This window comes from Caenispirillum bisanense (assembly GCF_900230255.1).
In the GTDB taxonomy this organism is placed as follows: domain Bacteria; phylum Pseudomonadota; class Alphaproteobacteria; order Rhodospirillales; family Rhodospirillaceae; genus Caenispirillum; species Caenispirillum bisanense_A.
In genome coordinates, this window is the sequence record NZ_OCNJ01000004.1 from 277,713 (window position 1) to 333,398 (window position 55,686).

Annotated in this window: 52 protein-coding genes and 1 other RNA gene (2 of these 53 running past the window's edge); 19 read left to right on the top strand and 34 right to left on the bottom strand. The window is 70.7% G+C overall.

The annotated features are described in order from the left end of the window. Positions 1 to 466, bottom strand: partial view of an imidazole glycerol phosphate synthase subunit HisH gene (hisH, locus tag CRP50_RS11080; protein WP_097279225.1) — the 5' portion only. The gene continues 176 nt to the left of window position 1, outside the view; 466 of the gene's 642 nt are visible here — the first part of the coding sequence; it begins with the start codon at positions 464 to 466; its stop codon lies beyond the left edge, outside the window. A 174-nt stretch (positions 467 to 640) separates the two neighbouring features. Between hisH and CRP50_RS11085 the strand changes: the two genes are divergently transcribed. After that, positions 641 to 2,017, top strand: a complete 1,377-nt coding sequence (locus tag CRP50_RS11085) for a S1C family serine protease (protein ID WP_141415108.1) — start codon at positions 641 to 643, stop codon at positions 2,015 to 2,017. Between the two features lie 109 nt (positions 2,018 to 2,126). Here the strand turns inward: CRP50_RS11085 and CRP50_RS11090 are convergent, their stop codons facing one another. The 6 genes from CRP50_RS11090 to CRP50_RS11115 all read right to left on the bottom strand — a co-directional run bounded on the left by CRP50_RS11090 (position 2,127) and on the right by CRP50_RS11115 (position 9,317). After that, a complete protein-coding gene (locus CRP50_RS11090) occupies positions 2,127 to 3,110 on the bottom strand; it encodes an OmpA family protein (RefSeq protein WP_141415109.1) in 984 nt (327 codons plus the stop codon). Between the two features lie 243 nt (positions 3,111 to 3,353). After that, on the bottom strand, positions 3,354 to 3,851 hold the full coding sequence (locus tag CRP50_RS11095; protein ID WP_097279228.1) for a sigma-70 family RNA polymerase sigma factor: 498 nt from the start codon (positions 3,849 to 3,851) through the stop codon (positions 3,354 to 3,356). 451 nt (positions 3,852 to 4,302) lie between these two features. Beyond that, positions 4,303 to 4,569 (bottom strand): hypothetical protein, encoded by a 267-nt coding sequence (locus CRP50_RS11100; RefSeq protein WP_097279229.1) that lies wholly within the window; start codon positions 4,567 to 4,569, stop codon positions 4,303 to 4,305. A gap of 4 nt (positions 4,570 to 4,573) precedes the next feature. Then, the gene (locus CRP50_RS11105) at positions 4,574 to 4,906 is read right to left on the bottom strand and encodes a hypothetical protein (RefSeq protein WP_097279230.1); all 333 of its coding nucleotides are present in this window, start codon (positions 4,904 to 4,906) and stop codon (positions 4,574 to 4,576) included. Between the two features lie 463 nt (positions 4,907 to 5,369). Beyond that, on the bottom strand, positions 5,370 to 7,010 hold the full coding sequence (locus CRP50_RS11110; protein ID WP_097279380.1) for a DUF3369 domain-containing protein: 1,641 nt from the start codon (positions 7,008 to 7,010) through the stop codon (positions 5,370 to 5,372). 48 nt (positions 7,011 to 7,058) lie between these two features. After that, positions 7,059 to 9,317, bottom strand: coding sequence for a PAS-domain containing protein (locus tag CRP50_RS11115; RefSeq protein WP_176525128.1), 2,259 nt, complete (start codon positions 9,315 to 9,317; stop codon positions 7,059 to 7,061). A 379-nt stretch (positions 9,318 to 9,696) separates the two neighbouring features. Here CRP50_RS11115 and CRP50_RS11120 point away from each other — a divergent pair, with 379 nt between their 5' ends. Continuing rightward, the gene (locus tag CRP50_RS11120; RefSeq protein ID WP_141415110.1) at positions 9,697 to 10,467 is read left to right on the top strand and encodes a substrate-binding periplasmic protein; all 771 of its coding nucleotides are present in this window, start codon (positions 9,697 to 9,699) and stop codon (positions 10,465 to 10,467) included. 41 nt (positions 10,468 to 10,508) lie between these two features. Here CRP50_RS11120 and CRP50_RS11125 read toward each other — a convergent pair whose 3' ends face one another. The 5 genes from CRP50_RS11125 to ffs all read right to left on the bottom strand — a co-directional run bounded on the left by CRP50_RS11125 (position 10,509) and on the right by ffs (position 14,264). Beyond that, positions 10,509 to 11,030, bottom strand: a complete 522-nt coding sequence (locus CRP50_RS11125; protein WP_097279233.1) for a hypothetical protein — start codon at positions 11,028 to 11,030, stop codon at positions 10,509 to 10,511. Between the two features lie 332 nt (positions 11,031 to 11,362). Beyond that, entirely contained in the window at positions 11,363 to 11,956 is a 594-nt protein-coding gene (gene recR / locus CRP50_RS11130; RefSeq protein WP_097279234.1) for a recombination mediator RecR, read from the bottom strand. Positions 11,957 to 11,981: 25 nt separating this feature from the next. After that, positions 11,982 to 12,305: a YbaB/EbfC family nucleoid-associated protein gene (locus CRP50_RS11135; protein ID WP_097279235.1), complete on the bottom strand. Its 324-nt coding sequence runs from the start codon at positions 12,303 to 12,305 to the stop codon at positions 11,982 to 11,984. Continuing rightward, complete coding sequence (locus CRP50_RS11140; protein ID WP_097279236.1) at positions 12,302 to 14,137, bottom strand: DNA polymerase III subunit gamma/tau; 1,836 nt, start codon at positions 14,135 to 14,137, stop codon at positions 12,302 to 12,304. Before CRP50_RS11140 ends, CRP50_RS11135 begins: the two co-directional genes overlap by 4 nt. A gap of 28 nt (positions 14,138 to 14,165) precedes the next feature. Further along, an RNA gene (gene ffs, locus CRP50_RS11145) (signal recognition particle sRNA small type) lies at positions 14,166 to 14,264 on the bottom strand. A gap of 153 nt (positions 14,265 to 14,417) precedes the next feature. Here ffs and CRP50_RS11150 point away from each other — a divergent pair. From CRP50_RS11150 to CRP50_RS11170, 5 genes are all read left to right on the top strand, one after another. After that, positions 14,418 to 16,088, top strand: coding sequence for a sensor histidine kinase (locus CRP50_RS11150; RefSeq protein WP_097279237.1), 1,671 nt, complete (start codon positions 14,418 to 14,420; stop codon positions 16,086 to 16,088). Beyond that, entirely contained in the window at positions 16,078 to 16,506 is a 429-nt protein-coding gene (locus tag CRP50_RS11155) for a response regulator (RefSeq protein ID WP_097279238.1), read from the top strand. Before CRP50_RS11150 ends, CRP50_RS11155 begins: the two co-directional genes overlap by 11 nt. A 74-nt stretch (positions 16,507 to 16,580) precedes the next feature. Beyond that, positions 16,581 to 17,606 (top strand): threonine-phosphate decarboxylase CobD, encoded by a 1,026-nt coding sequence (gene cobD, locus CRP50_RS11160; RefSeq protein WP_097279239.1) that lies wholly within the window; start codon positions 16,581 to 16,583, stop codon positions 17,604 to 17,606. Positions 17,607 to 17,665: 59 nt separating this feature from the next. Beyond that, positions 17,666 to 19,540 carry a site-specific DNA-methyltransferase gene (locus tag CRP50_RS11165; protein WP_141415111.1) on the top strand — a complete coding sequence of 625 codons (1,875 nt, stop codon included), beginning with the start codon at positions 17,666 to 17,668 and terminating at the stop codon, positions 19,538 to 19,540. Next, the gene (locus tag CRP50_RS11170) at positions 19,537 to 22,056 is read left to right on the top strand and encodes a DEAD/DEAH box helicase family protein (protein ID WP_097279240.1); all 2,520 of its coding nucleotides are present in this window, start codon (positions 19,537 to 19,539) and stop codon (positions 22,054 to 22,056) included. The genes CRP50_RS11165 and CRP50_RS11170 overlap by 4 nt, the downstream gene beginning before the upstream one ends. 67 nt (positions 22,057 to 22,123) lie before the next feature. Here the strand turns inward: CRP50_RS11170 and pheT are convergent, their stop codons facing one another. From pheT to rpmI, 4 genes are all read right to left on the bottom strand, one after another. Next, positions 22,124 to 24,517 carry a phenylalanine--tRNA ligase subunit beta gene (pheT, locus tag CRP50_RS11175; protein ID WP_097279241.1) on the bottom strand — a complete coding sequence of 798 codons (2,394 nt, stop codon included), beginning with the start codon at positions 24,515 to 24,517 and terminating at the stop codon, positions 22,124 to 22,126. Continuing rightward, a complete protein-coding gene (gene pheS, locus CRP50_RS11180; RefSeq protein WP_097279242.1) occupies positions 24,514 to 25,590 on the bottom strand; it encodes a phenylalanine--tRNA ligase subunit alpha in 1,077 nt (358 codons plus the stop codon). Before pheS ends, pheT begins: the two co-directional genes overlap by 4 nt. A gap of 325 nt (positions 25,591 to 25,915) precedes the next feature. Next, positions 25,916 to 26,272, bottom strand: a complete 357-nt coding sequence (gene rplT / locus CRP50_RS11185) for a 50S ribosomal protein L20 (protein WP_097279243.1) — start codon at positions 26,270 to 26,272, stop codon at positions 25,916 to 25,918. 24 nt (positions 26,273 to 26,296) lie between these two features. Continuing rightward, a complete protein-coding gene (gene rpmI / locus CRP50_RS11190) occupies positions 26,297 to 26,497 on the bottom strand; it encodes a 50S ribosomal protein L35 (RefSeq protein ID WP_097279244.1) in 201 nt (66 codons plus the stop codon). 257 nt (positions 26,498 to 26,754) lie between these two features. On the opposite strand from rpmI, the gene CRP50_RS11195 reads away from it, so the two are divergent. After that, positions 26,755 to 27,864, top strand: coding sequence for an SPOR domain-containing protein (locus CRP50_RS11195; RefSeq protein ID WP_097279245.1), 1,110 nt, complete (start codon positions 26,755 to 26,757; stop codon positions 27,862 to 27,864). Positions 27,865 to 27,877: 13 nt separating this feature from the next. On the opposite strand, the gene trxC is transcribed toward CRP50_RS11195, so the two are convergent. From trxC to chrA, 10 genes are all read right to left on the bottom strand, one after another. Next, positions 27,878 to 28,336 carry a thioredoxin TrxC gene (gene trxC, locus CRP50_RS11200; protein WP_097279246.1) on the bottom strand — a complete coding sequence of 153 codons (459 nt, stop codon included), beginning with the start codon at positions 28,334 to 28,336 and terminating at the stop codon, positions 27,878 to 27,880. A gap of 52 nt (positions 28,337 to 28,388) precedes the next feature. After that, positions 28,389 to 29,237 carry a ModD protein gene (gene modD / locus CRP50_RS11205; RefSeq protein ID WP_097279247.1) on the bottom strand — a complete coding sequence of 283 codons (849 nt, stop codon included), beginning with the start codon at positions 29,235 to 29,237 and terminating at the stop codon, positions 28,389 to 28,391. Next, entirely contained in the window at positions 29,234 to 29,620 is a 387-nt protein-coding gene (locus CRP50_RS11210) for a NifB/NifX family molybdenum-iron cluster-binding protein (protein WP_097279248.1), read from the bottom strand. Before CRP50_RS11210 ends, modD begins: the two co-directional genes overlap by 4 nt. After that, positions 29,617 to 30,744 (bottom strand): molybdenum ABC transporter ATP-binding protein, encoded by a 1,128-nt coding sequence (modC, locus tag CRP50_RS11215; RefSeq protein ID WP_097279249.1) that lies wholly within the window; start codon positions 30,742 to 30,744, stop codon positions 29,617 to 29,619. Before modC ends, CRP50_RS11210 begins: the two co-directional genes overlap by 4 nt. A gap of 7 nt (positions 30,745 to 30,751) precedes the next feature. Further along, positions 30,752 to 31,450, bottom strand: coding sequence for a molybdate ABC transporter permease subunit (gene modB / locus CRP50_RS11220; protein WP_097279250.1), 699 nt, complete (start codon positions 31,448 to 31,450; stop codon positions 30,752 to 30,754). A gap of 9 nt (positions 31,451 to 31,459) precedes the next feature. Continuing rightward, the gene (gene modA / locus CRP50_RS11225; RefSeq protein ID WP_097279251.1) at positions 31,460 to 32,242 is read right to left on the bottom strand and encodes a molybdate ABC transporter substrate-binding protein; all 783 of its coding nucleotides are present in this window, start codon (positions 32,240 to 32,242) and stop codon (positions 31,460 to 31,462) included. Between the two features lie 147 nt (positions 32,243 to 32,389). Further along, positions 32,390 to 32,596, bottom strand: a complete 207-nt coding sequence (locus CRP50_RS11230; RefSeq protein ID WP_097279252.1) for a TOBE domain-containing protein — start codon at positions 32,594 to 32,596, stop codon at positions 32,390 to 32,392. 129 nt (positions 32,597 to 32,725) lie between these two features. Further along, the gene (locus CRP50_RS11235; protein WP_101613992.1) at positions 32,726 to 33,085 is read right to left on the bottom strand and encodes a winged helix-turn-helix domain-containing protein; all 360 of its coding nucleotides are present in this window, start codon (positions 33,083 to 33,085) and stop codon (positions 32,726 to 32,728) included. A 100-nt stretch (positions 33,086 to 33,185) separates the two neighbouring features. Further along, positions 33,186 to 33,602, bottom strand: a complete 417-nt coding sequence (locus CRP50_RS11240) for a c-type cytochrome (RefSeq protein ID WP_097279253.1) — start codon at positions 33,600 to 33,602, stop codon at positions 33,186 to 33,188. 86 nt (positions 33,603 to 33,688) lie between these two features. Next, a complete protein-coding gene (gene chrA / locus CRP50_RS11245) occupies positions 33,689 to 34,885 on the bottom strand; it encodes a chromate efflux transporter (RefSeq protein ID WP_097279254.1) in 1,197 nt (398 codons plus the stop codon). Positions 34,886 to 35,215: 330 nt separating this feature from the next. Here chrA and mdh point away from each other — a divergent pair, with 330 nt between their 5' ends. The 6 genes from mdh (at position 35,216) to lpdA (ending at position 44,224) form a co-directional block, all read left to right on the top strand. After that, a complete protein-coding gene (mdh, locus tag CRP50_RS11250) occupies positions 35,216 to 36,175 on the top strand; it encodes a malate dehydrogenase (RefSeq protein ID WP_097279255.1) in 960 nt (319 codons plus the stop codon). A gap of 23 nt (positions 36,176 to 36,198) precedes the next feature. Next, on the top strand, positions 36,199 to 37,398 hold the full coding sequence (gene sucC / locus CRP50_RS11255) for an ADP-forming succinate--CoA ligase subunit beta (RefSeq protein WP_097279256.1): 1,200 nt from the start codon (positions 36,199 to 36,201) through the stop codon (positions 37,396 to 37,398). 2 nt (positions 37,399 to 37,400) lie between these two features. Then, positions 37,401 to 38,276, top strand: coding sequence for a succinate--CoA ligase subunit alpha (sucD, locus tag CRP50_RS11260; RefSeq protein WP_097279257.1), 876 nt, complete (start codon positions 37,401 to 37,403; stop codon positions 38,274 to 38,276). 152 nt (positions 38,277 to 38,428) lie between these two features. Next, the gene (locus CRP50_RS11265) at positions 38,429 to 41,371 is read left to right on the top strand and encodes a 2-oxoglutarate dehydrogenase E1 component (RefSeq protein ID WP_097279258.1); all 2,943 of its coding nucleotides are present in this window, start codon (positions 38,429 to 38,431) and stop codon (positions 41,369 to 41,371) included. Positions 41,372 to 41,411: 40 nt separating this feature from the next. Then, on the top strand, positions 41,412 to 42,689 hold the full coding sequence (gene odhB, locus CRP50_RS11270) for a 2-oxoglutarate dehydrogenase complex dihydrolipoyllysine-residue succinyltransferase (RefSeq protein ID WP_097279259.1): 1,278 nt from the start codon (positions 41,412 to 41,414) through the stop codon (positions 42,687 to 42,689). A gap of 131 nt (positions 42,690 to 42,820) precedes the next feature. After that, positions 42,821 to 44,224, top strand: coding sequence for a dihydrolipoyl dehydrogenase (gene lpdA, locus CRP50_RS11275; RefSeq protein WP_097279260.1), 1,404 nt, complete (start codon positions 42,821 to 42,823; stop codon positions 44,222 to 44,224). Positions 44,225 to 44,334: 110 nt separating this feature from the next. Here lpdA and CRP50_RS11280 read toward each other — a convergent pair whose 3' ends face one another. Beyond that, a complete protein-coding gene (locus CRP50_RS11280; RefSeq protein ID WP_097279261.1) occupies positions 44,335 to 45,552 on the bottom strand; it encodes a UbiH/UbiF/VisC/COQ6 family ubiquinone biosynthesis hydroxylase in 1,218 nt (405 codons plus the stop codon). A gap of 272 nt (positions 45,553 to 45,824) precedes the next feature. Between CRP50_RS11280 and CRP50_RS11285 the strand changes: the two genes are divergently transcribed. Next, entirely contained in the window at positions 45,825 to 46,163 is a 339-nt protein-coding gene (locus tag CRP50_RS11285) for a P-II family nitrogen regulator (protein ID WP_097279262.1), read from the top strand. An 11-nt stretch (positions 46,164 to 46,174) separates the two neighbouring features. On the opposite strand, the gene CRP50_RS11290 is transcribed toward CRP50_RS11285, so the two are convergent. Next, on the bottom strand, positions 46,175 to 48,250 hold the full coding sequence (locus CRP50_RS11290) for a transglycosylase domain-containing protein (RefSeq protein ID WP_097279382.1): 2,076 nt from the start codon (positions 48,248 to 48,250) through the stop codon (positions 46,175 to 46,177). Between the two features lie 168 nt (positions 48,251 to 48,418). On the opposite strand from CRP50_RS11290, the gene CRP50_RS25560 reads away from it, so the two are divergent. From CRP50_RS25560 to CRP50_RS11305, 3 genes are all read left to right on the top strand, one after another. Beyond that, positions 48,419 to 48,628, top strand: a complete 210-nt coding sequence (locus tag CRP50_RS25560) for a ribbon-helix-helix protein, CopG family (protein ID WP_176525129.1) — start codon at positions 48,419 to 48,421, stop codon at positions 48,626 to 48,628. Positions 48,629 to 48,811: 183 nt separating this feature from the next. Beyond that, the gene (locus tag CRP50_RS11300) at positions 48,812 to 49,144 is read left to right on the top strand and encodes a hypothetical protein (RefSeq protein WP_097279264.1); all 333 of its coding nucleotides are present in this window, start codon (positions 48,812 to 48,814) and stop codon (positions 49,142 to 49,144) included. 72 nt (positions 49,145 to 49,216) lie between these two features. Then, a complete protein-coding gene (locus CRP50_RS11305) occupies positions 49,217 to 50,287 on the top strand; it encodes an SEL1-like repeat protein (protein ID WP_101613994.1) in 1,071 nt (356 codons plus the stop codon). Positions 50,288 to 50,297: 10 nt separating this feature from the next. Here CRP50_RS11305 and CRP50_RS11310 read toward each other — a convergent pair whose 3' ends face one another. The 6 genes from CRP50_RS11310 to CRP50_RS11335 all read right to left on the bottom strand — a co-directional run bounded on the left by CRP50_RS11310 (position 50,298) and on the right by CRP50_RS11335 (position 54,585). Then, complete coding sequence (locus CRP50_RS11310) at positions 50,298 to 50,648, bottom strand: hypothetical protein (RefSeq protein WP_097279266.1); 351 nt, start codon at positions 50,646 to 50,648, stop codon at positions 50,298 to 50,300. After that, complete coding sequence (locus tag CRP50_RS11315) at positions 50,645 to 50,920, bottom strand: hypothetical protein (protein ID WP_245913441.1); 276 nt, start codon at positions 50,918 to 50,920, stop codon at positions 50,645 to 50,647. The genes CRP50_RS11310 and CRP50_RS11315 overlap by 4 nt, the downstream gene beginning before the upstream one ends. A 9-nt stretch (positions 50,921 to 50,929) precedes the next feature. Further along, positions 50,930 to 51,538, bottom strand: a complete 609-nt coding sequence (locus CRP50_RS11320) for a hypothetical protein (RefSeq protein ID WP_097279267.1) — start codon at positions 51,536 to 51,538, stop codon at positions 50,930 to 50,932. 46 nt (positions 51,539 to 51,584) lie between these two features. Further along, positions 51,585 to 52,766, bottom strand: a complete 1,182-nt coding sequence (locus CRP50_RS11325) for an aminotransferase class V-fold PLP-dependent enzyme (RefSeq protein WP_097279268.1) — start codon at positions 52,764 to 52,766, stop codon at positions 51,585 to 51,587. Further along, positions 52,763 to 53,683: a DMT family transporter gene (locus CRP50_RS11330; protein ID WP_097279269.1), complete on the bottom strand. Its 921-nt coding sequence runs from the start codon at positions 53,681 to 53,683 to the stop codon at positions 52,763 to 52,765. The genes CRP50_RS11325 and CRP50_RS11330 overlap by 4 nt, the downstream gene beginning before the upstream one ends. A 101-nt stretch (positions 53,684 to 53,784) precedes the next feature. Next, a complete protein-coding gene (locus tag CRP50_RS11335; protein ID WP_097279270.1) occupies positions 53,785 to 54,585 on the bottom strand; it encodes an IclR family transcriptional regulator in 801 nt (266 codons plus the stop codon). A gap of 323 nt (positions 54,586 to 54,908) precedes the next feature. Between CRP50_RS11335 and CRP50_RS11340 the strand changes: the two genes are divergently transcribed. Then, positions 54,909 to 55,686, top strand: partial view of an alpha/beta hydrolase gene (locus CRP50_RS11340; RefSeq protein ID WP_097279271.1) — the 5' portion only. 107 nt of this gene lie beyond the right edge of the window; the window shows 778 of its 885 coding nt (coding positions 1-778); its start codon is at positions 54,909 to 54,911; the stop codon falls past the right edge of the window.

Below are 55,686 nucleotides of genomic sequence, written 5' to 3' on the forward strand. Positions count from 1 at the left end.
GCACGAAGTAGGCGTGATCGCCGGGCGCAATGCCGGCGAGGATGGGGTGGCCGGGCTCGAAGGCCAGCTCGTTCCAGCCCATGTGCGGCACCTTGAGCGTCGGGTCGGCGGGGCGGATGCGCACCACCTCGCCCGGGATCCACCCCAGGCCGGCGACGTCGCGGTGCTCGCGCCCGACGGAGGCCATGAGCTGCATGCCGACGCAGATGCCGAGGAAGGGGCGGCCCTTGTCGATCACCGTCTCGGTCAGGGCCTCCACCATGCCCGGCACGGCGTCGAGGCCGCGGCGGCAATCGGCGAAGGCACCGACGCCCGGCAGCACGATGCGGTCGGCGGCGCGCACGGCGTCGGCGTCGGCGGTGACCAGGACGGTTTCGGACGCGCCCGATTCGGCCACCACGCGCTCCAGCGCCTTGGCGGCCGAGCGCAGGTTGCCCGATCCGTAATCGATGATGGCGACGGTCATGAAAACGTTCCCACGGAAGCGGCGGGGGCCGGATGCCCGGCATATAGGACGGTCGCAGGCTTTGTAACAGGAAGGGCCGCGCCGTCAAAGCCTTCCCGCGCGGCTTGCAGGGTCATGGCGCTCCCGCTACACTCCGCTCGCAATGGTTTTGCAACCGACGGGGGAGGGGCCGTCATGGGGCGGGGGTGGATGATGGGCACGGCGGCGCTGGCCGCCGTTGCGGCCCTGGGCGGCTGCGGGTCGGGCATGCCGATCCCGGCCGTGGAGATGCGGCCGCCGCCGGAGATGGGGTTCGAGCGCACGCTGGCGACCCTGCGCTTCCACGGCGCCACCATCGCCATCCCGCCCGGCACCACCATCGGCGGCTACGGCGGCAATCTGTGGCAGTGCGCCGGGCGCAGCGATCCCATCGCCTGGCAGATGTCGCGCACCGAGGTGTTCAGCCGCAGTTTCTCCGACATCTTCTACGACCGCCTGAACCTCGCCGGCTACCGCACCACCGGCGACCCCAGCAACCTGTTCGCCGACATCGAACGCGGCCGGCCGCGCACCGACTATCTGGTCGGCGCCCGCATCGACGAGATCCGCCTCGACATCTGCCACCAGCGCGACCTGCTGACCGGCGACGAAAAGTTCCTGAAGACCGGCCAGGGTTATGTGCGGGTGCAGTGGCAGGTGTTCAGCCAGGCCCTGCGCAAGGTGGTGTGGCAGGCGACCACCGAGGGCGTGGCGACCCTGGAAGACCCCTCGCCCATGGCGGTCCAGCTGCTCATCAACGGCGCCTTCGGCACGGCCGCGAGCAACTTCGCGGCGGAGCCCCGCCTGCTGGAGCTGGTCAGCCGCGACCCGACCCAATTCGCCGTCGCCGACCGCCAGACCGGCCCGACGCCCCTGCTGGTGCCGCAGCGCCCCTTGCGCACGACGCCGCTCGTCGACGATGCCGACGCCGTGCGCGCCGCCGTCGCCACGGTGGACACCGGCACCGGCCACGGCTCGGCGGTCTTCATCGCCCCGAGCCTCTTGCTGACCAACCACCACGTCGTCGAAGGCCACGAGTCGGTGATGGTGCGCGACGCCTCCGGCCGGTTCCGCAAGGCCGACGTGTTGCGGCGCGACGGCCGGCGCGACGTCGCCCTGCTGCAACTGGCGGAAACGGTGGCCGAGGCCTCGGTGCTGCCGATCCGCCTGACGCCGCCGCCGGCCATCGGCGAGGAGGTCTTCGTGGTCGGCACGCCCGGCATGAAGGGGCTGGCCGGCACGGTGACGCGCGGCATCGTCTCCGGCTTCCCGCGCAACGACCGCGGCCTCACCGACATCCAGGCCGACGCCGCCGTCTCGCTGGGCAACAGCGGCGGCGCCCTGGTGGACGGGCGCGGCAACCTGATCGGCCTGACCTACGCCGGCTTCCAGACCGACGGCGGCGCGCCGCTCGGCCTCAACCTGTTCATCGGCATCGCCGACGCCCTCGCCAAGCTGGGCCTGGTGGTGGAGGAACCGCTGCCGGCCGGCGCCGAACCGTGGGACGACTACCCGACGGCCCCTGCGAACTGACGAAGAAAGGCCCGCAGCGGGGGAACCGCTGCGGGCCTTGGGCCGGTGCGCGCCGCCCCGGTGAGGGGGGCGAGGGGGTCAGGGCGACGGCCCCCGGCGCCGTCGGTGGTTACCGCATGGTGGTGGCGGTGCCGGTGGAGCCCATGGTGGCGCCGGTCATGCCGCTCTCGCCGCCGGCCGCCATGCTGGACTGCTGCATGCCGCCGGCGCCCATGCCGGTGTTCATGCCGTCCATGGAGGCCATGGGCGCGGTGCCGGTCCCCTGGATGGTGACGCGGCGGTTCTCCGGCTCGCGGACGCCGTCGCCGGTCGGCACGCGCGGATCGCTCTCGCCCTTCCAGTCGACGATCATGCGATCGCGGGCGACGCCGCGGGTCTGCAGGGCGGAGGCGACGTTCTCGGCACGCTCCCGCGACAGGCCGACGTTGTAGTCGGACGGGCCGGAGGTATCGGCGTGGCCGGTGACGTTCAGGCGCATCTGCGGATTGTCCTGCGCCACGTTGGCCATGGCGTCCAGCATCTGGGTCGCTTCGGCCGGCAGGCGCGCCACGTCCCAATCGAAGAACACCAGCACCGGCGGCGGGCCTTCCACCTGGGTCACCACCTCGCCACCGCGCTGCTGCATGGCGGCCAGGAAGCCTTCGCGGCACTTGGCGATGTGGTCGTACTGCCAGCCTTCCTCGGCCTGCTCGACCCAGCAGTCGTAATTGGCCTGGGCGGAGGCGGCGGCCTGCGGATTGTCCTCGCGGAAGCCGTCCTGGTAGGCGCCGACCAGGGTGGCGCGAGCCTGCTTCAGCTCGGCCATCCAGTCTTCGCGCTCGATGTCCCACTCTTCCGGGTTCTCGGGCGCGACGCGCTTGCCCTCGGCGGCGGCCAGCGCCTTGTCGGCGAAGTGGTCGGCGTCGGGCCAGTCGTACATCTCGTCGGCCTCGAAGCGCGTGTAGTCGCCGTAGTCCTTGGCCAGTTCCTGGGTGAAGGCGGAACCGCCCGACGGGGCGACGGCCTTGGCGTTCTCGATCTTTGCGCCGCTCGCACAAGCGGTGAGCGCCAGAACAGCGGACGCGGGCAGGGCAATCTTCATAAACGTATGCATGGTCATTAGCCTCCTCGAATGCTCGCTATACGGAGGGTCGTGGCGGGTTTGTCTTCTGAACGCGCGTACCGCAACCAGGGTTCGAAGACTTCGCCGACTCTTCGCCGCGACCGAGTCGAAAGGAGGAGGAGACGGGCCGGAAAGGGGCAGTCGGCCCCCGATCCACAACGAAAAACGGCCCCGGGCATGGAGCCGCGGGGCCGTTTCCGGCGTTCGGGGGAAGGGTCTGCCCGGCCGGTCGGATCAGGTGAGGTCGCCCTCGGACATCTGCAGCACGGTGCGCAGGTTGGCGCGGCCGCGGGACAGGCGTGACTTCATGGTGCCGACGGGGAGCGAGGTTTCGCCGGCGGCTTCCTGGTGGCTGCGCTCTTCCATGCCGAGCATCATCACCGCGGCGCGTTCCTGTTCCGACAGGGCCTCCATGGCGGCCACCGTCTCCTTCAGGTAGACGGAGTGCATCTGGTTCGGCCGGGCGACCGTCGATTCGTCGTGCACCGCCTGCTGCATGTAGCGGTACGACACGGCGTCGCGGCGCTTCTGGCTGATGAAGACGTTGCGCATCATGGTGAACAGCCACGAGCGGAGGTTGGTGCCGGGCTTGTAGAGGTCCCACTTGCGGATGGCACGCTCAACGCAATCCTGGACCAGATCGTTGGCATCGTCCTCGCTGCGCGCCAGGGAGCGGGCATAGCGCTTCAGGTCGGGGATCAGCGCCTCGATCTGCATGTTGGCCGTGCTCATCGCGAACTCCTTAGGCTCTGTGTCTCGTCTTGTGGCGGGGGCCGGGCCGGTCGTTCATCTCGCCGGAGCTGCGCGGGCCGCCCGCCTTCCATGTCCCGAGGATGCCGCGAGGGGCCGTAAAGCCTCCATGTGGCCTTGGCGGAGGGGGCATAAAATGATCGTGGGTGGGTCGCCGGGCTGTGGCAGACGGTCACAGCGGGCGCCCGAAGCCGCCGGACTCCGCGGCACAGGCGCATTTCGGCAACCATGGTGGAGGCGCCGCCACCGCCGCGCTTCCGGGGCCGTCGGCATAAAGGGTCCGTAAAATACGGCGGGATTGGGCGCAAAATACCGCTTTCGTCACAGCCCGCTCACAGGCTGTAGCGGCCGGCGGGGCGCGGCCGTGGCATATGGCGGCCGCCGTCGAAACGTCGTTGCGGAAAAAGGAAAAAGCCGCCCCGCGGCGGAGCGGCTACAGCAGCGCCCGGGCGGCGCGGGCGCGGGCGGCCTGGCGGGCGGCCTCGTCGGCGGCGTCGGGGCGGACGTCGTCGGCGGCGGCGATGCGCTCGGCCTCCACCGACCAGCGCTCGAGCACGGTGGCCTTCTGTTCGGGCGTCAGAACGCCGGAGGCCACCACGTCGTCGGGATCGTCGAACACCGTCGTCGGATCGAGCATGGCCGCATCCAGGTCCACCGGCTGAAGCGGATCGCGGCGGGGGAGCCCGGAGCCGGCGGTCATGGCGTCAGCCCCGGTCGCGGCGGTCGGGACGCTCGGCCGGCCGCGGACGGCGGGCGCCGTCCCACGAGCCGCGTTCCGATGCGGTCAGGCCGGTGCCGAGGCGTGCCGGGCCGTCGCGCGTGACGACGGCGCCGTCGTCCGCACCGCCGGCCTGCCGCTCGGCGGCCCGTCGCAGGGCCAGGGAAACGGCGGCCACCAGGAAGCCGATGCCGAAGACCACGGCGAGCAAACGCGCCAATGCCGCTGCCGTCGGCTCGGCCCCACTTTCGAAGGTGGTGAAGCCGAACAGCGCAGACATCACCGCCAGAATGAAGAAAGTCATAGCGGCATAGGTCATGCGGCTACCAAAGTCCCTCTACACGTTCCAGCCCACCGCCCGTGGCGGATGGGCCGCTCGACGCCTCTCCCGGTTCGGCGGACGGCCGTCGATGGCGCGCCGTCTCTGCCGCTCCGACTCGTGGCCGGACAAGAGAAAGATCAGGGCCTGCGCCCTTCTTCACCGGGAGGCATACACCGATCAAACGTCAGATTTGACCAACGGTTGCCAGGATGGAGGGTATTTTATGGGGGTTGCTGCACTGCAAAAACCCCCGGAATTTCATCGGACGCGAGTCGGGAAGCCCGCGCCGGAGGGGAAAAACGCGGCAACACAACGACATGCTGCATCCGGCCCGTCGCGGCTGCGGACCGGGCGGGCGACGCGGCGGGATCGCCACCCCTTCCGATTTTTGCGGTCGCGGTAGAAAAAGGCGGGCCCCCTGCCTCGCCGGCGGCAGAGGGTACGCCACCCGCTTCGGACCTCAGCCGCCCTGGCCGACGGCGTCCAGCACGGTGAGGAAGGTTTCCACCACCTGCGGGTCGAACTGCTTGCCCGACTGGTCGCGCAGATACTCGATGGCGAGGTCGCGCGGCCACGGGTCCTTGTAAGGCCGGGCACTGGTCAGGGCGTCGAACACGTCCACCACCGCGACGATGCGGGCCGCCAGCGGGATCTCCTGCCCCTTGAGGCCGAGCGGATAGCCGCCGCCGTCCCACCGCTCGTGGTGGCCGCTGGCGATGTCGGCGCCGAGCGACAGGTAGCTGGAGCCGTCCACCAGCCTAGCGGCGCGCTTGAGGATGGTGCCGCCGGCGGCGGCGTGCTCGCGCATCACCAGCCATTCCTCGGGCGTCAGCTTGCCCGGCTTCTGCAGGATGGCGTCGGGCACCGAAACCTTGCCGACGTCGTGCAGGATGGACGCCATGCCGACCTGCTCGATGAACAGGTCGTCGATCTGGTCGGTGTAGATGCCGTCCGACCGCAGGCGGCGCGCCACCGCCTCGGTCATGCGCTCGACGCGCAGCACGTGCTCGCCGGTATCGGTGTCCTTGTGTTCGGCCAGGTCGGCCAGCGCCACCACCGTCGCCTGATGGGCCCGGCGCAGCTGTTCATAGAGGTAGAGGTTGTCGAACCCGACCGACACCTTGCCGCAGAACACCTCCACCAGCTGTTCGTCCAGCGCCGTCAGGGTGCGGCCGGTCTGCAGGTAGGCGACCACCTCGCGGCCGTTGGGGGTGTTGATGTAGAGCACCATGTGGTCGTCGCGGTAGACGTGCGCCTTGGCGGCCAGCGCCTCGGCGATGGCGGCGACCACCGGGTCGTCGGCGTGTTCGGCGAGCGGGCGGTCGGCGACGCCCTCGTAGACGCCGGCGCCGGCCAGGATGAATACCTCCTCCGCCGCCTCGCCGCGCGAGCCCGGCCGGCCGCGCTGGGCGCAGACGATGCCCGAGACCGGCGTGCCGAGCACCGCCGACAGCTGGGTCAGCACGCCCGAGGCGAACAGCGTCATGCTGCGGGCCTGCAGCAGGCTGGAGCTGGCGTCGATGATCTTGCGCAGGCCCTGGCGGCTCATCTCCAGCGCCAGGATGTCCTCGTAGGAGCGCAGCGCCGCCACCAGGGTGGTGAACAGCTTCTGCGAGGTCAGCTCGGTCTTGGCCTTATAGTCGTTGATGTCGTAGGCGAGGATGACGTCGCGCTCCGGCGCCTGGCCCGGCTGGCCGGTGCGCAGGATGATGCGCACCGCGCGGTTGCCCAGGTCGCCGCGGATGTGGCGGACGAGCTGCAGGCCGGCGTCGTCGGTTTCCATCACCACGTCGAGCAGCACCACCGCGATGTCGCGGCGCGCCGCCAGGATCTCGCGCGCCTCCCGCGCCGAATGGGCCGAGAGCAGCCTGACGGAGCGCCCTTTGAAGCGCACGTCCGACAGCACCATGGCGGTCACCGCGTGCACTTCCGGCTCGTCGTCGACCACCAGCACGACCCAGGCATCGCCGGGCAGCGCCGCCGCCGCCGGCAGCGCCGCGCCGCCCGTGCCGGGGCGACTGCCGGATTCCGACGCGGCGGCCGGGGCGTCGTCGTCGACCAGGAAGTCTTCGTCGTCGAACAGCATCTCGTCGTCGTTCATGCCATCCTCCCGCGTGCCGCCGCCGTCCGTGTGGGATCCCGCCATGCCTCAGGCCTCCGCCGGGAAGCGGACGGTGAACGTCGTCCCCGCCCCCGGTTTGCTGTCGACGTCGACCGTGCCCTTGAGCGTCTGACGCACGATGTTGAACACGATGTTGAGCCCGAGCCCCGACCCGCCGCTGCCGCGCCGGGTGGTGAAGAAGGGCTCGAAGACCTTGCCCAGGTGGTCGGGCGGGATGCCGCAGCCGTCGTCGGCATAGACCAGCACCACCTGCGCCCCCTCCTGCCGCGCCGTCACCGTCATGCGGCCCGCCGTGCCGCCGTCGTCGGGCCAGGCGTGGACCAGCGAGTTCATGACGAAGTTGGTCAGCACCTGCGACAGCGGCCCCGGGTAGCTGTCCACCTGGATGCCGGCCGGGATGTCCGTCGTCACCCGGTGCGGCGTGCGCTTCAGGCGGGGGCCGAGGGACAGCAGCACCTCCTCCACGTAGGTCTTGAGGTCGAAGCGGCGGCGTTCCTCGCTGGTCTGGTCGACGGCCACCTGCTTGAAGCTCTGGATCAGGTTGGCGGCCCGCGTCGACGACCCGAGGATGAGGTCGGCCGCCTGCGTCGCGGTGGCGAGATAGGTCTCGAAGTCCGACCGCCGGACCTTGCCGCTCTCGAACACGCGGCGCAGCTCCACGGTCTTTTCCTGCAGGTGGGTCGCCGTGGTGACGGTGATGCCGACGGGCGTGTTGATCTCGTGCGCCACGCCCGCCACCAGCCCGCCGAGGGAGGCCATCTTCTCGGCCTCCACGAGGCTCTTCTGGGTCGCCTGCAGGTCGGCGAGGGCCTGTTCCGCCCTCTCCTTGGCGGCGTGCAGGTCGGCGCTCATGCGGCGGCGCTCGGTAATGTCGGCGGCGGTCACCAGCATGGCGTCGCGGCCCTGGTAGGTGAAGGCGTGCGCCGACAGCAGCACCCAGCGCCGCTCGCGGGTGCCGATGGTGTGCCACTCGACCTCGAAGTCGTCCACCACGCGGTCGCGGCGCACCCGCTCCACCAGCCGGCGGCGGTCCTCGGGGTCGACGTAGAGCTCGATGGCGTTGCCGCCGACGGGCGCGCCGACGCACAGGCCGTAGTCTTCCTGGGCGTGGGTATTGACGTAGTAGATGGTGCTGTCGATGGTGGACGACACGATGATGGGCAGCGGGATCGCTTCCAGGATGTCGCTGATGGCGCGTTCCTGCTTGCGGCGCTCGGTCACGTCGGTGAAGGTGCGGATGAAGCCGCCGTCGGGCAGCGCCGTGGTGCGCGCCTCCAGGATCACGCCGCCCGGCCGCCGCGTCTCGTAGACGGTGCCGTGGCGGCGGCTCTGCGGGCTGAGGGCGCGGGCGCGCACCTGATCCCACGGCACGTCCAGGTCGCCGCGGTCGTGCAGGAAGCGCAGCACCGCCTCCACCGTATAGCCCGGCTGGCAGGCGTCGTCGGGCAGGTCGAACAGGGCGCGGAAGCGCTGGTTGAAGGCCACCATGCAGCCGTCGGCGTCGGCCATGTAGAGGCCCTGCTCCATGTGCTCGATGGTGGCCGCCAGAATGCTGCGCTCGCGCTCGATGCGGGCTTCCGCCGCCTTCATCTCGCCGATGTCGCCGACCGAGCCGGTAAGGCGCACGGCGCGGCCGGCGTCGCGCCGCAGGGCGATGCCGTGCTGGCGCACCCAGCTCCAGGCCCCCGCGCCGGTGCGGAAGCGGTACTCGCAGACGAAGCGCTCCGTCTCGCCGCGCAGGTGCCGCACATGGGCGGCGCGATAGGCCGGATAGTCGTCGGGGTGGATGCGCGCCGCCCAGGCGTGCGGCGACATTTCATCGGAGGCGAGGCCGAAGATTTCCCGCGCTCGCTGGGAGAAGAAGATGCGGTCGGTCTCGATGTCCCAGTCGTAGATGCCTTCGTTGGTGGAGCGCAGGGCGAGGGCGTAGCGCTCCAGGCTGCGCCGCGCCTCGGCGTAGGAGGCGGAGGCGGCGTCGCGGCTGTCGGACAGCACCAGCGTCGCGCTGCCGCCGCGCACCGAGGCGGCGAGCGTCAGCGGCACCAGGTCGCCGCCGACGGTGCGGCCGGTGGCGACGCAGCGCCCGACGGCGGCGGTGCGGCCGAGCCATTGCGCCATGTCGCGCTCGCCGGCTTCCACCAGCAGGGCGGCCAGCGGCAGCCCGCGCACGGGGCGGCCGAACAGCGTGTCGGCGGCGGCGTTGGCCCAGGTGACGGTGCCGGTGGCGACGGCGACGGCCAGCACCGGCTGCACCAGCGCCTCGCCCAGCAGGGCGGGATCGAGCACCGGCGTGGTGCCGGCCTCGGGCGCGTCCTGTGGACCGGCCGGCGGTTCTGCGGCGGTCGCAACGGCCTGCGCGTCCGCACCCCCGGAGGGCACGGGCGGGGCCGCCGGACGCGCGCGTGTCTCCGCGAGCGTCGAATGCGGCATGTGATGGTCTTCCTCCCTGCGTCGCATGTCGGTCGCTCTTGTGGCGTACTCGACATCCCCGTTAGCATAGACAAGGGGAGCCTTCCGTGCCAACCGGATATTTCGCGGCCAGCGCGCATCTCGGACTGTTTCATGCCTCGCACGCGCGTCGGCCTGGAATTTTATCTTTACCCACCGCGCAAAATCTCCAACCCTCGCAATAAGGGATTGCGACGACCACGGGGAGGCGCAAGGGGTGTCGCACTGGGGAAGACGGTGGGCGGCGCTCGCCGCCGGGGTGGCCATGCTGGCGGCGACCGTGCCTGTCGCGGCGGCGGAGCAGGTGCGACTCGGCACCACGCCCTGGCCGCCCTACATCGGCGCCGACCTTCCGGGCCTCGGCGCCACGGCGCAGGTGGTGGGCTCGGCGCTGGCCGCCGCGGGCGCCGAGCTGGTGCCCGTGTTCCAGCCGGCGGTGGACATCGAGAGCGGCTTCGGCGACCGCGACATCGACGGCATCTTCCCCGTCTACACCACCCGCATGCGGGAGCGCGTCTGCCTGATGAGCGGCCAGATCGGCTCGAGCCCCCTCGGGTTCGCCGAACGCCTGGACCATCCGCTGACCTGGACGCGGCTGGAGGATCTGGCGCCCTACACCCTCGGCGTCGTGCGCAACTACGCCAACACGGACTCCTTCGACCGCCTGGTGACGCGCGGCGTGCTGCAGGTGGTGCGGGCGTCCGACGATACGCAGAACCTGCAGAACCTGCTGGACGGCCGCATCGACCTCGCCGTCATCGACCGCAACGTCATGGAATGGCTGCTGCGCCGTGATCCGGCCCTGAGCGGTCGCCTCAACGCGGTGCGCTTCAACCCGCGCCCCATCGCCGAGCGCCCGCTCTACGCCTGCTTCCGCAACGACGCCGCCGGGCGCGCCAAGCGCGACCGCCTCAACGCCGGCCTCGCCGCCATCGACGGGCCGCTGATGACGGCCGACTGGTTCCGCCGGATGATCGCCGCGCCTTAGCTTTTGTTGGCGGTTTCCTGTTTCGGTCGTCCGGACCCGCGCTAGGCGGCGTCCTCGTCGTCCTCATCGCCCGGACCGGCTTCCACCAGCGCCAGCAGGCGGCGGGTGGCGGTGGCGTCGGTGGGGTCCAGCGCGATCACCTGCGCCAGCGCCGCCTTGCCTTCCTCCACCGCGCCGCTGCGCACGCAGACGTAGCCGTAGGCCTTGAGGGCGAAGAGGAAGAAGCGCGGCTCCGCCTCGATCTCGTCGAACCGGGCGTCACCCGGCCGGACGTCGCGCCAATCGGCGGGCAGGTTGAGGGCGCGTGCCGAGTCGCGGACGCAGGCCAGCGCATAGGGCGCCGCCGCCGCCAGATCCGTCCGGTAGAAGTGATACTTGTAGCGGGCCAGCAGCACCGCCCGGTGCCCCGGCGCCAGCGCGGCCGCGGCGTCCAGCGCCGCCTCGGCCGCCGGCGGATCGGCCCACGCCGCCGCTGCGACGTGCAGCGCCCGCTCCGCCGCCGCCGGCAAATCCCCACCGTAGTATCGGCGGTCGAACCACGAGTCGTCTGTGATGGCCGTCATGATCGCCCCCACGAATACCGCCGCCCAGTACTATACATTTGGCACCTAAGCGCCATCATACCCCGTGACCTTCGACCACCCCTGTCCGCGCGTATAAAAAGACACCGGTACCAGGGGACCGCAGCGACCTCCCGACGCATCGTTTACCACGATTGGGCTGGAAGGTGCGGTCGATCGGACTTACTCTAAGTTCAAGAGGGAGCCAGACCCGTCGCAGCGGTGTCCCTGCCGACCCCCAAAGTTCCGCCGCGCCGGGTTTCGCATGCCACCGTAGTCCCCGAGGCGGTGGTATGCGACTCCCTCTCTTTTTTCGCTTTTTCTAATACGATTGGTCAGACCGGCCGGCGCGCGTTCAGCGCCGCCAGCAGGGTTCCGTCGTCCAGGTAATCCAGCTCGCCACCCACCGGCACGCCCTGCGCCAGACCGGACACCGCGACCTCGCACTCGGCCAGGGCGTCGGCGATGTAATGGGCGGTGGTCTGGCCGTCGACCGTCGCCGGCAGGGCGAGGATGACTTCCGTCACGTCCGGCGACCGCGCCCGCTCCACCAGCCGCGCCACCGCCAGGTCTTCCGGCCCGACCCCGTCCAGCGCCGACAACAACCCGCCGAGCACCTGATAGCGGCCGCGGAAGGCCGCCGTGCGCTCCAGCGCCCACAGGTCGGACACGTCCTGCACCACGCACAGCAGCGACCCGTCGCGCCGCACGTCGCGGCACACGGCGCAAGGGTCCTGGGTGTCGTAGTTGCCGCAGACGGAACAGGTGCGCACCGACTCCGCCACCGCCGTCAGCGCATCGGCGAGCGGCAGCAGCAGGCCGTCGCGCCGCTTCACCAGCGCCAGCGCCGCCCGCCGGGCCGACCGCGGGCCCAGGCCCGGCAGGCGGGCGAGCAGTTGGATCAGGCGCTCGATCTCGGGTCCGACCACGGGCGGCGGCTCTGCGCGCGGCGGCTCAGAACGGGAACTTCATGCCGGGCGGCAGCTGCAGGCCGCCGGTGACCTTCTGCATCTCGTCCTGCATGGTCGCCTCGACCTTGGCCTTGGCGTCGTTGTGGGCGGCGACGATGAGGTCTTCCAGCATTTCCACGTCGTTGGGATCGACGATGGACTTGTCGATGGTCACCTTCTTCATCTCGCCCTTGCCGTTGAGCGTGACGCCGACCATGCCGCCGCCGGCCGCACCGCTGACCTCGACGGTGCCGAGCTTTTCCTGCATCTCCGCCATCTTGGCCTGCATCTGCTGGGCCTGCTTCATCAACTGGCCGAGGTTCTTCATGCGTCGTCGTCTCCGGATGTGTCGATCAGGCTGTCTTCCAGGACCGGGGCGGCCTCGTCGGCCTCCACGTCCTGCTTCTTCTTCGGGCGCACCATGCCGATGTGGGCGTCGGGGAAGGCGCGCAGCAGCGCCTGCACCAGCGGATCGGCCGAGACGGTGCCGCGCGTCTGTTCGCGCAAGGTGGGCTCGCCGGGCTCCGTCGTGTTGACGGTGACCATCCAGCGCGCTTCGGTGGCGTCGAGCAGGAACTTGCCGATGCGCTGGGCGAGGTCGGCCGGCACGCCGGGCTGCGGGCGGAACTCGAAACGCGGCGGCGTCGCGGCGGCGTCGAAGCGCACCAGGTGGACGCTCGCCTCCAGGTATCCGGCCAGCACGTTCTCGCGCTTTTCCTTCAGCAGCGCCACCACTTCGGGGAAGCTCTGCGGCAGCACCGGCGGGGGCGGCGCCATGACGGGCGGCTCGGCGTGCGGCGGGGCTGCCCACGGCAGGTCGTCGACGGCGAGGTTGGCGCTCGGCGCCGCCGCCGGCGCGGCGGGCGCATGCACCACCGGCGGACGACCGCCGCCGCCGCCACCGGGCATGTAGCCGCCGCCTCCCCCACCACCGCCGCCACCGGGGGCGGGCGGCTGGGGCGGCTGCGCCTGCTGCTGCGCCGACAGCTTCTCCACCACCTCGGCCGGGCTCGGCAGGTGGGCGGCATAGGTCAGGCGGATGACCGCCATCTCCACCGCCTGCAGCGGCGAGGGGGCGGAGCGGGCCTCGTTCAGACCCTTCAGCAGCATCTGCCAGGCGCGGGTGAGCACCGCCATGTGCAGGCGGGTCGCCATGTCCTTGCCGCGCACCCGTTCCGATTCGCCGGCCATGGGATCGTCGGCGCCGTCGGGCGCGATCTTCAGGCGGGTGAGCCAGTGGGTCAGTTCCAGCATGTCCTGCAGGATGACCGTCGGGTCGGCGCCGGCCGCGTACTGGTCGGCGATGAGCGCCAGCGCGCGCGACACGTCGCCCGACATGGCGGCGTCGAACATGTCGAACACCACGGCGCGGTCGGCGAGGCCCAGCATGTCGCGCACCTGGGCTTCCGTCACCGTGCCGCCGCCGTGGGCGATGGCCTGGTCGAGCAGCGACAGCCCGTCGCGCACCGAACCGTCGGCGGCCCGGGCGACCATGGCGAGCGCCGCCGGCTCGATCTGCGCCCCTTCCTGCTCGGCGATGCCGGCGAAGTGGGCGGCCAGCGTCTCCGCCTCCACCCGCCGCAAGTCGAAGCGCTGGCAGCGCGACAGCACCGTCACCGGCACCTTGCGGATTTCCGTGGTGGCGAAGATGAACTTCACATGCTCCGGCGGCTCTTCCAGCGTCTTCAGGAGCGCGTTGAAGGCCGCCGTCGACAGCATGTGGACTTCGTCGACGATGTAGATCTTGTAGCGCGCGCTGGTCGGGCGGTAGCGCACGCCGTCGAGGATCTCGCGGATGTCGTTGACGCCGGTGCGGGAGGCGGCGTCCATCTCCAGCACGTCGACGTGACGGTCTTCGGAAATAGCCGTGCAATGCTGGCACACGCCGCAGGGCGTGACCGTCGGTCCGCCGCGGCCGTCGGGGCCGATGCAGTTGAGCGCGCGGGCGATGATGCGGGCGGTGGTGGTCTTGCCGACGCCGCGCACGCCCGTCAGCACATAGGCCTGCGCCAGCCGGCCGGAGGCAATGGCGTTGGACAGCGTGCGCACCAGCGCGTCCTGCCCGATCAGCGTCGAGAAGTCGCGGGGACGATACTTGCGTGCGAGAACGCGGTAGGCCGCCGGGGCGGGATTGGTCTCTGGCAGAGAAGTGTCTGTCATCGCCGCCGGCCGGAACCGCTGGAGGAAGGGTGGAAGACTGGTCGGCGACCCGGACCGAAACTCGTTACGGCTGCTTCCTTCCGGACCTGACCGGGTTGGCGAGGAGCCCGTCCACCGCCAGCCTTCCGACGCGGTTATATCAGGAGGATGGGGGCACAATGCAAGTCCTTACGAAATTCTTGCACATACGCCGGACGATCGGCGCAGGAACATCCGGCGCGCCCAGGCGTTTGCACATCTGGCGATCGTCCGCCATCCGTCTGTTCGCTTTACGGTTTCCATGACACCCACCCGCGCGATCCTGGCCCTGGCCGCCCTTTTCGTGGCCGCCACGCTGGCGGCCTGGGGCGTCTTCGTGGTCACCGATCACGACCGGGCCATGCGCGATGCCCGGCAGGAGCTGACGGTCATGGCCGGCCTGCTGGCCGAGCACACCCACCGCACCCTGCAGGCGGTGGATCTGCTGCTGCAGCGCCTGGAACGCCAGGTGGCCCGCTACGGCATGGACCGCCTGCGCGGCGACGAGGACGCCTTCGAGGAACTGGCGGCGCTCGCCGGTACCCTGCCGCAGGTGGCGTCGTTGTGGGTGCTCGGCCCCGACGGCCGGGTGATCGCCAATTCGCTCAGCCAGACCGGCGAAGGCTCCTCGCTCGCCGACCGCGAATATTTCTCCGTGCTGCGCCAGGGGGCGGCCGAGCCCTGGATCGGCAACCTCATGGACCCCGAGAGCCCGGTGCCGTCCTTCTTCAGCATGAGCCGCCGCATCCGCCCCGCCGGCACCGCCGACGCCCGCGGCGGGCCGGCGCCGGATTTCGCCGGCGTGGTGCTGGCGGCCCTGCACCTGGAATACTTCCGCCGCTTCTACCGCGACCTGCGCCTGCCCGGCGGCTCCACCCTCGCCCTGCTCCGCGACGACGCCACCCTGCTGCTGCGCGAGCCGCCGGTGCCCGAGGTGGTGGGCAAGCGGGTGCCGGGGGCGCTCGGCGACCTGTCGCCGGAGCGGCCCATCTCGGTCAGGGTGGAGAATTCGCCCATCGACGGGGTGGAGCGCCTGGTGGTGCGCCAGCGGGTGGCCGACGCCTCCACCGTCGTGCTGGCCTCGCGCCCCATGCGCACCATCCTCGCCAACTGGCGCGAACGGCTGGCCTATACCGGCGTGCTGGTGGCGGTGCTGCTGGTGGCGGTGGCGACCCTGGTGCCCATCGGCCTGCGCGCCGTGCGCACCGAATCGCGCCTGCGCGAGGAGGTTCACCTGGCCAACGTCGGGCTGGAGCAGGCCGTCGCCCTGCGCACCGCCGAGCTGGAGCGGGCGCTGGCCGACAAGAACCTGCTACTGAGCGAGGTCTACCACCGGGTGAAGAACAACCTGCAGCTGGTGGAGGCGCTGCTGTCCATGCAGTCGGCCCGCCTGAGCGACGAGCAGGGCCGCGAGGCCTTCGCCGCCACCCGCCGGCGCATCAACACCCTCGGCCTCGTCCACCAGCAGTTGCTGCAGGCGGGCGACCTCGCCACCCTCGACCTGCAGGTGTTTCTGTCCGCATTGTGCGGCAACATTTCCTTCGGCTTCGGCGCCGAGGAACGCGGCATCGACGTGGCCGTGTCGGCCGATCCGGTGGTTCTCGACCTCGATCGGGCCATTCCGCTCGGGCTGCTCGTCAACGAACTGGTATCCAACGCGTTCAAGCATGCGTTTCCCGATGGAGGGGGCGGTGCCGTCACGGTCACGGCCACCCGGCGCGCCGACGGCGGGCTGATCCTCGAGGTCGCCGACACCGGCGTCGGCTGGGCGCCGACGCCGGAAGGGGGACCGGAGGGGCCGGTGCGCTCCAGCGGTGACCGCATCATCCGCGCCCTGGTGGCGCAGCTCGGCGGTGGCATGACCGTCACGCGGGAGCGAGGAACGGACGTGAGAGTGGACCTGCCCGACCTGGAGACCGCCCATGGACGCTGACGACGGCGGCGAGGCCCGGATCGGCCGCGCGGACGGCTCCCAGCCCAGCGTTCTCATCGTCGACGACGACTTCCTCATCGCCGAGTACCTGCGCGAGGTGGTGGAGGACGCCGGCTGCCGCGTCTGCGCCACCGCCGCCACCGCCGAGGACGCCGTCGCCGAAGCCCTGCGCTTCCGCCCCGACGTGGTGCTCATGGACGTGCGCCTGCGCGGCGCCGGCGACGGGGTCGACGCCGCCCTGCGCATCCACGCCCGCCTGGGAACGCCGGTGGTCTTCATCACCGGGTCCAACGAGCCGGAGACCATGCGCCGCATCTATGCCGACCACCCGCGCGGCATCCTGGTGAAACCCATCCTGCCCGAGCAGCTGGTCGCCTCGCTGCGCGACGTCATCGCCGAGGAGGACGAGGCCCGGTAAGGGGTTTGCGTCCCGCGGCGGGGGCGCTAGAACGGGCGTCCGCCCCCGCTCCAGCCACAGGCCACCGCGACGCCATGACCACGCCCGACCCGCTCGCCGTCTTCCGCGCCCACGGTGGCAATCTGGCCGCCGCCGCCGCCTTCTACGGACGGCCGCGGGAGCAGTGGCTGGACCTCTCCACCGGCATCAACCCCCGCCCCTACCCCATCCCGCCGATCCCGCCCGAGGCCTGGACCCGCCTGCCCGAGCCGGCCGACCTCGCCCGCCTGCTGGAGGCCGCCCGCACCGGCTATGCCGTCGGCGATGCGGCGTCGGTGGTGGCGGCACCGGGCACCCAGAGCCTGATCCAGTGGCTGCCGCGCCTGCGTCGGCCGGGCCGCGTCGCCGTGGTCGGCCCCACCTACGGCGAGCACGCCGCCGCCTGGACCCGCTGCGGCCACACGGTCGCCGACCCGGTGACCCTGGAGCACGCCGAGGCGGCGGCAGCGGATGGCAGCCTCGACGTGGCGGTGGTGGTCAACCCCAACAACCCCGACGGCCGCCGCACCGACCCCGACCGCCTGCTGCACCTCGCCGCCCGGTTGGCGGCGCGCGGCGGCTGGCTGGTGCTGGACGAAGCCTTCGCCGACGTGACGCCGGAGCTGTCCCTGTGCGGCCGGGCGGGCGTGCCGGGGTTGGTGATCCTGCGCTCGCCGGGCAAGTTCCACGGCCTCGCGGGCCTGCGGCTGGGCTTCTGCATCACCGACGCGGCCGTGGCGGCCGCCCTGACGGCAGCCCTCGGCCCCTGGGCGGTGAGCGGCCCCGCCCTGACCGTGGGCGAAGCGGCGCTGGCCGACCTGGAGTGGGCCGCAGCGACCCGCCTGTGGCTGGAGGAACAAGCGGCGGCCCTGGACGAGGCCTTGACGGCGGCCGGCCTCCGCGTGCTCGGCGGCACGACGCTGTTCCGACTGGCCGAGAGCGACGCCGCCGCCGCCGTGTTCGACCGCTGGTGCCGGGCGGGCGTGCTGGTGCGGCCGTTCGCCTATGCGCCGACGTGGCTGCGGGTGGGGCTGCCGGGGGAGGGAGTGGGGGCGGAGCGACTGCTCGCAAAGAGAGTTTAAAGTAGGTTAACACTTATTGCGGTAACAGGCTGTCCTGCACCACCAGCGGGAGGGGAAGGATGGTCCTGGTCAAGCCGCCGGCGCTCAAGGTCGCCGAGCGCCGCAAGCATTACGAAAGCCTCAACAAGCAGCAACTGGTCGACCTGTTGGAGCGGCGCGACGGCATCCGCCCGCTGACACTCGTGTGGGAACGCGAACATCTGAAGGAAGACCTGGGGATCACCGAGGCCTTTCCCGCCCTCCGCCTCGAGCCGGACCTGTCGTGCGGAACCGCGCCCTGGCGCAACCTGGTGATCGAGGGCGACAACCATCCGGCGCTGCGCCACATGCTGGCGGCGTGGCGCGGCAAGGTGAAGTGCATCCTCATCGATCCGCCCTACAACACCGGCAACAAGGACTGGGTCTACAACGACCGGTTCGTCGGCAAGACCGACCGCTTCCGCCAGTCGCTGTGGCTGGAATTCCTCTACCAGCGCCTGCTGCTCGCCCGCGAGTTGCTGACCGACGACGGCGTCATCCTGGTGTGCATGAGCGACGAGAACCGCTCCAAGCTCGAGCTGCTGATGGACCAGGTGTTCCCCAACATGCGGGTGGGCAGCCTAGTGTGGCGCTCCCGCATCGGCGGCAACGACAAGGCCGACCACTTCCTGTCGGTCAACCACGAGCATGTGCTCGTCTACGGCGGGCCGAAGTTCCGCTTCGGGGGGACGGAGAAGACCTTCGACAAGTATGTCTTCGACGACGGGGACGGAAAAGGGCCGTGGCGGCTGGATAATTTGACGCAGCCGAAGGATATGACTGAGCGGCGAAACAGCTACTTCCCGCTGCAAGATCCCGCCACGGGCATTTGGTATCCGTGCAACCCGAATGCGGTCTGGCGCCACGTAATGGCGTCTGAGGGAAAGCGCAAGCAGCGGGTCAAGACGAAGACGATGGACCAGCTCCTCGACGAAGGCGCCATCGTCTTCCCCAGTGAGGACCGGGTGGAGACCTGGGCGACCAAGGACGCTCTCCTCGCCGCCATCGACTCGGGCGACGTGCCGTGGCGAGCGAACGCCCCCATGCTGCGCCGCGATCTCCCCGACCTCGACTTCTGGGTCGGCAAGCCGGTCGGCTGGGGCAGCCCGCAAATCAAGCGCTACAAGAAGGACCTGCACCACCAGACGCAGCCGCTGTCGAGCTGGATCCGCTACGCCAAGGACCCGGCGGCGGAGGACGACGACGTGACCGAGATCACGGCGCCCATGACGGAAGAGGGCACCAAGCTCATCAACGCCCTGTTCGGCGAGAAGACCTTCAACTATCCCAAGCCGCCGAGCCTCATCAAGGCGCTGCTGCAGCAGGTGACGGACGAAGACTCGCTGGTCGTCGACGTCTTCGCCGGCTCCGGCACCACCGGACATGCCGTGCTCGCCCTCAATGCCGAGGACGGCGGCAACCGACGCTTCATCCTGGTCTCCAACACCGAGGCCACCCGGGCGGCACCCCGCCGCAACATCTGCCGCGACGTCTGCGCCGAGCGCCTGCGCCGCGTCATCGCCGGCTACGAGGTGCAGAAGAAGACCAGGAAGGTCGGCGTCCCCGGCCTCCCCGGCGACTTCGCCTATCTGCGCCTGGATGCCGTCGGCTACGGCGACGTTCCCTACGACCTGGCGGACTCCGACGTCTGGACCTCCATCCAGCTCCTGCACGACCTGCCCCTGCGGCCGTTCGATGAGGACGCACCGTTCCAGCAAGGCGGCGACGAGTTGACGCGCATCGTCTTCGCGCCACGCACCACGCCCGCCGTCGTCGACAGGATCCGGGCATTGGCGGCCACGACGCCGCTCGTCGTCTGGGCACGGGTGCCCGGGCCGATCCTGGATGCCGTCGACCCGCAGCGCGTGACCGTCCGGGCCGTCCCGGCCGACCTGATGCAGGAGATCCCCGAATGATCACGCTGAAGGACTTTCAGGAGACGGCGTGCGACGCCATCGTGCAGTCCGTGGCGTCGCTTCTCGTCGACCTCACCCGCGCCGACGCTCACCAGCAACGCGCCATCATCAGGCACAAGGGCTGCCTGCTGCTCAAGGCCCCCACGGGCAGCGGCAAGACCTTGACCATCGGGCGGTCGCTCGAACTGCTTGCGACGTCGCCGGCAACGGCGGCGCACGAGTTGGTGTGGTTCTGGTTCACCCCCTTCAGCGGCCTCGTCGGCCAGACGGCGACCGCTTTACGCGGCGAATGCCCCGGGTTGCGCGTCCGCAATCCGGTTCATGATCGCGACGCGGGTCACACCCGCAGCGGCGATGTCTTCGTCACCACGTGGGCGGGACTTGCCGTGCAGGATGCGGCGACGAGGCGCATGCGACAGGACGACGACGAGATGCCGTCCGTCGATGCTCTGATCACTGCGTTGCGGGCAAACGGCTGGCGCATCGGGGCAGTGGTGGACGAAAGCCATCACGGCTTCACGGCCGCGGGCGCCGCCCAGGCCCGGCAGTTCTACGAACAGGTCCTGAAGCCGGACGTGACCATCCTGACGACCGCGACCCCGAAGGACGCGGACGTGGAGCTGTTCCAGCGCGCGGTGGGTTTCGAGCGGCTCGGCTGGGTCGAAGTCAGTCGGGAAGATGCCGTGGCGAACCGCCTCAACAAGCAGGGTATTCGCGCCGTCACCTTCGAGCCGGACCCGCGGGACGAACGCCTGCTCGACCCGGTGGAAGTCTGCATCACCGCGACCGTGCGCCACCACCGAGAACTCTGCGCGATGCTGGAGGCGGCATCGATCCCGGTCGTCCCGCTCACGCTCGTGCAGGTGGAGAACGATGGCGACGGCGAGGACGGCGTCGCCAGAATGCGTACGTTGTTGATCGCGAACGGCGTACCCGAGGGCAGGATCGCGGTCCACACCGCAGACGAACCCGATGCGAGCTTTCATGCGCTCGCCAACGATCACGACACCGAGTTCCTGATCTTCAAGCTGGCCGCGGCAACCGGCTTCGACGTGCCACGCGCGTGGATCCTGGCCTCCGTCCGACGGGCCCGGTCGAAGGAGTTCGGCCTGCAGGTCCTGGGGCGGATCATGCGGGTCCATCCGTTGATCCAGCCGCGCGAGAACCTGTCGGACCTGCTCGAGTACGGCTACGTTTTCCTCGCCAATCCGGGCTCCCAGGATGGCCTCGTCAGGGCCGCGACCGACATCAAGGACCTGCGGACCGGCATGGAACTGGTTACAGACAATATCCGGGTGGTCTCTGTAGCGGGCGACCGGGTGATCATCGCCGACCGCGACACGGGATGGCAGGCCGAGTTCGCGGCGGGGACGGTCCCGAGCGAAACGGGTGCGGCGGCAGAACCCGCCGCCGCACCCGCGGGCAGCGCCACGGCCACGGCCTCCGCCTCGCCACTTCAGATGACGTTGACGGGCGTGCTGCATCTGACGGCGGAGCGAAGGCGGCAAGGGCATGGAGCCGCACGAACCATCCCTCCCGCAGGCTACACCTACACCCTCAAGTCCGAGCTTGCCGTACCGCCGCGCCTGCGCCGGGAGGAACTTCCGGTCGCCGATGACGGCCTGCTCGACCGTGTCGTCCAGTACTTCTCGTTCACGCCGGAAATGCTGAACCGATACAATCAGGATTTCGTGCAGGTCCTCCAGACCGAGACCGACGTCTTCACCACCGCTGCCACCGTCCACACCCATGGCTATGCGCTTTCGGAACGACGGATCAGTCAGGAGGCTCAAGCTTCCTTCCAATTCAGCGGCAGTATCGATCCGGCGGCACTGCAAAGGGCTCTTCTGGGCAAGCTGCGCACGTTGCTGACTGATCGCGGCTGGACGATCGACGAACGCAAGCTGCGCAGAACCCTCCAACTGGTCGGCATCCTGAACCGCCCCGCCATCCAGGACGCCATTCGAAACGCCCTGCGCACACACGTCCGCTGCACGGATGCGGCACCGCTTCCGCTGGAAATCCGCGCTCCGTTCGGCCTCGTCCCGTCGCTGCGAAACATCTACGGCGTCATGCCGCCCTTGCGGCGCGAAGTGCCCGAGGACGCGCGCCGCTTTCTGCCCTGCTTCGATAGCGGGTGGGAGCGAAACTTCGCGCGCATCCTCGACGGCAACAACCATGGGGCTGTCCGGTGGTGGATGCGTAACGAGGACCGCAAGGATTGGGCGGTGTCGGTCGTCCGCCCGGACGGGCGCCACTACTACCCCGACCTGGTGGTCGCCGTGGATGGTCGGGACAGTCTCTCCAACATCGGACTGGTCGAGATCAAGGAACGGATCTACGACGAGGCATCCCTCATCAAGGTCCGCACGGACCACATCGAATATGGCAAGATCCTCATGCTCTTCTACAAGGAGGATGACGCCACCTTCTTCCAGGTCGAATACAATCCGGCTACACGAACCAACAGTCTGGTGGCGCAGTTCGACGTCGACATGCTGCGCCGTACGACCTGACCAGACGGCGACGAAAAAGGGGCGCCCCCACCGGGAGCGCCCCTCCGTCACACCATCACCCCAAGCCTCACGCCCGCAGCGTGCCGCCCGTGGCCTTCTCCACCGCCGCCACCACGGCCGCCTGGAGCTTTTCCAGGTCTTCGTCGGTCAGGGTGCGGTCCTGCGGTTGCAGGGTCACCGACAGGGCCAGGCTCTTCTTGCCTTCACCCACATTGTCGCCCTGGTAGACGTCGAACACCCGCACCTCGCCGATCAGCTTGCGGTCCGCGCCCTTGGCGGCGCGGATGAGCTTTTCGGCCGGCACGGCGGCGTCCACCACGAAGGCGAAGTCGCGCTCCACCGGCTGGAAGGGCGACGGACGCAGCAGCGGGCGGGTCTTGCCGGCGCTGGCGCCCTTGGTCTTGGGCTGCGGCACCGCTTCCAGGAAGACCTCGAAGCCGACCACGGTGCCCTTGACGTCCAGGCCCTTCAGCACGCGCGGGTGGATCTCGCCGAACCACGCCAGCACCGTCGGGCCGAGGCGCAGGGCGCCCGAGCGGCCGGGGTGGTACCAGCCGGGCGCGTCGGTGGTCACCTGGATGTTGTCAACCGGGCAGCCGGCGGCCTCGAGCGCCGCGAGCGCGTCGGCCTTGGCGTCGAAGGCGTCGACGGCGCGCGGCGCCTGCACCCAGTTGCGCGGGCCGGTGCGGCCGGCGCGGACGCCGGCGGCGACCAGGCGCTGGCCCTTGGCGGTGTCGTCCTGGAAGTCCGGCCCGACCTCGAACAGCGCCACGTCCGGATAGCCGCGGGCGGCGTTGCGGCCGGCGGCCTGGATCAGGTTCGGCAGCACCGACGGACGCATGGCGTCGAGGTCGCTGCTGATAGGGTTGGACAGCACCAGCGCGTCATCGCCGAAGCCGAACAGGTCGGCCTGGGCGCGCGCCATGAACGACCACGTCACCGTTTCCATCATGCCGCGGGTCGCCAGCGTGCGGCGGGCGAACTCGCGCTGGCGCTGGCGGGGCGTCAGCACCACCGGCGGCATGGGCGAGCGCGGCAGCGGCAGCGCCGGGATGTTGTCGTAGCCGTGGATGCGGATGACCTCTTCCACCACGTCGTGCTCTTCCGTCACGTCCAGGCGCCACGACGGCGGCAGGACCGACAGGGTGCCGTCGGCGGTCTCTTCGACCGTGAAGGCGAGCGCCCGCAGGATCTCGACGATGCGCGCCTTGGGCAGGTCGACGCCGCCCAGCGCCGCCACCCGCTCGGGCCGCACGGAGATGGCGCCGGGGCCCGACGGCGGCGCACCGGCCACCACCAGTTCCGACGGCTCGCCGCCGCACAGCTCGAGGATCAGGCGGGTCGCCAGCTCGCAGCCCCACACCGCCGACTGCGGGTCGACGCCGCGCTCGAAGCGGTAGCGGGCGTCGGAGTCGATGGCGAGGCGGCGGCCGGTGTTGGCGACGGTCACGGCATCGAACAGCGCCGATTCGATGAACACGTCGGTGGTCTCGGCCGTCGCACCTTCGTCCTCGCCGCCCATGATGCCGCCGAGGCCGAGGGCGCGGGCGTCGTCGGCGATGACCACCATCTCGGCGTCCAACTCATAGGTCTTGCCGTTGAGCGCCAGCAGCGTCTCGCCGGGGCGGCCCGGGCGGGCGCGCACGGACCCCGACAGCTTGGCGGCGTCGAAGACGTGCAGCGGGCGGCCGCGGTCGACGGTGACGTAGTTGGTGATGTCCACCAGCGCCGAGATGGGGCGCAGGCCCACCGCTTCCAGCCGCTTCTTCAGCCACTCCGGGCTGTCGCCGTTCTTCACGCCGCGCACGTGGCGGCCGACGAACATGGGGCAGCCGTCGTGCTCCAGCACCACGCCGACCGGGCTCGGGTAGCGGCCGGGGATGGCGGGCTCGTCCAGCGGCTTCAGGGTGCCGAGGCCGGCAGCGGCGAGGTCGCGGGCGATGCCGCGCACGCCCAGGCAATCCATGCGGTTGGGCGTGATCGCCACCTCGATCACCGGGTCGAGGTCGACGACGCTGGTCAGCTTGGCGCCGACCGGGGCGTCCTCGGGCAGCTCGATGATGCCGGTGTGGTCGGACCCGAGGCCGAGTTCGCGCCACGAGCACATCATGCCCTGGCTCTCGACGTCGCGGATCTTGCCCTTCTTCAGCACGTCGCCGCTGTCGGGGATGCGGTCGCCGGGACGGGCGAGCGCCACCTTCAGGCCCTGGCGGGCGTTGGGCGCGCCGCACACCACCTGGATCTGCTCGGCGCCGGTGTCGACGCGGCAGACCTTCAGGCGGTCGGCGTTGGGGTGCGGACCGGCCTCGACCACGTGGCCGACGATGAAGGGCGCCAGATCCTTGGCGGGATCGTGGACCTCTTCCACTTCCAGGCCGACGGCCGTCAGCTTCTCGACGATGACGTCGAGGGGCGCGTCGGTCTCCAGGTGGTCCTTGAGCCAGGAGAGGGTGAACTTCATCGGGTCAGGCCTCCGGTCACGCTGGGCACGTCGAGGGCGGCGAAGCCGTAGTGGCGCAGCCAGCGCAGATCGCTTTCGAAGAAGGTGCGCAGGTCGGGGATGCCGTACTTGAGCATGGCGATACGCTCGATCCCCATGCCGAAGGCGAAGCCCTGGTACTCGGTCGGGTCGATGCCGCAGGCCTTGAGCACGTTGGGGTGCACCATGCCGCAGCCGAGGATCTCCAGCCACGAGTCGCCGGCGCCGATCTTCAACTCCCCGCCGGCGCGCGAGCAGCCGATGTCCATCTCGGCGCTGGGCTCGGTGAACGGGAAGAAGCTCGGGCGGAAGCGCACGGGCAGCTCGTCCAGCTCGAAGTAGGTGCGCACGAACTCGATCAGGCAGCCCTTCAGGTGGCCCATGTGGGTGGTCTTGTCGATGACCAGTCCTTCCACCTGGTGGAACATGGGCGTGTGCGTCATGTCGTAGTCGCAGCGGTAGGTGCGACCCGGCGCGATGATGCGGATGGGCGGCTTCGTGCTGGTCATGGTGTGGACCTGCACGGTGGAGGTATGGGTGCGCAGCATCAGGCGCGAGGCATCGGCCTTCTCCGGCAGGAAGAAGGTGTCGTGCATCTGGCGCGCCGGATGGTCGGGCGGGAAGTTGAGCGCCGTGAAGTTGTGGAAGTCGTCGTCGATGTCGGGACCTTCCGCCACCGTGAAGCCCATCTGGCCGAAGATCGCCGTCAGCTCGGCGATGGTCTGGCTGATGGGGTGCAGGCTGCCGGCGCTCTCGGGGCGCACGGGCAGGCTGACGTCGATGCGCTCGCGGGCGAGGCGGTCGTTCAGCTCGGCCTCGTCCAGGACGGCGCGGCGGGCCTCGATGGCCTCGGCGACGGTGTCCTTCAGGGCGTTGAGCTGCTGGCCGGCCTCGCGGCGTTCCTCGGGGCTCATGGCGCCGAGGCCCTTCATCATGTCGGTGATGCGGCCCTTCTTGCCGAGGGCGGCGACGCGCAGCTGGTCCAGGGCGTCGCGGTCGGCGGCCGCCTCGACGGCGGAGAGCAGCTCGGCCCGCAAGTCCTCCATGGTGCTCATGGTCTTCCCTTGTGCTTGTGCGGCGGGGAAATCCCCGTTCGGTTTGAAATGCAGACGCTTATACCAGACTGCGGAGAGCTTGACTCGCCGCAGTCTGGCCGGCGCACCCCGCGACCCGGTGGGTCGCTCCTGTTTGTTGCGCGCCTCTGGCGCGGGCCGCGCGGCCCCTGCCGCGGGAGCCTAGGGCGCGAGGAGCGCCCGCCCGGCGCCTGAGGGCGAAAAACAAGCATCCAGACGGCAAAGAGGGGCTGCCACGGCCGGGCAGCCCCTCCTCGAATCTTCAGGCGTCGCCCGGCTCGCGCCGGGTATGACCGATTCCGCCGTCCTAGTCGAGGGCCGCCTGGGCCTGCTTGACCAGGGACGCAAACGCTTCCGGCTGCGTGATGGCGAGGTCGGACAGCACCTTGCGGTCGAGCTCGATGCCGGCCTTGTTCAGGCCGTTCATGAACGTCGAGTAGTTGATGCCGTGCTCGCGGACGGCCGCGTTGATGCGCTGGATCCACAGGCCGCGGAAATCACGCTTCTTGTTGCGGCGGTCGCGATAGGCGTACTGAAGGCCCTTCTCGACCTTCTCGATCGCGATGCGGAAGTTGGTGCTGGAACGGCCACGGTAGCCCTTCGCGAGCTTCAGGACCTTCTTGTGACGGGCGTGCGTCGTAACGCCGCGCTTGACTCGGCTCATGTCTCAAACTCCACCGGGCAGGGATCAGGCGTAGGGCAGGAAGAACTTCTTGACGACTTCGGCGTCGGACTTGCACAGGACGAACGTCCCGCGCGCCTGCCGCTTCATCTGCTTGGGCTTGTTGCGCAGCATGTGGCGCTTGTAGGCCACGTTGGCGCGCACCTTGCCGGTGCCGGTGGTGCGGAAGCGCTTCTTCGCAGCGCTCTTGGTCTTCAGCTTGGGCATTTCGGTCCTCTGAAGCTAGGGTGACCACGGTAAGAGCGGGTCGGCATGCCCGAGGCCCTGAACACCCGGCGCGTACGCCGAGGGAGCCATCGCCTGGCCGCTCCGTTTTGGAAGGGCGTGGTTATAGGCGGATCGGCGGCGTTGCGCAAGCCCCCGCGCGGCGCCGCGGCGCGTGAACGGCGAACTTTCTCTTCTCCGGCCCGCGCGGGCAGCTATCATGCCTCCGAGTCGCACCGCCCACGCCCTCGGGAGTCGCCATGTCCCTCCGCCCTCGCCGCCGCCCCTCCGCCACCGCCGCGCTCGCCGTGGCGCTGGTGCCCGCGCTGCTCGCCGGCTGCACGCTCATGGGGCGCGACCGCGGCGCGGCACCGCCCACCGGCGACGCCATGGCACGCTCGGTGCAGCCCGAATATCGCAAGGACGACACCTGGGCCTATTCGCTCGGCGGCGAGGAGGTGATCGAGAAGGTCATCGACGTCACGCCGGAAGGGCACGTGCTGTGGGCCGCCACCGACGGCCGGCGGTGGGAGGCCTTCCCCGACCCGCTGCTGCCGCCCGCCCGCTCCATCCCCGAGGCGGGACCGCAGATCACACGGCTGTTCACGCCCTCCGCGCTCGGCGACCTGACGCTGTTCCCGCTGCGCGCCGGGCGGGCGGTGGAATACCGCACCGACCTCGCCTCCGCCAACGACGGCCGCATCGAGCGCGCCGTGGAACACACCTGCGAGGTCCGCGGCCCGCGCCAGGTGACGGTGCCGGCCGGCGCCTTCACGGCGGTGGAGGTGTTCTGCCAGCGCGGCGGCCGGTTCGAGACGCTCTATTACGCCCCCGAAGTGCGCAACACGGTGATGGAGCTGCGCGACGTCGACGGCCGCATGGAGAAGAAGGAGCTGATGGCCTACCGCCCCGCTCCCGGCGGCGAGGCCGCGCCCACCGTGCCCGATCCCGACCAGGTCACCACCGCCACCGCCGAGCCGCTGGCCGGCACGCCGACGCCCTCGGCCACCAGCGCGGTGGTCAGCGAGAGCCTGGACACGCCGACCGCCGTCGCGACCGCGGCGCCCGCGCCGGCCGCAGCGACCGCCTCGCCCGCCCCCGCCGCCGACCGCGTCTCGCTGGCCCCGGCGCCGGCCGGCGGCTGGACGCTGCAGCTCGCCGCCCTGTCGACGGAAGCGGCGGCGCGTCAGGCCTGGAGCCGCTGGCAGGGCAAGGTGGGCAGCGTCATGCCCGGCGCGGAACCCCGCATCGAGCAGGGCGGCGGCCTGTGGCGCCTGACCACCGGCAGCTTCCGCGACTCCACCGCCGCCAACGCCACCTGCGCCCGCCTCCAGAAGGCCGGCGTGCAGTGCTTCGCGAAGGAAAGCTAGGCCCGGCGCCCCTTCACGCATAGGCCGTCGCCGCGTCGATCCAGCGCAGCAGCTGCGGCAGGGGCATGGCGCCGGACTGGCGGGTGAGCTCCTGGCCGTGGCTGAACACGGCCAGGGTCGGGATGGAGCGGATGCCGTAGCGGGCGGCGAGGCCCGGGTTGGCTTCGGTGTCCACCTTCACCAGCCGCACCTGCGGCTGCAGCTGCGCCGCCGCCTGCTCGAAGGCCGGGGCCATCATGCGGCAGGGGCCGCACCACGGCGCCCAGAAGTCTACCACCACCGGGATCTCGGTGCGGCCGACCAGGCGGTCGAAGGTCGCTTCGGTCAGCGCCACGGGGTGGCCGTCGAACAGGGCGGCCTTGCAGGCGCCGCAGCGGGCCTTCTCCGCCGGGCGGTCGGCGGGCACCCGGTTGGCGGCGAGGCAGTGCGGGCAGACGATCTGGACGCTGGCGGCAGCGGTGGGCTCGGTCATGGCGGAGGCGCTCCGGCGGAAGGGGTCGATTTGCGCCGTATATGAGGGAGCGCTAATGCCCCGGCAAGGGGCCGAGGCGCACCTGCACGTCGGCCGGCTTCGCGAGGTACGGCCAGGTGGTCACCAGCACCCGGCAGCCGGCGCGGGCATAGGCTTCGGCATTGTCGGCAGTCACCCCGCCGGCGGCGGCCAATACCGGCGGCTGCGGCAGGGCGCGCAGGGCCGCGGCGATGGCGGCGGCCTGTTCGGGTGACAGTTTTTCCAGCTGGATCACGTCCACCCCGGCACGGGCGGCGGCCAGGGCGTCGTCGAGCGAGCCCACCTCCACCACCACCTTCTTCTCGGGCAGCCGCGCCTTGACGCGGGCGATGGCGGCGGCGGGGTCGGGCTCGAAGACGAGGTGTTCGGGGAACAGCAGCACCGTTTCCGACAGCGACAGGCGATGCATCTGCGCACCCCCCGCCTTCACGGCCGCGACGCACAGCGCCTTGCCGCCGGGGAAGGTCTTGCGGGTGCAGGCGACCACGGCGGCCGGGTCGCCGCGGCGGGCGGCGGCCACCATGGCCGCGGCGCGGGTCGCGATGCCGCTCAGGGTCTCGACCAGGGTCTGGCTCGCCTTCCAGGCGCGGTGCAGGGCGGCGGCGGAGCCCTCGGCGGCGAGGATGGGGGCGCCGGGGGCGAGGGCCGCACCTTCGGCGGCGAAGATCTCCACCCGCGCCGCACCGGCCAGCTCCAGCATGCGCGCGGCCGCGGCACCGCCGGCCAGGGTCAGGGGATCGCGGGCGGCGAAGCTGATCCGCGCCGCCCGCGACCCGATGCCCAGCGCCTCCGTCGTCAGGTCGCCGAAGGGGGCGTCGTCGGCCAGCAGGGAGAGCAGCAGGGCATCGGGCAGGGTGGTCATGGCGGCGGCCTCCGGCGCTCGGATTGCAGGGCGCGGCGCAGCCACGGCGGCGGGCGGCGGCGCAGGGTGTCGCGCAGGGCGCCGAGGGCGGCGTCCACCGGCGCGCCGGCCAGCGCCGTCACCGGCTCGACGTCCATGCGGCGCAAGTGCGCCCGTGCCTCCAGCCCGACGGCGCTCGCCAGTACCAGACGACAGCCGCGCAGCGCCCGCAGCTTGGGCGCCAGCTTGGATGCGTCGCCGTCGGCCGCGAGCGGCCCGCGGAAGCGCACCAGCCGCAGGAAGCGGGCGCCATCCGGCGTCACGTCGTAGAGCATGAAGTGCGCCGCCCAGCCGAAATGGGCGTCGACGCGGGTGCAGTCCTGGGTGGCGAGGGCGATCTTCACGGCGCGTGCACCTCTCCGTCCGCCCGCACGGGGCTGTGGCGGCCGACGTCGGCGCGGGTGAGCGCCACCGACTTGACCAGGGCGTGGACGATCAGGCCCGGCTCCAGCGCCATGGTTTCGCAGGCGCGGCTGGTGATGCGGGCCCACACGGCGGCGCCGGCGGCGTCGAGGCGGATGTCCACCTGCCCGTCGCGCGGCGGGGCAAGCTCCACGATGCGCGCCGGGAACACGTTCTGGAAGCTGGAGTGGCGCGGCGGCTCCAGCGCGATGCCCACCTCGCTCGCCCGGATGCGCACCCGCACCTGGGCGCCGGCCGGCTGGTCCATGCGCTGCACGGCGATGCGGCCGCCGGGGAAGCGCAGCAGGGTGAGGTGGTGGGCGGCGTCGTGCTCCTCCACCACCGTCGTCAGCACGGCGCCCGCCTCGGCGGCGTCCAGCGCGCCCGACAGGTGCAGGCGGCCCACCACGTCCTCCACCGGTCCGGCGGCGACGGCCGTGCCGGCGTTCATGAGCACCAGCGTGTCGGCGAGCTTCAGGATCTCGTCCAAGCTGTGGCTGACGTAGACGATGGGGATGGCGAATTCCTTGGGCAGGCCGGCGACGAAGGGCAGCACCTCGCCCTTGCGGGTCTCGTCCAGCGCCGCCAGGGGCTCGTCCATGAGCAGCAGGCGCGGGCTGGTGAGCAGTGCCCGGCCGATGGCGACGCGCTGCTTCTCGCCGCCCGACAGTTTCGCCGGCCGGCGGTCGAGCAGCGGTTCGATACCGAGCATGCCGACCACCGCGTCGAAGCCGATCACCCGCTGCGCCGCCGGCACCAGCCTCATGCCGTAGGTCAGGTTGGCGCGCACCGTCATGTGGGGGAACAGGCGGCCGTCCTGGAACACGTAGCCGACGCGCCGCGCCTCCATGGGCAGGTCGATGCGGCGGGCGGAGTCGAACAGCGGCGTCCCGTTCAGGGCGATGCGCCCGGCGTCGGGGCGGGCGAGGCCGGCGATCATGTTGATGACCGAGGTCTTGCCCGAGCCCGAGCGGCCGAACAGCGCCGTCACCCCGGCGGCGGGGGAGGAAAAGGCGGCATCCACCGCGAAGGCGCCCTGGCGGCGCTGCACCGACACGTCGAGCATGGCCCCGCTACCCCTTCAGCCGTTTCTGCATGCGCCGCGCCAGCACCTCCGACGCCACCAGGGCGGCCATGGCGAGGACGGCGGAGATGACGCACAGGCGGAAGGCGGCGGCATCGCCGCCCGGCACCTGCGTCGCCGTATAGAGGGCGAGCGGCAGGGTGCGCGTCTCGCCGGGGATGTTGGAGGCGAAGGTGATGGTCGCCCCGAATTCCGACAGCGACCGCGCGAAGGCGAGGATCACGCCCGCCAGCACGCCGGGCGCCACCAGCGGCAGGGTGACCGTGACGAACACCCGCAGCGGCGAGGCGCCGAGCGTGCGCGCCGCCGCCTCCAGCCCGCGATCGACCCCCTCCATGGACAGGCGGATGGCCCGCACCATGAGCGGGAAGGCCATGACCGCAGCGGCGATGGCGGCGGCCTTCCAGGTGAAGACGATCTGGACGCCGAACCACTCCCACAGCGCCTGCCCCACCACACCGCGCCGGCCGAGGGTGACCAGCAGGATGTAGCCGGTCACCACCGGCGGCAGCACCAGCGGCATGTGGATCAGCCCGTCGACCAGCACCTTGCCGGGAAAGTCGCGCCGCGCCAGCAGCCAGGCGCAGGCGATGCCGACCGGCAGGCTGGCGGCGACGGCCCAGAAGGAGACCCTGAGGCTGAGCCACAGGGCCTCCCGCTCCAGTTCGGTGAGGGCGAGCGCCTCCATGCCTCGGCCTCAGTTCACGGTGAAGCCGTGGCGGGCGAAGATGGCCTTGGCGGCGTCGCTCTGCAGGAAGGCGAGGAACGACCGGCCGGCCGGGCTGTCGGTCACCAGGGCGACCGGATAGGTGATGGGCGAGTGACTGTCCTTGGGGAAGACGCCCACCGTCTTCACGCCGTTGGAGGCGGCGGCGTCGGTGGAATAGACGATGCCGAGCGGCGCCTCGCCCCGTTCCACCAGCGCCAGCGCCGAGCGGACGTCGTTCTGGCGGGCGAGCTGCGGCTCCGTGGCGGCCCACAGGCCGAGCTTTTCCAGCGCCGCCTTGGCGTACTGGCCGACCGGCACGTGGTCGGGATCGCCCACCGACAGGCGGCCGCCGTCCAGCAGCGGCGCGAGGTCGAGGCCGGGGCCGATGGCCACCGTCGCGACGGCGCTGTCGGCCGGCGCGATGAGCACGAGGTCGTTGCCGAGCAGGTCGGCGCGGCTGTCGGCGACCACCAGACCCTTGTCGGCCAGGTAGTCCATCCACTTGGCGTTGGCCGAGACGAAGACCTGCGCCGGGGCGCCTTCCTCGATCTGCTTGGCGAGCGTCGAGGAGGAGGCGAAGGACGGCACCATCTCGACGCCGGTCTCCTTGGCGAAGGCGGCGCCGACCTCGGTCAGGGCGTCGGTGGTGGAGGCGGCGGCGAAGACGGTGATCTTCTCGGCCGCGGCGGCGGGCAGGGTGGCGGCGGCCAGCAGGCCGGCGGCGGTGACGGCCGCGGCGAGCAGGCGGCGGGCGAAGCGCAAGTCTCCCATGGGTACTCTCTCCTGTCAGGTCGGTCGCGTTGGAACCGGACGCCGACTCTCCCCTGCGGCCACGGCGGGCCGTTCTTTTCGTTGTATACGTCGATGCATAGCGATGGCCACGAAAAAGGCCGGTCCAGGGGGACCGGCCCGCGGGGCCTACTTGCCGATGAGGACGTCCGACGCCTTGATGATGGCGGTGACCGTGTCGCCCTCCTTCAGACCGAGGTCGGCGGCGGCATCGGCGGTGATGGTGGAGGTGACGGTCAGGCCGTTGCCGACGTCGATCTTCACCGTGGCGGTGGACGGACCCTTGGCGATGGCCGTGATGGTTCCGGGGATGGTGTTGCGCGCACTGATCTTCATACGATGACCCTCCGTCGGACAAGGCGGCTGCGCGCCTTTCATATACGCGCCGATATAGCGCTCTTCCTGGGTACACGCTGCCTGCAGCGCGGGCAAGCGGATTCTTCGCCTACGGATTGTGCAAACGGCTCAGGAGGTCTTCAGAAGCGCCTGCAGCGCCTCGGTTTCCACCGTCATGGCGGCCTCGGCCTTGCGCTGCATGGTGCGGTAGAGATCGAGCACGGTGCGCCCCTCCGCGGTCAGCCGGGCGCCGCCGCCGCGCTGGCCGCCGGCCACCGATTCGACCAGCGGCCGCGCGAAATGGCCGTTGGTCTCGTCCACCAGCAGCCAGGCCCGGCGATAGCTCATGCCCATGGCACGGGCGGCGGCGGAGATGGAGCCGTGGGCGTCGATCTGCTCCAGCAGGTCCATGCGCCCCGGCCCGAGCACGAGGGCGCCGCCGCGCTTGAAGCGCAGGCGCAGGCGCAAGCGGTCGGCGGGCTCGGTCATGGGCGGGCGGGCGGCGGGCGACGGATCATGCCGCGAGCATGCCACCCGCCGCGGCAAAGGGAAAGCCCGCGCGGCGTCACGCGCCGCCCAGGCTCCGGCGTCAGCCGCCCAGGCTCTGTAGGTAGGCGATGACGTCGCGGCGCTGCTGTTCGTCGGTCAGCTTGAAGGTCATCTTGGACCGCGCCTTGGCATCGCCGGTGGTGGCGCGCATCCAGCCCGTCGGGTCGTCCAGGTAGTCCATGAGCTGGGCCTCGGTCCACTCGGCCTGCTTCTGCGACGCTTCCACCAGACCGTCGGAGAACTTGTAGCCGTCGAGCTTGGCGACGCCGCGCTGCATGACGCCGTGCAGGTTGGGGCCGACCTTGTTGGCGCCGCCGTCCTCGAAGGTGTGGCAGGCCATGCACTTCTTGGCCACCACCTCGCCCCGTGCGGCGTCGCCGGTGTCCTGCGCCTGCGCGGCACCGGCCGTGAGGGCGAGGGCGGCAGCGGCGGCGGCGAGGGTCAGGGTATGCTTCATCGCGATCTCCTGTCGGCAATGGAATAAATCCATGGGCGACAGGGTCTACGTCCGAGCGGCGGGGATGGTTTGCCGATGGCGCCGCCTCAGATCCACAAGCCGAGCAGCCCGATGGCGCCCACCACCGCCCACGGCGGCACCTTCCAGGCCACCAGCAGCAGCAGCGACAGCAGCACCAGCACGAAGTCGCCGCGGTCGTTGACGCCGGCGGTGAACACCGGGTGGTAGAAGGCCGCCGCCAGCAGCCCGACCACCGCCGCGTTGACCCCGGCCAGCGCCGCCTGCGCCCGCGAGTCGGCCCGCAGGGCGCTCCAGAACGGCAGGGCGGCGAACACCAGCAGCCACGCCGGCAGGAAGATGCCGAGCAGTGCCACCACGGCCCCCGGCCAGCCGTCCGACACGGCGCCGAGGTAGGCGGCGAAGGTGAACAGCGGCCCCGGCACCGCCTGGGCGAGGCCGTAGCCGGCGAGGAACGACTCGGGCGACACCCAGCCGGGTGCCACCACCTCGGCCTGCAGCAGCGGCAGCACCACGTGGCCGCCGCCGAACACCAGAGCGCCGGCGGTGTAGAAGCTGCCGAACACCTCCACCAGATGCACGCCCGTCAGCAGCGGCAGGCCGGCCAGCAGCAGCAGGAAGACCGCCAGCGCCGCGAGCGCGGTGCGCCGGCCGAAGGGCAGCGGCAGATGGCTCGTCGCGGCGCGCGCCTCGGGCTTCACCACCGCCAGGCCGACGACCGCCCCGAGCGCGATGGCCGCCACCTGCGCGGCGGCGGCGTCCCAGGCCGCCACCACGGCGACCGCCCCGACGGCGATGGTGGCGCGCGGGGCGTCGGGAATCAGGCTCTTCGCCATGCCCCACAGCGCCACGGCGACCACGGCCACGGCCGCCGCCTTCAGCCCCGACAGCGCCTCCGCCGTCGGCCCGCCCTCGCCCGACAGCCAGCCGATGCCGAAGGCGGCCAGCGCCATGAGCAGCGCCGACGGCAGGGTGAAGGCCAGCCACGCCGCCAAGGCCCCCGGCAGGCCGGCGCGCATGAGCCCGAGGGCGAGCCCCACCTGGCTCGACGCCGGCCCGGGAAGGAACTGGCACAGGGCGACCAGATCGGCATAGGCTGCCTCGTCCAGCCAGCGGCGGCGCGCCACGAATTCCTCGCGAAAGTAGCCGAGGTGCGCGACCGGACCACCGAAGGCGGTGAGGCCGAGCCGCAGAAAGGCCCCGAACACCTCGGTCGCGGAACCGGCGGGCGACGGGGCGGACGACGCGGGATCGGGTACGCTCAAGGACGGGACTCCGGCGGGGACTCGGGCGGGCAGTATAGGGTCGGCGACCCGCCGGCAGACCTACCCGAAGGGGGTGTTTTCCCGCTACTCACATGGATTTCATGGAAGCGTAACCGCACCCTCCGCCGGGCGGATGCCGCGGCGCGCCGCGGTCCCGGCGGACAGGGCCGGAACCCGCAGAAAACAACAAGCGGCCAAAATGCCGCCGCAGGGTGGGTATGCCCTTGTCCTCTGCCCGGAAACGCGGTAGTTAAGGCCCCCCGTTGGTGTTGCCGCAACGTCGTTGCGGTACCCTGCATCGCAACCGCTTCTCAGCACGAGGGGACATCCATGGCACGCAACAAGATCGCTCTGGTCGGCGCCGGCAACATCGGCGGCACTCTGGCGCATCTGATCGGTCTGAAGGAACTGGGCGACGTCGTCCTGTTCGACATCGCCGAAGGGACGCCGCAGGGCAAGGCCCTGGACATCGCCGAGTCGACCCCGATCGAGGGCGTGGACGCCGAGTACACCGGCGCCAACGACTACAGCGCGATCAAGGGCGCCGACGTCGTGATCGTCACCGCCGGCGTGCCGCGCAAGCCGGGCATGAGCCGCGACGACCTGATCGAGACCAACGCCAAGGTCATGGCCTCCGTCGGCAAGGGCATCAAGGAAAACTGCCCGAACGCCTTCGTGATCTGCATCACCAACCCGCTCGACGCGATGGTGTGGGCCCTGCGCGAGGCCTCCGGCCTGCCGCACAACATGGTCGTCGGCATGGCCGGCGTGCTGGACTCGGCCCGCTTCCGCTGGTTCCTCCACGAGGAATTCAAGGTGTCCGTCGAGGACATCACCGCCTTCGTGCTGGGCGGCCACGGCGACACCATGGTGCCGCTGGTGCGCTACTCCACCGTCGCCGGCATTCCGCTGCCGGACCTCGTCAAGAAGGGCTGGACGACGCAGGAGAAGCTCGACCAGATCGTGCAGCGCACCCGTGACGGCGGCGCCGAGATCGTCGGCCTGCTGAAGACCGGCTCCGCCTTCTACGCCCCGGCGGCCGCCGCCGTGCAGATGGCCGAGAGCTACCTGAAGGACAAGAAGCGCCTGCTGCCCTGCGCCGCGTGGTGCGACGGCGTCTACGGCCTCGACGGCTTCTACGTCGGCGTGCCGGTGATCATCGGTGCCGGCGGCGTCGAGAAGGTCGTGGAGATCGACCTGAGCGACGACGAGAAGGCCATGTTCGATCACTCGGTCAACGCCGTGAAGGGCCTCGTCGAGGCGACCAAGAAGCTCATGCCGCAGGCCTGAGCGCAGGAAGGGGAAGCCCGAACATGAACATTCATGAGTATCAGGCGAAGCAGATCCTCGCGAAGTACGGCGTGCCGATTCTCGAGGGTGGCGTCGCCTACACCGCCGACGAGGCCGCGACGGTCGCCAAGCAGCTGCCCGGCCCGGTCTACGTGGTGAAGAGCCAGATCCACGCCGGCGGCCGCGGCAAGGGCAAGTTCAAGGAAGCCGAAGCGGGCGACAAGGGCGGCGTGCGCGTCGTCAAGTCGCCGGCCGAAGTGGCCGAGAACGCCAAGCAGATGATCGGCAAGACGCTCGTCACCCACCAGACCGGCCCGGTCGGCAAGGAAGTGAAGCGCGTCTACATCGAGGCCGGCTGCGACATCAAGCGCGAGCTGTACCTCGCCATGCTGGTGGACCGCGCCACCTCGCGCATCTCGATCATGGCGTCGACCGAAGGCGGCATGGACATCGAGGAAGTGGCCGCCCACACCCCGGAAAAGATCGTCGTCCAGACCATCGATCCGGCCTCGGGCATCTCGGGCTTCCACTGCCGCAACATCGCCTTCAAGCTGCAGCTCGAAGGCAAGCAGGTCGGTGCCTTCACGAAGCTGCTGACGGCGCTCTACACCTGCTTCACCGAGACCGACGCCTCCATGCTGGAGATCAACCCGCTCGTCGTCACCGGCGACGGCGCGGTGATCCCGCTGGACTGCAAGATGAACTTCGATCCGAACGCCCTCTACCGGCACAAGGACATCGAAGAGATGCGCGACGAGTCCGAAGAGGATCCGTCGGAAATCGAAGCGTCCAAGCACAGCCTGAACTACATCAAGCTCGACGGTTCCATCGGCTGCATGGTGAACGGCGCCGGCCTCGCCATGGCGACCATGGACATCATCAAGCTGTACGGCGGTTCGCCCGCCAACTTCCTGGACGTCGGCGGCGGTGCCACGAAGGAGCGCGTCACCGCGGCCTTCAAGATCATCCTGTCCGATCCGAACGTCGAGGGCATCCTGGTCAACATCTTCGGCGGCATCATGCGCTGCGACGTGATCGCCGAGGGCGTCGTCGCCGCGGCCCGCGAAGTCAGCCTGAACGTGCCGCTGGTGGTGCGCCTGGAAGGCACCAACGTCGAACTCGGCAAGAAGATCATGGCCGAGTCGGGCCTGCCCATCATCGCCGCCGACAACCTGGCGGATGCCGCTGAAAAGGTCGTCAAGGCCGTGAAGGAGGCCGCGTAATCATGGCTGTTCTGATCAACAAGGACACGAAGGTCATCTGCCAGGGCTTCACCGGCTCGCAGGGCACCTTCCACTCCGAACAGGCGATCGCCTACGGCACCAAGATGGTCGGCGGCGTGACCCCCGGTAAGGGCGGCACCAAGCACCTCGACCTGCCGGTGTTCGACACCGTCGGCGAGGCCAAGGAAGCCACCGGCGCCAACGCGACCGTCATCTACGTGCCGCCGCCGTTCGCCGCCGACGCCATCCTCGAGGCGATCGACGCCGAGATCGAGCTGGCCGTCTGCATCACCGAGGGCATTCCGGTGCTCGACATGGTGAAGGTGAAGCGCGCCCTGGTGAACTCCAAGACCCGCCTCGTCGGTCCGAACTGCCCGGGCGTCATCACGCCGGGCGAGTGCAAGATCGGCATCATGCCGGGCCACATCCACCAGCGCGGCAAGATCGGCGTCGTGTCCCGCTCGGGCACCCTGACCTACGAGGCGGTCGCGCAGACCACCGCGGCGGGCCTGGGCCAGTCCACCTGCATCGGCATCGGCGGTGACCCGGTCAACGGCACCAACTTCATCGACTGCCTGGAGATGTTCCTCAAGGATCCCGAGACCGAGGGCATCATCATGATCGGTGAGATCGGTGGTTCGGCCGAAGAGGAAGCCGCCGAGTTCGTGAAGCAGTCGTCGGTGAAGAAGCCGATGGTCGGCTTCATCGCCGGCGTCACCGCCCCGCCGGGCAAGCGCATGGGCCATGCCGGTGCGATCATCTCCGGCGGCAAGGGCACCGCGGGCGACAAGATGGAGGCCATGAAGTCGGCCGGCATCCTCGTCGCGGACAGCCCGGCGGCCCTCGGCTCGACCATGCTGAAGGCGATGAAGGGCTGACAACAGGCCCCATCCGCCGACTGACGGTCACGCGCGCGGGGTCCTCCCGCGCGCGCAGCCACACTAGGTAGGAAACCACGGAGACCCGGCGCGGCCCCCACCACCGGGTGGACAGGGCCGCGCCGGCGCTCCAAGCCAAGAGAGCCGGAGCTTTGGAAGCTTCTTTCCTGACTGGCGCGAACGCCATCTTCATCGCCGAGCTCTACGAGCGTTGGCTCGACGATCCCTCGTCCGTCGATCAGAGCTGGCAGGCGTTCTTCGCCGAGCTGCACGACGATCCGGAGCTGATCCGCGGTGATCGGCACGGCGGCAGCTGGGCGCCGGAAGGCCGCGCCAAGGTCATCGGCGCCGTCGACCCGGAGGAGGCCGCAGCGGCCGCCGCCAAGAAGAAGAAAGAAGCCGGCAAGGGCACCGGCGGTGTGTCGACCGAGGAGGTGCGCGCGCGCACCCTCGATTCGATCCGCGCCCTCATGCTCATCCGCGCCTATCGTGTCCGCGGCCACCTGATGGCCAACCTGGACCCGCTCGGCCTCATCCAGCCGGCGCCGCACCCCGAGCTGGACTACAAGACCTACGGCTTCACCGAGAAGGATCTCGACCGCGAGATCTTCATCGACAACGTGCTCGGCCTGGAGACCGCCAAGCTGCGCGTCATCCTCGACGTCGTGCAGCAGACCTACTGCGGCCCCGTCGGCGTCGAGTTCATGCACATCCAGGACCCCGACCAGAAGGCCTGGATCCAGCGACGCATGGAAAGCTCGCGCAGCCATGCCGACTTCTCCGACCTCGGCCGCAAGACCATCCTCGAGCGCCTGACGGCCGCCGAGGGCTTCGAGAAGTTCCTGCAGGTCAAGTACACCGGCACCAAGCGCTTCGGCCTGGAAGGCGGCGAGAGCATCATCCCCGCCATCGAGCAGGTGCTGAAGCGCGGCAGCCAGCTGGGCGTCGAGGAAGTGGTGTTCGGCATGGCCCACCGCGGCCGCCTGAACGTGCTGACCTCCATCCTGCAGAAGCCCTACCAGGCGCTGTTCTCCGAGTTCCAGGGCAATCCTGCGAACCCCGAGGACGTGCAGGGCTCGGGCGACGTGAAGTACCACCTGGGCACCTCCGCCGACCGCGAGTTCGACGGCAAGAAGGTCCACCTGTCGCTGCAGGCGAACCCGTCGCACCTGGAAGTGGTCGACCCCGTGGTGCTCGGCAAGGTCCGTGCCAAGCAGCAGCAGCTGGCCGACGCCGACCGCAAGAAGGTGCTCGCGGTGCTGCTGCACGGTGACGCCGCCTTCGCCGGCCAGGGCATCGTGGCCGAGTGCTTCGGCCTGTCGCAGCTCAAGGGCTACCGCACCGGCGGCACCATCCACTTCATCATCAACAACCAGATCGGCTTCACCACGGCGCCGCAGTACAGCCGCTCGGGCACCTACAGCTCCGACATCGCCAAGATGGTGCAGGCCCCGATCCTGCACGTGAACGGCGACGATCCGGAAGCGGTGGTGTTCGCCGCCCGCGTCGCCATGGAATACCGCCAGGAGTTCGCCGCCGACGTGGTGGTGGACATGATCTGCTACCGCCGCCACGGCCACAACGAATCGGACGAGCCGGCATTCACCCAGCCGCTGATGTACAAGAACATCGGCGGGCGCAAGACCACGCGCGACGTCTACGCCGACAAGCTGGTGAGCGAGAACGTGGTGAGCGCCGACGAAGCCGCGGCCATGGCCGACGACTTCAACGCCCGCCTCGAGCAGGACTTCCAGGCCGCCAACGCCTACAAGCCCAACAAGGCCGACTGGCTGGAAGGCAAGTGGAAGGGCCTGATGCAGGCCACCGGCGAGGAAGAGTACCGTACCGAAGCGACGGACGTCGAAATGGACGTCCTGAAGGAAGTCGGCAAGGCACTGTCCACCCCGCCCGAGGGCTTCGACGTCAACCGCAAGATCCTGCGTCAGATGAAGCAGAAGGCGGAGATGTTCGAGTCCGGCGAAGGCATCGACTGGGCCACCGGCGAAGCGCTCGCCTTCGGCACCCTGATGGTGGAAGGCGCGCCCATTCGCCTGTCCGGCCAGGACGCCGGCCGCGGCACCTTCTCGCAGCGTCACTCGGTGCTGGTCGACCAGAGCAGCGAAGAAACCTACGTGCCGCTCAACCACATCCGTGAGGGGCAGGCCAAGTACGAGGTCATCGACAGCCCGCTGTCCGAGGTCTCCGTGCTCGGCTTCGACTACGGCTACTCGCTGCAGGAGCCCAACGGCCTGACCCTGTGGGAAGGCCAGTTCGGCGACTTCGCCAACGGCGCGCAGGTGATCTTCGACCAGTTCATCAGCTCGGGCGAGTCCAAGTGGCTGCGCATGTCCGGCCTGGTGGTGCTGCTGCCGCACGGCTACGAAGGCCAGGGCCCCGAGCACTCCTCGGCCCGCCCGGAGCGCTTCCTGCAGATGTGCGCGGAAGACAACATGCAGGTGTGCAACATCACCACGCCGGCCAACTACTTCCACGCCCTGCGCCGCCAGATCCGCCGCAACTTCCGCAAGCCGCTCATCGTCTTCACGCCGAAGTCGCTGCTGCGCCACAAGCTGGCGGTGTCCAAGCTGGAGGACTTCGGCCCCGGTTCGCGCTTCCGCCGCGTGATGCCGGAATTCGACGAGAGCCTGGTCGCCGACGACAAGATCAAGCGCGTCGTGCTGTGCTCGGGCAAGGTCTACTACGACCTGCTGCAGTACCGCCTCGACAACAAGGTCGACGACGTCGCCATCATCCGCGTCGAGCAGCTCTATCCGTGGCCGAAGGAAACGCTGGTCGCCCAGCTGTCGCGCTACAAGAACGCCGAGGTCGTGTGGTGCCAGGAAGAGCCCGCCAACATGGGCTACTGGCAGTTCGTCGACCGCCGGCTGGAGTTCGCCCTGGAAGAGATCGACGGCCACGCCGCCAAGCGCGCCACCTACGTGGGTCGCAAGGCGTCGGCCTCGCCGGCCACCGGCCTGTTCAAGAACCACGTCGCCGAGCAGACCTGGCTGGTCGAGACGGCCATGGCGGGTGACCTGGGCAAGGTGCCGGTGCCCTTCCAGCGCATCACGCAGCTGAGCAAGATCGGCCAGTAAGGCCGCCACTTCAACGACGAGATTTCATTCGAGGAAACCCATGGCCACCGAAATCAAAGTGCCCGCCCTGGGCGAGTCCGTCTCCGAGGCGACGGTCGCGAAGTGGTTCAAGAAGGTCGGCGAGGCGGTCAACGCCGACGAGCCGCTGGTCGAGCTGGAAACCGACAAGGTCACCGTGGAAGTGCCGGCGCCCGCCTCCGGCACCATCCAGGAGATCGCCGCCGACGAAGGCGCCGAAGTCAGCGTCGGTGCGCTGCTCGGCGTGATCGCCGAGGGTGCGGTCGCCGCCGCGCCGGCCAAGAAGGACGCCCCGAAGGCCGAGGAGAAGAAGCCCGAGCCGAAGCCGCAGCCCGAGCCCGCCAAGGCCGCCGCGCCGCAGGCCAGCCAGGCCCCCGCCGGCGGCAAGGCCAACCTCGACTACCCGCTGGCGCCGGCCGTGCGCAAGCTGGTGGAAGAGAACAACCTGGACGCCGCCGCCATCCCGGCGACCGGCAAGGACGGCCGTCTGACCAAGGAAGACGTGCAGGCCTACATGGCCGGCGGCAAGAAGGCCGCTCCGGCCGCTGCCGCCGCTGCGCCGGCCGGCGTGGTGTGGGGCGAGGGCCGCGAGGCCGGCGAGCGCGAGGAAAAGGTCAAGATGACCCGCCTGCGCCGCCGCATCGCCGAGCGCCTGAAGGAAGCGCAGAACACCGCCGCCATGCTGACCACCTTCAACGAGGTGGACATGACCAACATCATGGCCCTGCGCAACCAGTACAAGGACGTCTTCGAGAAGAAGCACGGCGTGAAGCTCGGCTTCATGTCCTTCTTCGCCAAGGCCTGCGTGCAGGCCCTGCAGGAGATCCCGGCGGTCAACGGCGAGATCGCCGGCGACAGCATCATCTACAAGAACCACTACGACATCGGCGTCGCCGTCGGCACGCCGCAGGGTCTGGTGGTGCCGGTGGTGCGCGACTGCGACACCATGAACTTCGCCGAGATCGAGAAGAAGATCGGCGAGTTCGGCAAGCGCGCCCGCGACGGCAAGCTGACCATGGAAGAGATGTCGGGCGGCACCTTCACCATCTCCAACGGTGGTGTCTACGGCTCGCTCCTCTCGACGCCGATCCTCAACACCCCGCAGTCGGGCATCCTGGGCATGCACAAGACCCAGATGCGCCCGATGGTGATGCCGGACGGCTCCATCCAGGCCCGCCCGATGATGTACCTGGCGCTGTCCTACGACCACCGCATCATCGACGGCAAGGAAGCCGTGACCTTCCTCGTGCGCGTGAAGGAGTGCATCGAGGATCCGGCGCGCCTGCTGTTCGACGTCTGATCGACCGGCGAGGCCGGAGCCCCCGGGCTCCGGCCTTCGTGCCCCTGCCCCGGCACCACGTTGTCCCGCCCCCGCTGTTCTCCATGCGCAGTGCATGACGGGCGAAAGAACCAGGAAACGGACAGACAGACATGGCTGACAAGACCTACGACCTGCTCGTCATCGGCGCCGGCCCCGGCGGCTACGTCTGCGCCATCCGCGCGGCCCAGCTCGGCATGACCGTGGGCGTGGTGGAGAAGCGCGACGCCCTCGGCGGCACCTGCCTCAACGTCGGCTGCATCCCGTCGAAGGCGCTGCTGCAGTCGTCGCACCTCTACGAGATGGCGGCGCACGAGTTCGGCGAGCACGGCATCAAGGTGAAGCCCGAGTTCGACCTCGGCACCATGATGAAGCGCAAGGACAAGGTGGTCGCCGACAACACCGGCGGCATCGCCTTCCTGTTCAAGAAGAACAAGATCGACCACCTGGTCGGCCACGGCACCCTGATCGCCGCCGACACCGTCAAGATCGTCGGCAAGGACGGCGAGAAGACGGTGAAGGCGAAGAACATCGTCATCGCCACCGGCTCCGACGTCGCGCCGCTGCCGGGCGTGGAGATCGACGAGAAGCAGATCGTGTCGTCCACCGGCGCGCTCGAGCTCAAGTCCGTGCCGAAGAGCATGGTCGTCATCGGCGCCGGCGTCATCGGCCTGGAGCTGGGCTCGGTCTACCGCCGCCTGGGCGCCGAGGTGACGGTCATCGAATACCTCGACTTCATCCTGCCGCCCATGGACGGCGAGGTGCGCAAGCAGATGCAGCGCATCCTGGAAAAGCAGGGCATGAAGTTCATGCTCGGCCACAAGGTCACCGGCGCCGACAAGAGCAAGAAGTCGGTTTCCCTGAAGGTGGAATCGGTCAAGGGCGGCGACAGCAAGACCGTCGACGCCGAGGTGGTGCTGGTCGCCATCGGCCGCCGCCCCTACACCGACGCGCTCGGCCTGAAGGAGGTCGGCGTGACCATGACCGACCGCGGCTTCATTCCGGTGGACGAGCACTTCCAGACCAACGTCCAGGGTATCTTCGCCATCGGCGACGTCATCGGCGGCGCCATGCTGGCCCACAAGGCCGAGGAAGAGGGTGTGGCGGTCGCCGAGCTGCTGGCCGGCCAGTCGGGCCACGTCAACTACGGCGTCATCCCCTCGGTGGTCTACACCTGGCCGGAAGTGGCCTCCGTCGGCAAGACCGAGGAGCAGCTGAAGGACGCGGGCGTCGAGTACCGCGTCGGCAAGTTCCCCTTCACCGCCAACGGCCGCGCCCGCTGCAACGGCGAGACCGACGGCTTCGTGAAGATCCTCGCCGACGCCAAGACCGACCGCGTGCTCGGCTGCCACATCGTCGGCCCGGAAGGCGGCGACCTGCTGCAGGAAGTGGTGGTCGCCATGGAATTCGGCGCCTCGTCTGAAGACATCGCCCGCACCTGCCACAGCCACCCCGCCCTCGGCGAGGCGGTGAAGGAAGCGGCGCTGGCCGTCGACAAGCGCACGATCCACATGTGATCGGCTGACGCTGACAGGATCAGGGCGCGGCAGGCGACAGCCTCCGCGCCCTTTTTCTTTGGCACGCGGTAGTGATGCGAGGGAGGGGAGGCCCTCCCTCGCATCACCCCTTAAAGGGCCTCACCCTTCATGAGCTTGGGCAGGATGCCCACCTGCCCCATGGCGTGGCGCATGAAGAACTTCTTCGCGGGGTCGATCTTGTTCACCACGGCCATGCCGATGTCGCGCGCCAGGCGCAGCGGGGCGATGTCGTTGGAGAACAGGCGCACGATGGCGTCGGTCAGGCCCAGCATGAGCAGGTTGTCGAACCGCCGCAGGCGCTGGTAGTCGTCGAGCACCGTCGTGGTGCCGACGTCGAGGCCGAGGCGGTGGGCCTCCACGATCTTCTCCGCCAGCACCGCCACGTCGCGCAGGCCGAAGTTCATGCCCTGGCCGGCGACGGGGTGCATCCCGTGGGCGGCGTCGCCGATAAGGGCGAGGCGGCGGTCGGTGTAGCGGCGGGCGAACTGCAGGGTCAGCGGATAGCTGAACTTGCGGCTCACCACCTTCACCTCGCCGAGGAAATCGCCGAAGCGCTTCATCAGCTCGGCCTGGAAGGTGGCGTCGTCGAGCGCCATCAACTCGTCGACCAGAGCGCGGCGCTCGGTCCATACCAGCGAGGAGTGGTGGCCGTCCTTCAGCGGCAGGATGGCGAAGGGGCCGGCGGGCAGGAAGTGCTCGTGGGCGATGTTCTGGTGATGGCGCTCGTGCCACACCGTGAAGACGATGCCGTTCTGGTGGTAGTCCCAGCCGTGGATGGGAATGCCGGCGGCTTCGCGGGTGGGCGAGCGGCGGCCGTCGGCGGCGATCACCAGCTTGGCGCGGATGATGCGGCCGTCTTCCAGCTCCGCCGTCACCCCGTCGGGGCCGCGGTCGAGGGTTTCCACGGAATGCGGCGCGAGCCAGGTTGCGGCCGGCAGTTCCTCCAGGCGGCGGAAGATGGCGCGGCGCATGACGCGGTTTTCCGCCATGAAGCCGAGCGGCTGCCCCTCTTCCAGCAGCTGGTAGTGGTAGTGCAGGAACAGCAGGCTGTCGCCGTCGGCGACGCGGATCTGTTCGATGGTGCCGACGTCGTCGGCCATGTGGCGCCACACGCCGATGGTGTCGAGCACCTTCTGGCAGGCCAACGCCACGGCGGAGCAGCGGCCGTCGTATCCTTCCTCCACCAGCGCCGTCTGCTCGTCGCGGTCGACGACGATGCAGGGCACGCCGTGGTGCGCCAGCGCGCAGGCCATGCTGCCGCCCACCAGCCCGCCGCCGATGATGAGGACGTCCGTCCGAAGCTCCATGATCCGCTCCTGCCTGATCGCGCCGCTGCGTCTGCCCCTGATACGGCGGCGATTTGAGCCCCGACCACCCGGTTTGTCCAGTCCTGCCATGCACATCGGGGGCTTCTGCCCGAAATTTGCGCAGAATGATCTTCATGCACAAAAGCGAGGCACGGCAGCGCGTGCGGCGATGGACGGCGGCGCGGCGACTCAAGCCCTTGCGGCCACCCCCGGCGTGGCACGCCGCTTGATATGGAGGAGGCTGCGGGAGACCACGAAAGAAGGACACCACCATGAAGATGGTCACGGCCATCATCAAGCCGTTCCGGCTCGACGACGTGCGCGAGGCTCTGCTCGACCTCGGCCTGCAGGGCCTGACGGTGACCGAAGTGCGCGGTTTCGGCCGCCAGAAGGGGCAGACCGAGGTCTACCGCGGCGCCGAATACGAGGTCAGCTTCCTGCCCAAGGTGAAGATCGAGGTGGCGGTGGAGGACGACATCGTCGAGCAGGTGCTGGGGGCCATCCGCGAGGCGGCCCACACGGGCAAGATCGGCGACGGCAAGATGTTCGTCTTCGACATCGCCCGCACCGTGCGCATCCGCACCGGCGAGCGCGACCTCGACGCCGTCTGACGACCGCAGCCCTACGGCAGCGGCCGGGCCGGGTAGCCGGCCTCGGCGGCTTCCATGATGCGCTTCCACGTCTTGGCCGGCAGGCCGCCGCCGGTGACGTTGGCGGTGGGGGCGCCGTTGTCGTTGCCCATCCACACGCCGGCGACGGCGTTGGCGGTGTAGCCGACGAACCAGGCGTCGCGGTTGGCCTGGCTGGTGCCGCTCTTGCCCGCCACCTCGCGCCCCGGCAGGGCGGCGGCGCGGCCGGTGCCGGAGGTGACGACGGCGCGCAACATGCGGTTCATGTCCATCACCACCGCCGGATCGGCCACCCGCCCCGGGCCGCCGCCGGCCCGCTTGTAGATCACCTGGCCGTCGCGGGTGCGGATCTCGGCGATGCCGTAGGGCACCACGCCCCAGCCGCCGTTGGCGAAGGGCACATAGGCGCCGGTCAGGTCGAGCAGCGTGGTTTCCGAGGTGCCGAGGGCGATGGACAGGTCCTTGCCGACGGGCGTGGTGATGCCGAAGCGCATGGCGGCGCGGCGCACCCGGTCCACCCCCGCCTCCTGCGCCGCCCGCACCGCCACCGTGTTGACGGACTCGGCCAGCGCCTTGGTCAGGGTGATGGGGCCGAGATAGCGGCCGGTGAAGTTCTCCGGGCTCCATTTCCCGACGGTGATCGGCGCGTCGTCGAGCAGGCTGTCGGGGCCGTAGCCGGCTTCCAGCGCCGCGGCGAAGACGAAGGGCTTGAAGGCGCTGCCCGGCTGGCGCAGGGCCTGGACGGCGCGGTTGAACTGGCTCGACCCGTAGTCGCGGCCGCCCACCATGGCGCGCACGGCGCCGTCGGGCGCCAGCACCACGGCGGCGGCCTGGGTCACCTTGAGCGCCGGCCCCTCGGTCGCCAGCGCCTCGGCGACGGCGGCTTCGGCGGCGGCCTGCACGCGCGGGTCGAGGGTGGTCATCACCGTCAGGTCCTGGTCCACCTGGCCGACATAGCCGTCGAGGTTGTCCATCACCCAGTCGGCGAAGTGGCGGCCGGGGGTGGAGCGGCGCAGACCCTCCACCGTCAGCCCCTGTGCCGCCGCCTGCGCCTGGGCGGGTTCCAGCCAGCCGGCCTCGACCATGTTCTGCAGCACCTCGCGGGCGCGGCCGGCAGCGAGGTCGGGGTTGGCGATGGGGTTGAAGCGGCTCGGCGCCTTCATCAACCCGCCCAGCACCGCCGCCTGCCACAGGCCGACGCCGCGGGCGGAGACGCCGAAGTAGCGTTGCGCCGCCGCCTCCATGCCGTAGACGCCGGCCCCCAGGTACACGCGGTTGAGGTAGATGGTCAGGATCTGGTCCTTGGTGAAGCGCTGCTCCAGCCACAGGGCCAGCAGCACCTCCTGCACCTTGCGCTTCAGGGTGCGGTCGTGGGTGAGGAACAGGTTCTTCGCCACCTGCTGCGTGATGGTGGAGCCGCCCTGCACCACCCGCCCGGCCCGCAGGTTCACCACCATGGCACGGGCGAGGCCGAAGACGTCGAGGCCGAAGTGACTGTAGAACCGCCGATCCTCGGTCGCCAGGATGGCCTGCGGCAGGTAGGGCGGCACGTCGTGCACGGTCACCACCGCGCCGTAGACGTCGCCGAAGCTGGCGAGCTGGGTGCCGTCGGCGGCGGTGACGGTGACGCCGGGGCGGCGGGTGATGACCTCCACGTCGTCGACCCGCGGCAGGTCGTAGGCGAACCAGCCGAGCACGGCCAACCCCGCCACCACGCCCCACACGGCGAGCGTCAGGCCCCAGCGCACCAGGCGCCAGCCCCACGACCGGCGGCGCTTGCCGCCGGCGGCCTTGGCCTTGCCGCCACCGGTGCCGCCGCCGCCGCGGCGTGGTTTCTTCGGTGCAGTACCCTTGCGCGGCGGTGGGTCTCCACCCCCGTCGCGGGCCCCGCCGCCGTCGCGCCCCTTGGCCGGCCGGCGGACGGGACGCGCCGAGTCGCGGCGGCCACCGCCGCTGGTGACCAGCCGATCCTCCCTTGACACCCGCAGTCCGCCCGAGTCGCCGCCACCCTCGCCGACCGCCGCGAAAGTCCCGGTAGCGCGCTGCGACTCGTTGGCATTCTTGGGCATCTGCGCCTTTTGCATGACCGCGGCCTCGCCATAGGGAGTACCTGGGGGTTTTCGAACGGGGGCAGAGAATGTAGAGTTCGCCACTCGGACGCAAGCCGGCAGGGGGCAGACCGGCGGTCCTTCGAGGGAAGGGTTGCAGAAACTTCACCGACTGAGGGAGCGGCAGTGGTGAGCGACACGACCATTTCAGTGACCTTGACGGCCGATCTGGCCGAGCGGCTGGCTGCCCTGGCCCGCGACGACGGTCGATCCGTCGAAAGCTGCCTGCAGGAAGCGGTGAGCGACTACGTCACCTCGCGCGAGGACTTCGCCGAGGCCGTCGCCGCTCTCGACGAACCGCAGCCAGAGCGGCCGTTCCTGCGCGTTGTCGGCGAGTAGGCGGCGCACCTTCCGGTCGTCGTGATTCGCCAACCGCCGGTGCGACAGCATCGGCGGTTTCGCATTCTGCAGCACGCCCAGCGCGAGCCCCGTCGACCGTCTTCAGGCGAATCAAGGGTTTGCCGCGCTGGCACCCCGATTGCCTTGGGCAGGCGGCACAGCCCGCCGTCAGGAGACCCGACCATGGCCGCAGTTCTCGCCTTTTCCTCCGCCGTCGCCCAGGCCCCCGCCTGGCGGGCCCGGGCCGTCGACGGCCTGCTGCGCGAGGCCCTGGTGGTCGCCGTCGACGCCCCCGACGAGGACGCCGCCGCCACCGCGCTGGCGGGGCTGTTCTTCGCGCCCAACCGCACCGCCCGGCTGGAGCCGTCGGACTCCTTGCGCCTCGCCGCCCTGGCCCATGCCCTGCGGACCTGCCTGTCGAGCACCCGGGGCAGCGCCGCCGCCTGGTCGGTCGCGGCCGACATCGTCCACGACCTGACCCTGCGGACCGCCGGCTCCCACCACGCGGCGGAGTGAGGCACCACAGTTCCGCCGCAACTGCCGCCGATGCTCCCGGTCGTCCGACCTGAACCGGGAGTTCCCGCCGCCATGACCGCCGTCCGGCGCCGCCACGCCGCTTCCGCCGCCCTGCTGCTCGCCGTCGGCGCCCTGGCCGCCTGCACCACACCCCCCGCCGCCGAACCGCCCACGGCCGACGCCGCCGCCCCTCCGGCCGCGCCGGAGACGCCGCTGGCGCGGGCTGAGCGCCTGCAGGACGTCGATCCCGCCGCCGCCGTCGCCGCCCTGCGGCCGCTGGCGCAGCAGGGCGACCCGCAGGCGCAGGTGCTGCTCGGCCGGGCGCTGCAGGCCGGCTCCGGCGTCGCCCGCGACGAACTGGCGGCCTTGCGCCTGTTCGAGGACGCGGCGCGGGCCGGCCACGCCGAGGCGCAGGTGGAAGCAGGCCTCGCCCGCCTGTCGGGCCGCGGGGTGGCGGCGGACCCGCGTTCGGCCGCGGCGTGGTTCGAGATGGCGGCGGCGCAGAACCACCCGCAGGGGCTCCATCACCTCGCCCTCGCCACCCTCGACGGCATCGGCGTGCGCCGCGACCCGGGCAAGGCGCTGGCCCTGCTGGAGCGCGCCGCCGGCCGTGGCCTCGCCGCGGCGCAGACGGCGCTCGGCCGCGCCTATGCCGAGGGCCAGGGGGTGCCACGCGATCTCGCCTGGGCCGCCCGCTGGTACGGCGAGGCGGCGCGCCAGGGCGAGCCGGAGGCGCAGTTCCGCTTGGGCGTCGCCCACATCAGCGGCGCCGGCGTGCCGCCCGATCCGGCGGCGGCGCTGACGTGGCTGACGCTGGCGCGCGACCGCGGCCACGCCGAGGCCGGCCCCATCCTCGCCACCTACCGCGAGCGCGCCGCGCCGCAGGCGCGTGCCGCCGCCGCGGCGGTGGTGGCGCGCTGGCGGCCGGCGGCGGCGGTGCCCGACGGCGACGACGGCCCGACCATCCTCTATGTGCAGCAGCGTTTGCAGGCGCTCGGCATCGACCCGGGCGGCATCGACGGGCTGGCCGGCCGCAAGACCCGGGCCGCCGTCCGCCGCTTCCAGGAAGACCACGGGCTGCCCGCCGACGGGCTGGTGGACGACGCCACCCTCGCCGCCTTGCGCGCCGCCCGCGGCGCCTGAGGCGCCGGCGCTACTTGCCCTGCGTCAGGGCGTCCAGGGTCTGGCGGTAGACGCGCTCGTCCTCCAGGCAGACGCGTGTGCGGTCCTTCTGGATCATGCCGTCGAGTTCGTTGCGCAGCGCGCCCACCTGGGCGTCGGTCAGCTCCAGCGCGTCGGCCGTCGCCTTGCGGATGCGGGCGATCTCCACCCGCTGGGCGGGGCTCATGTAGAAGTCGCACTCGCGCGCCAGCAGGTCGAGCTGCAGGGCGGTGACCAGCATGCTGCGCACCTGGCCGCGCGTCATGTCGCCCTGTGCCGCCGCCGGCAGCGCCGCCAGGCCGAGCAGCCCGGCGGTCGCGAGAAGAAGGCCGGCGCGTCTCATGGCCGCGGTGCCCGGCGGCCGGCGACGGTCGCCTTGCCGTAGCCGCAGTCGCACTTGGGCGAGCCCTGCACCAGCCGCGCCACCAGGGCGGTGCGGCCACCGCCGGCGTCGGAGCGCACCCAGCGGAACACGGCGCCGCACTTGTCGCAGTTCTGCTCGCCGGGGCCGCGGGCGGTATCGGGCTTGGGCGCCGGTGCGTTCGCCTTCTTCACGGCGGCGACGGCGGCCTGGAGCGTCGGCGGCAGGGGCTTCTTCGGGGTCTCGTCGGTCATGTCACACGATCAGCAGAAGGGGAACAGGCAGCGGCGGTCCATGAGCCGCTTGCCGTCGTCGAATTCGGTGGCGCGCGGCGGCACCACCTTGCCGAGGCCCCGGCGCAGCATCTCGTGCAGCAGCGGGTCGGCGGGGCCGTCCACGGCGGGGCCGGTGATGCGGGTCTCGCCCATGGCGGAGTCCCCCGAGCAGAAGGTCATCTGGATGGCGGTACCGTCCGGCATGCCTTGGGCCACCGGCACCGCGCGCGGATCGTCGCAGGGCACCGCCCCGCGCGCCGCCACCGGCGAGCCGAACATGAGCACGATGCGGTTGTCGGGATCGCCCGCCTGCGCCGGGTCCAGCGTCCAGCGCGCCCGCTGGTGGAACGGCGGCGACGGCATGACGTCTGCAAGCGTGCGGGCGAAGGCGGCCGGCGGCTGGCCGGTCGGACTGCCCCATACCTCCAGCAGCACCGGGCCGCGGGCGGCGCTGTACTGCCAGGCGCTGACGGTTTGGCCGTCGCGCACGGCGCTGCGGGTGAGCGTCACCGGCCCGCCCGGCTGCCCCACCGAACAGGCGGCGAGCAGGCCGGAGGCGGCGAGCGCAACGGCGGTGGCGAGGCAGAGGCGGCGCATGGCGCAGGCTCCCGATGGGTTTCGGGCGACACTACCACGCCTGCCCTCAGCCGCGCAGCACCTCCGCGAGGGTGTCGGTGAAGCGGGCGATCTCGTCCTCGCTGTTGTAGGCGTGGACGCTGGCACGCAGCACGCTGGTCAGGCCGCGCGCCTGGAAGTCGAGCAGGCTCGACGCCGCCCCGCTGACCGACACGTTGATGCGCCGCGCCCGCAGGGCGGCCTGCACGGCGGCCGGCTCGTGCCCCTCGGCGGTGAAGGTGACGAGGCCGCAGAGATCGCTGCCCTCGTCGCGCACCCGCACGCCCGGCACGTCGGTGAGCCGCCCGCGCAGGTCGGCGGCGAGCCCGCGGATGCGCGCCTCCATGGCCGGCACGCCGACCGCCAGGGCATAGCGCACGGCGACGCCGAGGCCGATCTTGGCGGCGACGTTGCCCTCCCACACCTCGAAGCGCTGGGCGGTGGGCGCCATCTCGAAGCTGTCCGGCCCGGTCCAGGTGGCGGCGTGGTGGTCGAGGATGGGCGGCTCGATCTGCGGCAGCACGCTCGCCCGGCAATAGAGGAACCCGGTGCCGCGCGGCGCCCGCAGGTACTTGCGCCCGGTGGCCGACAGGAAATCGCACTGCAGGGCATCGACGTCGAGGTCGAGCTGCCCCGCCGACTGGCAGGCGTCGAGCAGATAGAGCGCCCCGTGCGCCTTGGCGAGCCGCCCCACCGCCGCCGCCGGCGCGACGACGCCCGAGCCCGTCGGCACGTGCGGCAGGCTCACCAGGGCCGCCCCGCGCCGCAATTCGGCTTCCAGCGCCGTCAGGTCGACGGTGCCGGTGGCGGGGTCGTCGGGCAGCACCACGATCGCAACGCCGTCGCGCCGCTGGCGCTGGAGGTAGGCGACGAAGTTGGCGCCGTACTCGGCGCGGCTGGTCAGCACGCGGTCGCCCGCCCGCAGGGGGATGCCGTAGAAGGCGAGATCCCAGGCGCGCGTGGCGTTCTCCACCACGGCGATCTCGTCGGGCGCGGCACCGATCAGGGCGGCCAGCGCGGCGTAGGTGTCGCGCACCGCCGGCTCGGCCTCGCGGGCGGCCTCGTAGCCGCCGGTCAGCATCTCGCGCGTCAGGTGGCCGGTCACCGCCGCCACCACCTGCCGCGTCGGTAGGCTGGCGCCGGCGTTGTTGAGGTGCAGCACCTCGGCACAGCCGGGGGTGTCGGCGCGCAGGGCGGCGAGGTCGATCATCGGTCGGAAGCTCCGGCAGCGGCGGCGGCGGTGCGGCGGCGGTTGAGCCGCACGAGGCCGAGGATGGAATTGCCGGCGACGGCGCCGACGACGATGACGCCGCCCACCACCGCCAGCATGGACGGCACCTCGCCGACGCCGATCCACGCCCACAAGGGGCCGAGCACCGTCTCGATGAGCGAGAACAGCGCCACTTCCGCCGCCGGAATGAACCGCGCGCCGGAGACGAACAGCGCCAGCGCCAGCGGCATCTGCAACAGGCCCTGGAACAGGATCACGCCGGCGTCGTGAGCGGTATAGGCGAGCGGCGCGGCGAAGGGCAGCGCCACCAGGGCCGCCAGCAGGGCGCCGCCGGCGACCACCGGCGTGGTGTCGCGGTTGCCGACGCGGCGCAGCTGCACCAGGGCGATGCCGTGGCACAGCGCCGTCGCCAGCGCGATGAGGTCGCCCTTCAGCCCGCCGCCGCCGAGCGAGCCCGAGAAGATGACGGCGATGCCGGCGATGGCGACGGCGATGCTCGCCCAGGTGCGGCCCGACACCCGCTCGCGGATGAGCAGCCAGCCGAGCGCGGCGGAAAACAGCGGCATGGTCGCCAGGATCACCAGGGTATTGGCGACCGTGGTGTTCAGCATGGCGAGCACGAAACCGATGTTGGCGCCGCCCATGGCCAGCGTCGCCCACAGCCCAGGCCAACCGAGGGCGCGCACCGCCGCCAGGGTCCGGCCACGATGGCGGGCCAGCAGCACCAACGCGATGGCGACGAAGATGCCGAGGGTACGCAGGAACACCACGTCCCAATGCCCGGCGTCCTCCACCAGCCGCAGCAGCAGGCCGTCGGGGCTGATGACGACCATGCCCCCGGCCGACAGGGCGACGCCCTTCAGATAGATGGACCGGTCGGGGTGCAGGGCTGACAAGGAAGCGGCCTCCGGGCGTCGGGATCGGGCGGGTGACGATGGCCGCCCGATCCTTTCAACGCCCCGCGTCGCGGGCAAGAGCCATTCCGCCCCTGCGAGGCTCAGGCGGAGCGCCGCAGTTCCGGCCGGAAGCCCATACGCAGCGACGCCTCTTCCGCCGCCGCCTTGCAGGCGAGCGCGTTGCGGCCGTCGGGGCGGGCGTCGAAGCCGGTGTCGGCGCCCAGCACCGTGATGGCGCCGATGATCTCGCCGCGGTGGTCGAACACCGGCGCGCTGACGGCGCCGATGCCCTGCATGAGGGCGTTGCGCTGGGTGGCGATGCCGCGCAGGCGGATCTCGTCGAGCAGGCGGGGGTCGAGGCCGTGGCCCGAGGCCTCCTTCAGCCACGCGGCGAACACCCGCCCGGTGGCCGAGGTGGCGACCGGCAGAACCGAGCCGACGCGCACGTTGACGGCGATGGGCCGCGCGCTTTCCTCCCACCGCACGATGGTCGGGCCGCGGTTGCCCCAGACGGCCAGGAAGACGGTCTCGTCGATGCCGTCGCGCAGGTCCTGCAGCACGCCGGCCGTGTCGCGCACGATGTCGAGGCCCTGCAGGGCGACCAGCCCCAGCGTCAGGGCGAAATCGCCGAGTGCGTAGCGGCCGCTGTCGGGGTCCTGGCGCACCATGCCGGCCTCCACGAAGGTCACCAGATAGCGGTGCGCCTTGGCCGCCGGCATGCCGGCGCGGGCCGACAGGTCCTTCAGCATGAGCGGCCGTGCCGCCTCGCCGAGCGCGACCAGCAGGCGCATGGCGACCTCCAGCGACTGCACCCCGCGGCGGCGGGCATGATGGTCGTCGGCCTCCTCGACCTCGGCTTCGGGATCGGGCTCGGCGCCGTGGGGGCGGCCGGTTCGAGACATTTGAAAATTCCTTAACAGAGGCGGGCCGCGGATGCTTGACTCCCGTTCGCGAACCAATTACACATTGCGACATCGATTACGCAATACGAAATGCGGGCCCCGACCGAAGGCATCCCCGGGAACTGCACACTGCGACAATCGAGGCTCCGTTCGCCGGGAACGGGCGGGGCCGCCAGGGCAAAAGTTGCTAAAAAGCACGGCCCAGTCTAGGTGAGGAAAAGCGTCGGGTGACCGGACCCTGCATCCGGGCGAAGAGGCGGCCGCAAGGCCGCCTCTTCTGATTCGGGCCTGATCCAGACAGGCCGCCGGGACGTAGCATCGCCATGACCCGCCGCCCCATCTCCCGCCGCCGCATCGGCCGTCTGGCCCTCGCCGCCGGCGCCGCCCTCACCGCCGCCGGCTGTTCCCCGCTCGTGCTGCTGAACGCCGCCGTCTCCAGCCAGGGCTGGCTGTCGACCACCGGCGTCCGCTATGGCGCCGGGCCACGCCGGCGGCTCGACGTCTACCGCCCGCGCGGCGTCGGCCCCTTCTCGGTGGTGGTGTGGTTCTACGGCGGCGGCTGGGACAGCGGCGAGCGCGGCGGCTATGAATTCGTCGGCGTGGCGTTGGCGCGGCAGGGCTTCGTCACCGTCATCCCCGACTACACGCTGTCGCCCGACGGCCGCTACCCGGAGTTCCTGGAGGACGGCGCCGCCGCCGTCGCCTGGACGCTCGAGCACATCGCCGAGCACGGCGGCGATCCGGCGCGCCTCGCCCTCATGGGCCATTCGGCGGGCGCCTACAACGCCGCCATGCTGGCCTACGACCGGCGTTGGCTGGGCGCGGCCGGAGTGCCGGCGGATGCGGTGAAGGCCTTCGTCGGCCTGTCCGGCCCCTACGAGATCTTCCCCTATACCGTCGCCATCACCCGCACCGTCTTCGGCCACGTGCAGGACGACGGCGTCGAGCCCATGACTCACGTCGAGCCCGGCGCCCCGCCGGCGCTGCTGATCCACGGCGGCGACGACGGCACGGTCGACCCGCGCAACGCGCCCACCCTGGCCGAGGCGCTGCGGCGCGTCGGAACGCGGGCGGAGGTGGTGACGTTGCCGGACGCTGGCC

Coding starts and splice junctions, on each gene's coding strand:
- CRP50_RS11085 (WP_141415108.1), top strand. CDS start 641: ATGGGGCGGGGGTGGATGATGGGCACGGCGGCGCTGGCCGCCGTTGCG.
- CRP50_RS11090 (WP_141415109.1), bottom strand. CDS start 3,110: ATGCATACGTTTATGAAGATTGCCCTGCCCGCGTCCGCTGTTCTGGCG.
- CRP50_RS11095 (WP_097279228.1), bottom strand. CDS start 3,851: ATGAGCACGGCCAACATGCAGATCGAGGCGCTGATCCCCGACCTGAAG.
- CRP50_RS11100 (WP_097279229.1), bottom strand. CDS start 4,569: ATGACCGCCGGCTCCGGGCTCCCCCGCCGCGATCCGCTTCAGCCGGTG.
- CRP50_RS11105 (WP_097279230.1), bottom strand. CDS start 4,906: ATGACCTATGCCGCTATGACTTTCTTCATTCTGGCGGTGATGTCTGCG.
- CRP50_RS11110 (WP_097279380.1), bottom strand. CDS start 7,010: ATGAACGACGACGAGATGCTGTTCGACGACGAAGACTTCCTGGTCGAC.
- CRP50_RS11125 (WP_097279233.1), bottom strand. CDS start 11,030: ATGACGGCCATCACAGACGACTCGTGGTTCGACCGCCGATACTACGGT.
- CRP50_RS11135 (WP_097279235.1), bottom strand. CDS start 12,305: ATGAAGAACCTCGGCCAGTTGATGAAGCAGGCCCAGCAGATGCAGGCC.
- CRP50_RS11140 (WP_097279236.1), bottom strand. CDS start 14,137: ATGACAGACACTTCTCTGCCAGAGACCAATCCCGCCCCGGCGGCCTAC.
- CRP50_RS11150 (WP_097279237.1), top strand. CDS start 14,418: ATGACACCCACCCGCGCGATCCTGGCCCTGGCCGCCCTTTTCGTGGCC.
- CRP50_RS11155 (WP_097279238.1), top strand. CDS start 16,078: ATGGACGCTGACGACGGCGGCGAGGCCCGGATCGGCCGCGCGGACGGC.
- cobD (WP_097279239.1), top strand. CDS start 16,581: ATGACCACGCCCGACCCGCTCGCCGTCTTCCGCGCCCACGGTGGCAAT.
- CRP50_RS11165 (WP_141415111.1), top strand. CDS start 17,666: ATGGTCCTGGTCAAGCCGCCGGCGCTCAAGGTCGCCGAGCGCCGCAAG.
- CRP50_RS11170 (WP_097279240.1), top strand. CDS start 19,537: ATGATCACGCTGAAGGACTTTCAGGAGACGGCGTGCGACGCCATCGTG.
- pheT (WP_097279241.1), bottom strand. CDS start 24,517: ATGAAGTTCACCCTCTCCTGGCTCAAGGACCACCTGGAGACCGACGCG.
- pheS (WP_097279242.1), bottom strand. CDS start 25,590: ATGAGCACCATGGAGGACTTGCGGGCCGAGCTGCTCTCCGCCGTCGAG.
- rplT (WP_097279243.1), bottom strand. CDS start 26,272: ATGAGCCGAGTCAAGCGCGGCGTTACGACGCACGCCCGTCACAAGAAG.
- rpmI (WP_097279244.1), bottom strand. CDS start 26,497: ATGCCCAAGCTGAAGACCAAGAGCGCTGCGAAGAAGCGCTTCCGCACC.
- CRP50_RS11195 (WP_097279245.1), top strand. CDS start 26,755: ATGTCCCTCCGCCCTCGCCGCCGCCCCTCCGCCACCGCCGCGCTCGCC.
- trxC (WP_097279246.1), bottom strand. CDS start 28,336: ATGACCGAGCCCACCGCTGCCGCCAGCGTCCAGATCGTCTGCCCGCAC.
- modD (WP_097279247.1), bottom strand. CDS start 29,237: ATGACCACCCTGCCCGATGCCCTGCTGCTCTCCCTGCTGGCCGACGAC.
- modC (WP_097279249.1), bottom strand. CDS start 30,744: ATGCTCGACGTGTCGGTGCAGCGCCGCCAGGGCGCCTTCGCGGTGGAT.
- modB (WP_097279250.1), bottom strand. CDS start 31,450: ATGGAGGCGCTCGCCCTCACCGAACTGGAGCGGGAGGCCCTGTGGCTC.
- modA (WP_097279251.1), bottom strand. CDS start 32,242: ATGGGAGACTTGCGCTTCGCCCGCCGCCTGCTCGCCGCGGCCGTCACC.
- CRP50_RS11230 (WP_097279252.1), bottom strand. CDS start 32,596: ATGAAGATCAGTGCGCGCAACACCATCCCCGGAACCATCACGGCCATC.
- CRP50_RS11235 (WP_101613992.1), bottom strand. CDS start 33,085: ATGACCGAGCCCGCCGACCGCTTGCGCCTGCGCCTGCGCTTCAAGCGC.
- CRP50_RS11240 (WP_097279253.1), bottom strand. CDS start 33,602: ATGAAGCATACCCTGACCCTCGCCGCCGCCGCTGCCGCCCTCGCCCTC.
- mdh (WP_097279255.1), top strand. CDS start 35,216: ATGGCACGCAACAAGATCGCTCTGGTCGGCGCCGGCAACATCGGCGGC.
- sucC (WP_097279256.1), top strand. CDS start 36,199: ATGAACATTCATGAGTATCAGGCGAAGCAGATCCTCGCGAAGTACGGC.
- sucD (WP_097279257.1), top strand. CDS start 37,401: ATGGCTGTTCTGATCAACAAGGACACGAAGGTCATCTGCCAGGGCTTC.
- odhB (WP_097279259.1), top strand. CDS start 41,412: ATGGCCACCGAAATCAAAGTGCCCGCCCTGGGCGAGTCCGTCTCCGAG.
- lpdA (WP_097279260.1), top strand. CDS start 42,821: ATGGCTGACAAGACCTACGACCTGCTCGTCATCGGCGCCGGCCCCGGC.
- CRP50_RS11280 (WP_097279261.1), bottom strand. CDS start 45,552: ATGGAGCTTCGGACGGACGTCCTCATCATCGGCGGCGGGCTGGTGGGC.
- CRP50_RS11285 (WP_097279262.1), top strand. CDS start 45,825: ATGAAGATGGTCACGGCCATCATCAAGCCGTTCCGGCTCGACGACGTG.
- CRP50_RS11290 (WP_097279382.1), bottom strand. CDS start 48,250: ATGCCCAAGAATGCCAACGAGTCGCAGCGCGCTACCGGGACTTTCGCG.
- CRP50_RS11300 (WP_097279264.1), top strand. CDS start 48,812: ATGGCCGCAGTTCTCGCCTTTTCCTCCGCCGTCGCCCAGGCCCCCGCC.
- CRP50_RS11305 (WP_101613994.1), top strand. CDS start 49,217: ATGACCGCCGTCCGGCGCCGCCACGCCGCTTCCGCCGCCCTGCTGCTC.
- CRP50_RS11310 (WP_097279266.1), bottom strand. CDS start 50,648: ATGAGACGCGCCGGCCTTCTTCTCGCGACCGCCGGGCTGCTCGGCCTG.
- CRP50_RS11315 (WP_245913441.1), bottom strand. CDS start 50,920: ATGACCGACGAGACCCCGAAGAAGCCCCTGCCGCCGACGCTCCAGGCC.
- CRP50_RS11320 (WP_097279267.1), bottom strand. CDS start 51,538: ATGCGCCGCCTCTGCCTCGCCACCGCCGTTGCGCTCGCCGCCTCCGGC.
- CRP50_RS11325 (WP_097279268.1), bottom strand. CDS start 52,766: ATGATCGACCTCGCCGCCCTGCGCGCCGACACCCCCGGCTGTGCCGAG.
- CRP50_RS11335 (WP_097279270.1), bottom strand. CDS start 54,585: ATGTCTCGAACCGGCCGCCCCCACGGCGCCGAGCCCGATCCCGAAGCC.